General features: G+C 68.5%; 53 protein-coding genes (1 of these 53 running past the window's edge). 17 read left to right on the top strand and 36 right to left on the bottom strand.

Annotated features, from left to right (window positions below):
- Positions 1-1,229, bottom strand: the 5' portion of a protein-coding gene (locus JWQ81_RS44540) for a LuxR C-terminal-related transcriptional regulator (RefSeq protein WP_297551694.1). Its footprint begins 1,051 nt before the window's first position; the window shows 1,229 of its 2,280 coding nt (coding positions 1-1,229); its start codon is at positions 1,227-1,229; its stop codon lies beyond the left edge, outside the window.
- A gap of 450 nt (positions 1,230-1,679) precedes the next feature.
- On the opposite strand from JWQ81_RS44540, the gene JWQ81_RS44535 reads away from it, so the two are divergent.
- Complete coding sequence (locus JWQ81_RS44535) at positions 1,680-2,885, top strand: alginate lyase family protein (protein ID WP_297551693.1); 1,206 nt, start codon at positions 1,680-1,682, stop codon at positions 2,883-2,885.
- Positions 2,886-2,935: 50 nt separating this feature from the next.
- Entirely contained in the window at positions 2,936-3,691 is a 756-nt protein-coding gene (locus JWQ81_RS44530) for a polysaccharide lyase family 7 protein (RefSeq protein ID WP_297551692.1), read from the top strand.
- A gap of 80 nt (positions 3,692-3,771) precedes the next feature.
- Here the strand turns inward: JWQ81_RS44530 and JWQ81_RS44525 are convergent, their stop codons facing one another.
- From JWQ81_RS44525 to JWQ81_RS44510, 4 genes are all read right to left on the bottom strand, one after another.
- A complete protein-coding gene (locus JWQ81_RS44525) occupies positions 3,772-4,377 on the bottom strand; it encodes a hypothetical protein (protein WP_297551691.1) in 606 nt (201 codons plus the stop codon).
- A 44-nt stretch (positions 4,378-4,421) separates the two neighbouring features.
- Positions 4,422-4,898, bottom strand: a complete 477-nt coding sequence (locus JWQ81_RS44520) for a RidA family protein (protein ID WP_297551690.1) — start codon at positions 4,896-4,898, stop codon at positions 4,422-4,424.
- Positions 4,899-5,013: 115 nt separating this feature from the next.
- Positions 5,014-6,324 (bottom strand): GGDEF domain-containing protein, encoded by a 1,311-nt coding sequence (locus JWQ81_RS44515; protein WP_297551689.1) that lies wholly within the window; start codon positions 6,322-6,324, stop codon positions 5,014-5,016.
- A gap of 565 nt (positions 6,325-6,889) precedes the next feature.
- Positions 6,890-8,071 carry an endonuclease gene (locus tag JWQ81_RS44510; RefSeq protein WP_297551688.1) on the bottom strand — a complete coding sequence of 394 codons (1,182 nt, stop codon included), beginning with the start codon at positions 8,069-8,071 and terminating at the stop codon, positions 6,890-6,892.
- Positions 8,072-8,315: 244 nt separating this feature from the next.
- Between JWQ81_RS44510 and JWQ81_RS44505 the strand changes: the two genes are divergently transcribed.
- The gene (locus JWQ81_RS44505; RefSeq protein ID WP_297551687.1) at positions 8,316-9,755 is read left to right on the top strand and encodes a hypothetical protein; all 1,440 of its coding nucleotides are present in this window, start codon (positions 8,316-8,318) and stop codon (positions 9,753-9,755) included.
- A gap of 1 nt (position 9,756) precedes the next feature.
- On the opposite strand, the gene JWQ81_RS44500 is transcribed toward JWQ81_RS44505, so the two are convergent.
- The 12 genes from JWQ81_RS44500 to JWQ81_RS44445 form a co-directional block, all read right to left on the bottom strand.
- Positions 9,757-11,181: an aminopeptidase P family protein gene (locus JWQ81_RS44500; protein WP_297551686.1), complete on the bottom strand. Its 1,425-nt coding sequence runs from the start codon at positions 11,179-11,181 to the stop codon at positions 9,757-9,759.
- A 61-nt stretch (positions 11,182-11,242) separates the two neighbouring features.
- On the bottom strand, positions 11,243-12,244 hold the full coding sequence (locus JWQ81_RS44495) for a proline racemase family protein (protein ID WP_297551685.1): 1,002 nt from the start codon (positions 12,242-12,244) through the stop codon (positions 11,243-11,245).
- 1 nt (position 12,245) lies between these two features.
- Positions 12,246-13,169, bottom strand: a complete 924-nt coding sequence (locus tag JWQ81_RS44490; RefSeq protein WP_297551684.1) for a dihydrodipicolinate synthase family protein — start codon at positions 13,167-13,169, stop codon at positions 12,246-12,248.
- Entirely contained in the window at positions 13,166-14,500 is a 1,335-nt protein-coding gene (locus tag JWQ81_RS44485; protein ID WP_297551683.1) for an FAD/NAD(P)-binding oxidoreductase, read from the bottom strand. The genes JWQ81_RS44490 and JWQ81_RS44485 overlap by 4 nt, the downstream gene beginning before the upstream one ends.
- A complete protein-coding gene (locus JWQ81_RS44480) occupies positions 14,497-14,754 on the bottom strand; it encodes a (2Fe-2S)-binding protein (RefSeq protein WP_297551682.1) in 258 nt (85 codons plus the stop codon). Before JWQ81_RS44480 ends, JWQ81_RS44485 begins: the two co-directional genes overlap by 4 nt.
- On the bottom strand, positions 14,751-15,929 hold the full coding sequence (locus JWQ81_RS44475; RefSeq protein WP_297551681.1) for an FAD-binding oxidoreductase: 1,179 nt from the start codon (positions 15,927-15,929) through the stop codon (positions 14,751-14,753). The genes JWQ81_RS44480 and JWQ81_RS44475 overlap by 4 nt, the downstream gene beginning before the upstream one ends.
- A 61-nt stretch (positions 15,930-15,990) precedes the next feature.
- A complete protein-coding gene (locus JWQ81_RS44470; protein ID WP_297551697.1) occupies positions 15,991-16,602 on the bottom strand; it encodes an XRE family transcriptional regulator in 612 nt (203 codons plus the stop codon).
- A gap of 42 nt (positions 16,603-16,644) precedes the next feature.
- Positions 16,645-17,235, bottom strand: coding sequence for a hypothetical protein (locus JWQ81_RS44465; protein ID WP_297551680.1), 591 nt, complete (start codon positions 17,233-17,235; stop codon positions 16,645-16,647).
- Positions 17,236-17,382: 147 nt separating this feature from the next.
- Positions 17,383-20,193 carry a PKD domain-containing protein gene (locus JWQ81_RS44460; RefSeq protein ID WP_297551679.1) on the bottom strand — a complete coding sequence of 937 codons (2,811 nt, stop codon included), beginning with the start codon at positions 20,191-20,193 and terminating at the stop codon, positions 17,383-17,385.
- A 140-nt stretch (positions 20,194-20,333) separates the two neighbouring features.
- Entirely contained in the window at positions 20,334-20,567 is a 234-nt protein-coding gene (locus tag JWQ81_RS44455; protein ID WP_297551678.1) for an amidase family protein, read from the bottom strand.
- Positions 20,568-20,680: 113 nt separating this feature from the next.
- Positions 20,681-22,132, bottom strand: a complete 1,452-nt coding sequence (locus JWQ81_RS44450; protein WP_297551677.1) for a carboxylesterase family protein — start codon at positions 22,130-22,132, stop codon at positions 20,681-20,683.
- Positions 22,133-22,141: 9 nt separating this feature from the next.
- Complete coding sequence (locus JWQ81_RS44445) at positions 22,142-23,746, bottom strand: beta-N-acetylhexosaminidase (RefSeq protein ID WP_297551676.1); 1,605 nt, start codon at positions 23,744-23,746, stop codon at positions 22,142-22,144.
- 178 nt (positions 23,747-23,924) lie between these two features.
- Between JWQ81_RS44445 and JWQ81_RS44440 the strand changes: the two genes are divergently transcribed.
- A complete protein-coding gene (locus tag JWQ81_RS44440) occupies positions 23,925-25,784 on the top strand; it encodes a Na+/H+ antiporter (protein WP_297551675.1) in 1,860 nt (619 codons plus the stop codon).
- Between the two features lie 16 nt (positions 25,785-25,800).
- Complete coding sequence (locus tag JWQ81_RS44435; protein ID WP_297551674.1) at positions 25,801-26,484, top strand: histidine phosphatase family protein; 684 nt, start codon at positions 25,801-25,803, stop codon at positions 26,482-26,484.
- A 104-nt stretch (positions 26,485-26,588) separates the two neighbouring features.
- On the opposite strand, the gene JWQ81_RS44430 is transcribed toward JWQ81_RS44435, so the two are convergent.
- Together JWQ81_RS44430 and JWQ81_RS44425 are read right to left on the bottom strand one after the other, a co-directional pair.
- Positions 26,589-26,714 carry a winged helix-turn-helix transcriptional regulator gene (locus tag JWQ81_RS44430; protein ID WP_297551673.1) on the bottom strand — a complete coding sequence of 42 codons (126 nt, stop codon included), beginning with the start codon at positions 26,712-26,714 and terminating at the stop codon, positions 26,589-26,591.
- A gap of 108 nt (positions 26,715-26,822) precedes the next feature.
- Positions 26,823-27,224 carry an MmpS family transport accessory protein gene (locus JWQ81_RS44425; RefSeq protein ID WP_297551672.1) on the bottom strand — a complete coding sequence of 134 codons (402 nt, stop codon included), beginning with the start codon at positions 27,222-27,224 and terminating at the stop codon, positions 26,823-26,825.
- Between the two features lie 290 nt (positions 27,225-27,514).
- On the opposite strand from JWQ81_RS44425, the gene JWQ81_RS44420 reads away from it, so the two are divergent.
- Together JWQ81_RS44420 and JWQ81_RS44415 are read left to right on the top strand one after the other, a co-directional pair.
- The gene (locus JWQ81_RS44420; protein ID WP_297551671.1) at positions 27,515-28,234 is read left to right on the top strand and encodes a helix-turn-helix domain-containing protein; all 720 of its coding nucleotides are present in this window, start codon (positions 27,515-27,517) and stop codon (positions 28,232-28,234) included.
- Entirely contained in the window at positions 28,231-29,235 is a 1,005-nt protein-coding gene (locus JWQ81_RS44415) for a serine/threonine protein phosphatase (protein WP_297551670.1), read from the top strand. The genes JWQ81_RS44420 and JWQ81_RS44415 overlap by 4 nt, the downstream gene beginning before the upstream one ends.
- 27 nt (positions 29,236-29,262) lie before the next feature.
- On the opposite strand, the gene JWQ81_RS44410 is transcribed toward JWQ81_RS44415, so the two are convergent.
- The gene (locus JWQ81_RS44410) at positions 29,263-29,712 is read right to left on the bottom strand and encodes a MarR family transcriptional regulator (protein WP_297551669.1); all 450 of its coding nucleotides are present in this window, start codon (positions 29,710-29,712) and stop codon (positions 29,263-29,265) included.
- A gap of 72 nt (positions 29,713-29,784) precedes the next feature.
- Here JWQ81_RS44410 and JWQ81_RS44405 point away from each other — a divergent pair, with 72 nt between their 5' ends.
- The gene (locus JWQ81_RS44405; RefSeq protein WP_297551668.1) at positions 29,785-29,952 is read left to right on the top strand and encodes a hypothetical protein; all 168 of its coding nucleotides are present in this window, start codon (positions 29,785-29,787) and stop codon (positions 29,950-29,952) included.
- A 25-nt stretch (positions 29,953-29,977) separates the two neighbouring features.
- Here the strand turns inward: JWQ81_RS44405 and JWQ81_RS44400 are convergent, their stop codons facing one another.
- From JWQ81_RS44400 to JWQ81_RS44385, 4 genes are all read right to left on the bottom strand, one after another.
- Positions 29,978-30,319 carry a hypothetical protein gene (locus tag JWQ81_RS44400; protein WP_297551667.1) on the bottom strand — a complete coding sequence of 114 codons (342 nt, stop codon included), beginning with the start codon at positions 30,317-30,319 and terminating at the stop codon, positions 29,978-29,980.
- A 140-nt stretch (positions 30,320-30,459) separates the two neighbouring features.
- On the bottom strand, positions 30,460-30,957 hold the full coding sequence (locus JWQ81_RS44395; protein WP_297551666.1) for a DUF3761 domain-containing protein: 498 nt from the start codon (positions 30,955-30,957) through the stop codon (positions 30,460-30,462).
- A gap of 116 nt (positions 30,958-31,073) precedes the next feature.
- Positions 31,074-32,567: an FGGY-family carbohydrate kinase gene (locus tag JWQ81_RS44390; RefSeq protein ID WP_297551665.1), complete on the bottom strand. Its 1,494-nt coding sequence runs from the start codon at positions 32,565-32,567 to the stop codon at positions 31,074-31,076.
- Positions 32,560-33,975, bottom strand: a complete 1,416-nt coding sequence (locus JWQ81_RS44385) for an L-fucose/L-arabinose isomerase family protein (RefSeq protein ID WP_297551664.1) — start codon at positions 33,973-33,975, stop codon at positions 32,560-32,562. The genes JWQ81_RS44390 and JWQ81_RS44385 overlap by 8 nt, the downstream gene beginning before the upstream one ends.
- 208 nt (positions 33,976-34,183) lie before the next feature.
- Here JWQ81_RS44385 and JWQ81_RS44380 point away from each other — a divergent pair, with 208 nt between their 5' ends.
- A complete protein-coding gene (locus JWQ81_RS44380) occupies positions 34,184-35,182 on the top strand; it encodes a LacI family DNA-binding transcriptional regulator (protein WP_297551663.1) in 999 nt (332 codons plus the stop codon).
- A gap of 57 nt (positions 35,183-35,239) precedes the next feature.
- On the opposite strand, the gene JWQ81_RS44375 is transcribed toward JWQ81_RS44380, so the two are convergent.
- The 3 genes from JWQ81_RS44375 to JWQ81_RS44365 are packed head-to-tail and all read right to left on the bottom strand — an operon-like array spanning position 35,240 to position 38,856.
- The gene (locus JWQ81_RS44375) at positions 35,240-36,253 is read right to left on the bottom strand and encodes a substrate-binding domain-containing protein (RefSeq protein WP_297551662.1); all 1,014 of its coding nucleotides are present in this window, start codon (positions 36,251-36,253) and stop codon (positions 35,240-35,242) included.
- Positions 36,254-36,283: 30 nt separating this feature from the next.
- Entirely contained in the window at positions 36,284-37,303 is a 1,020-nt protein-coding gene (locus JWQ81_RS44370; RefSeq protein WP_297551661.1) for an ABC transporter permease, read from the bottom strand.
- Entirely contained in the window at positions 37,300-38,856 is a 1,557-nt protein-coding gene (locus JWQ81_RS44365) for a sugar ABC transporter ATP-binding protein (RefSeq protein WP_297551696.1), read from the bottom strand. The genes JWQ81_RS44370 and JWQ81_RS44365 overlap by 4 nt, the downstream gene beginning before the upstream one ends.
- 251 nt (positions 38,857-39,107) lie before the next feature.
- On the opposite strand from JWQ81_RS44365, the gene JWQ81_RS44360 reads away from it, so the two are divergent.
- The gene (locus JWQ81_RS44360; protein WP_297551660.1) at positions 39,108-39,689 is read left to right on the top strand and encodes a DNA-binding protein; all 582 of its coding nucleotides are present in this window, start codon (positions 39,108-39,110) and stop codon (positions 39,687-39,689) included.
- Positions 39,690-39,749: 60 nt separating this feature from the next.
- The gene (locus tag JWQ81_RS44355; RefSeq protein WP_297551659.1) at positions 39,750-40,403 is read left to right on the top strand and encodes an RES family NAD+ phosphorylase; all 654 of its coding nucleotides are present in this window, start codon (positions 39,750-39,752) and stop codon (positions 40,401-40,403) included.
- Positions 40,404-40,454: 51 nt separating this feature from the next.
- On the opposite strand, the gene JWQ81_RS44350 is transcribed toward JWQ81_RS44355, so the two are convergent.
- The 3 genes from JWQ81_RS44350 to JWQ81_RS44340 are packed head-to-tail and all read right to left on the bottom strand — an operon-like array spanning position 40,455 to position 43,963.
- The gene (locus JWQ81_RS44350) at positions 40,455-40,970 is read right to left on the bottom strand and encodes a GNAT family N-acetyltransferase (protein WP_297551658.1); all 516 of its coding nucleotides are present in this window, start codon (positions 40,968-40,970) and stop codon (positions 40,455-40,457) included.
- A 22-nt stretch (positions 40,971-40,992) separates the two neighbouring features.
- Positions 40,993-42,948 carry a S9 family peptidase gene (locus JWQ81_RS44345; protein ID WP_297551657.1) on the bottom strand — a complete coding sequence of 652 codons (1,956 nt, stop codon included), beginning with the start codon at positions 42,946-42,948 and terminating at the stop codon, positions 40,993-40,995.
- A 34-nt stretch (positions 42,949-42,982) separates the two neighbouring features.
- The gene (locus JWQ81_RS44340) at positions 42,983-43,963 is read right to left on the bottom strand and encodes a TerC family protein (RefSeq protein WP_297551656.1); all 981 of its coding nucleotides are present in this window, start codon (positions 43,961-43,963) and stop codon (positions 42,983-42,985) included.
- 298 nt (positions 43,964-44,261) lie between these two features.
- Here JWQ81_RS44340 and JWQ81_RS44335 point away from each other — a divergent pair, with 298 nt between their 5' ends.
- The 4 genes from JWQ81_RS44335 (at position 44,262) to JWQ81_RS44320 (ending at position 50,645) form a co-directional block, all read left to right on the top strand.
- Entirely contained in the window at positions 44,262-47,132 is a 2,871-nt protein-coding gene (locus JWQ81_RS44335) for an alpha/beta fold hydrolase (RefSeq protein WP_297551655.1), read from the top strand.
- Positions 47,129-48,073, top strand: coding sequence for an ABC transporter permease subunit (locus JWQ81_RS44330; protein ID WP_297551654.1), 945 nt, complete (start codon positions 47,129-47,131; stop codon positions 48,071-48,073). The genes JWQ81_RS44335 and JWQ81_RS44330 overlap by 4 nt, the downstream gene beginning before the upstream one ends.
- A 27-nt stretch (positions 48,074-48,100) precedes the next feature.
- The gene (locus tag JWQ81_RS44325; protein WP_297551653.1) at positions 48,101-49,291 is read left to right on the top strand and encodes an alpha/beta hydrolase; all 1,191 of its coding nucleotides are present in this window, start codon (positions 48,101-48,103) and stop codon (positions 49,289-49,291) included.
- A gap of 64 nt (positions 49,292-49,355) precedes the next feature.
- Entirely contained in the window at positions 49,356-50,645 is a 1,290-nt protein-coding gene (locus JWQ81_RS44320; RefSeq protein WP_297551652.1) for a C2 family cysteine protease, read from the top strand.
- Between the two features lie 77 nt (positions 50,646-50,722).
- Here the strand turns inward: JWQ81_RS44320 and JWQ81_RS44315 are convergent, their stop codons facing one another.
- On the bottom strand, positions 50,723-51,010 hold the full coding sequence (locus tag JWQ81_RS44315; RefSeq protein WP_297551651.1) for a VOC family protein: 288 nt from the start codon (positions 51,008-51,010) through the stop codon (positions 50,723-50,725).
- Here JWQ81_RS44315 and JWQ81_RS44310 point away from each other — a divergent pair.
- Positions 50,977-51,777: a recombinase family protein gene (locus JWQ81_RS44310; protein ID WP_297551650.1), complete on the top strand. Its 801-nt coding sequence runs from the start codon at positions 50,977-50,979 to the stop codon at positions 51,775-51,777. The genes JWQ81_RS44315 and JWQ81_RS44310 overlap by 34 nt on opposite strands.
- Before the next feature lie 128 nt (positions 51,778-51,905).
- On the top strand, positions 51,906-52,355 hold the full coding sequence (locus JWQ81_RS44305) for a hypothetical protein (protein WP_297551649.1): 450 nt from the start codon (positions 51,906-51,908) through the stop codon (positions 52,353-52,355).
- A 606-nt stretch (positions 52,356-52,961) separates the two neighbouring features.
- Here JWQ81_RS44305 and JWQ81_RS44300 read toward each other — a convergent pair.
- From JWQ81_RS44300 to JWQ81_RS44280, 5 genes are read right to left on the bottom strand one after another with little or no spacing between them, the layout of a single operon-like run.
- Positions 52,962-55,487: an FtsK/SpoIIIE domain-containing protein gene (locus JWQ81_RS44300; RefSeq protein ID WP_297551648.1), complete on the bottom strand. Its 2,526-nt coding sequence runs from the start codon at positions 55,485-55,487 to the stop codon at positions 52,962-52,964.
- Positions 55,484-56,398, bottom strand: coding sequence for a hypothetical protein (locus JWQ81_RS44295; RefSeq protein WP_297551647.1), 915 nt, complete (start codon positions 56,396-56,398; stop codon positions 55,484-55,486). The genes JWQ81_RS44300 and JWQ81_RS44295 overlap by 4 nt, the downstream gene beginning before the upstream one ends.
- Positions 56,395-56,730 carry a hypothetical protein gene (locus JWQ81_RS44290; protein ID WP_297551646.1) on the bottom strand — a complete coding sequence of 112 codons (336 nt, stop codon included), beginning with the start codon at positions 56,728-56,730 and terminating at the stop codon, positions 56,395-56,397. Before JWQ81_RS44290 ends, JWQ81_RS44295 begins: the two co-directional genes overlap by 4 nt.
- Positions 56,727-57,065 (bottom strand): WhiB family transcriptional regulator, encoded by a 339-nt coding sequence (locus tag JWQ81_RS44285; protein ID WP_297551645.1) that lies wholly within the window; start codon positions 57,063-57,065, stop codon positions 56,727-56,729. The genes JWQ81_RS44290 and JWQ81_RS44285 overlap by 4 nt, the downstream gene beginning before the upstream one ends.
- On the bottom strand, positions 57,062-57,283 hold the full coding sequence (locus tag JWQ81_RS44280) for a helix-turn-helix domain-containing protein (protein WP_297551644.1): 222 nt from the start codon (positions 57,281-57,283) through the stop codon (positions 57,062-57,064). Before JWQ81_RS44280 ends, JWQ81_RS44285 begins: the two co-directional genes overlap by 4 nt.
- Positions 57,284-57,488: the final 205 nt, after the last annotated feature.

The following is a 57,488-nucleotide window of genomic DNA, read 5'->3' as shown; positions in this document are numbered from 1 at the left end:
GCGAGCACGGCGTGGCGATCGTCGTCACGCTCCACCAGCCAGTCGATCGCGGCCAGGACGTGGTCGGCGCGCGCGACGACCCGCTCGCACAAGCCGGCCGGGATCAGGAAAGCCTGAAGGTGCGGTTCGATCTCGGCGACCAGATACACCGCCAGCCGGGCGTAGGTGCGGTCGGCCTCACCCGCGGCGGTCAGTCGCTCCCGCGCGAACGCCCGCCCGGCTGCCCACTGCCGCAGTGCCACCGAGCCGTCATCAGTCGTCATCGGGGTGAGCAGAGACTTGGCTTCGAGCTGTCCCAACAGCGACAGGACCCCGTCCGCACCGTCGGTGTCCTCGACGCAGATCGCGGTGGCGACTTCGACGTCGAACGGCCCCGGTAGCACGGAAAGACGTTGCCACATCAGGCTTTGCGCTGGGTTCAGTACGCCATGGCCCCATTCGATCGCCGCGCGGATGCCGGTGTGCCACGGTGTGCTCGTCCGGGCACGGTCGCTGACAAGACCAAGCCCGTCGCCGAGACGGCGGAGCAGCTCGGTGATGCCCAGCAGCCGCACCCGCGGCGCGGCGAGTTCGAGGGCGAGCGGCATGCCTTCCAGCCGGCCACAGATCGCGGCGACCTCGGCCACGTTGGTGGCGGTGACCGCGAAACCGGGGTCGGACAACAGGATCCGGTCCGTGAAGAGCCGCACTGCTTCGGCGCGCCCCAGCTGGTCGGGCGACGCCGTCGCGAGATCGGGCAGCTCCAGCCCCACCAGCGGAAGGAGTTGCTCGGCGGGCATTCCCAGTGCCGAGCGACTGGTCACCAGCAGCCGCACGGACGGACACTGCGGCAGAATCTTTTCGACCACCCGACGGCAACCGTCGAGGACACGGTCACTGTTGTCCAGCACCAGAAGCAGATCACACTCAGCCGGCGGCTTCCCCGCCGCCGCACCGGCCGCGCGCAGACCGTCAAGCACAGCCACTGGCACCTGATCGTCCCCGGCGACTTCAGAAAGGTCCACCCACCAGAGATCATCGGCGAACAGACCACGGCTCCGCCCGGCGACCTCGGCCACCAACCGGGTCTTGCCGACCCCGGGCGGGCCGGTCAGCGTGACGAGCCGATGTCTTGCCACCAGCCGTCTCAGGTGCGCGGACTGTGGTTTCCGGCCGACGAAGGTCGCGGAGAACGAGGGCAGCGCGGTGCCGGCGGACGAGTTGTTCCGCCGGTTCGTAATTGCCGACATGCGCCGGCGGTAAGCACGTTGCCGACAGGCGTTCGAGCAGTAGAAAGCCTGACGGCCGCCGCGCCGCCGCATCTCCTCGTTCGGAGGTGCGGCAAGAGTCGCTCCGCAGCCTGCGCAAAGCTCGCACGTCGTTGGCACGCGCCGGAGCCTAACTCATTCGTAACGCGGTTACAGGCCGTAATACTGGGCGTATCTTGCGGTTTCGTAACGCCGGGCGTCCTGCCGACTGGCCGACAAAGCGCCCATCTCACTACCTTGTGTTCACATACATGCAGACGGTTCATATATCTGAATGGAGTTGCAGTGCTGCATCCCCCTCGGTCCCGTCCCCGTTTCGCTCGCGTCTTCGCCGTCCTGGCCACAGTGACGGCAGTGTTCTCGACAACGGCGGGCGTCGCTGCCGCCGCTCCGGTCCCAGCGTCCAGCGACTCTCCCAGCCTATTCTGCAGAGTGCCCGCGGCGTCGCTGCTGTGTGCCCCGGACACCGCGGTGCTCGACGGCAACCAGTTGGTACGTAACAAGATCGCCCTACTAATCGGGGATCGCACCACGCGTACCTCGTTGAACAAGCTGCTGACGCAGGCAAATGCGGCCTTGACGAAGGGCCCATGGACGGTGGTGGACAAGCCGCAGACGCCGCCCAGCGGCGACAAGCACGACTACCTGAGCCTGGCGCCGTACTACTGGCCCACTCAGCCGCCGACGCCGGCGAATCCTTCTGGCTGCCCCTATGTCCAGAAGGACGGCGTACGCAACCCGGCGACCGACGCCATTCCGGACAAGTCCGAGCGGTTGACCGCGTTCAGCTCGATCTATCAACTTTCCCTTGCGTGGTACTACACGCGTAACCCGGCTTATGCGCAGCGCGCGGCGCTCGACCTGCGCACCTGGTTCCTCGACGCCGCGACCCGGATGAACCCGAACCTGAACTTCGCCCAGGGCATTCCGTGCAAGACCGACGGCCGGGGCATCGGGATCATCGAGTTTTCGTATACGTTCACCCAGGTCCTGGACGCCGCGGCGATTCTCGACACCGGCGCGCCGGGCTGGAACGGGACCGACAACGCCGGCCTGAAGGCGTGGTCCGGCGACTTCCTGACGTGGCTGCAGACGAGTAAGAACGGCAAGGACGAGGCCGCGCAAACGAACAACCACGGCACGTTCTACGAAATGCTGTCCGCCGGAATCGCGCTCTACACCGGCAACAAGACCCTTGCCAGGCAGATCGTCCAAAACGCCGAGAGCACCCGGATCGACACGCAGATCGATGGCGACGGCAACCAGCCGCAAGAAGCCATCCGCACCCTCAGCTACCACTATTTCACCTTCAACCTGGTCGCGATGACCCGGCTGGCGGCGATCGGCAAGCACGTGGGCGTCGATCTGTGGGCCTACCGGACCCCGCAGGGTGGCAGCCTGTTCAAGGCGGTCGACTTCTTGATCCCGGCCGCGACCGGCGGCGCTTCTTACTGGCCCCACCCGGACATCGCCTTCAACCAGTACGCCGCGCTCGACAGTTTGCACGCTGCCGCCGACCAGGGCGACCGCGCCGCCCGTGCGGCGCTCGCCCACACACCCGTGCCGCCGGGAGGTGACCTGTACCCGGTACGGCCCGCCGCCGAGCAGCTCGACGACATCTCCCTGACCCACAGCTGATTGTCTCTCCCCTCCCCTGTAGAAACCGTCCGCATCAAAGGAGATACGGCATGCACAAGCGTCTACTGTGGATCTTCGCACCGATATTGACCGCCGGGATATGCGCCCTGCCCGCCACCGCTTCCGCGGCGGCGGCCTCCTGTACCCCGGCCGGCGCGATCAACTTGTCCACGGACTGGAAGCTGACTCTGCCCACCGGTTCGTCGGGCAGCCCCATCGAAGTCAAGCAGCCGCAACTCGCGAGCTACTCGGCCTCGCCGTGGTTCGCCGCCACGGCCGACTGCGGTGGTATCCAGTTCCGCGCGGCGGTGAACGGGACGACCACCTCGAACAGTGGCTATCCCCGTTCCGAACTGCGGGAGATGAGCGGAAGCGGGGCGAACCTGGCGAGTTGGTCGACTACGTCAGGCACGCACACGATGATCGTCGACGAGGCGATCACGCACGTACCCGCGAGCAAGCCGGAGATCGTCGCCGGGCAGATCCACGACGCGAGCAGTGACCTGACGGCGTTCCGGCTGAAGGGCAGGAGCCTCTACGTCAGTTCGGGGAACAACAGCACCTACAAGCTGGTCACCGCCAACTACCAGCCGGGTACGTGGTTCGAGGCCAAGTTCGTCGTCAGCGGCGGAAAGGTGAAGGCGTACTACAACGGGGTATTGCAGACCACGATCAGCAGTAAGTCGAAGACGAACTATTTCAAAGCCGGTGCCTATACCCAGGCAAACTGCGGCAACTCCTCGCCTTGCGCAGCAAGCAACTACGGCGAGGTCGTCATCAATCACCTGTCGGTGACGCACTCGTAGTCGTCTCCGGCAGTGGTGTGGTCGGCCTGCAGGTTCACCTGGCCGACCACACCACTGCCTGTTCTGCGCTGGTGTCCGCATCAGCCGGCCGCATCGGCCGCGGCCCGGTCTTCCAGCTGCAACCGGCGCACGCGGCCGGGGTTGTAGAGCGCGGCGATGTGGAGACCGAAGATGAGGTGCCAGAGCAGGATGGCGAACGGAAGCTTCCAGCCGTGCCCGAACGAGAAGAACCCCATTCCCTTGCCGGGGCTGTAGATCAGGGGGACGAGGAAGCCTGCGCTGATGATGCTGAGGATCACGCAGAACGCCTGCGCCTTGAGGAAGTTGCCCAAGTTCGTGTCCCGGAACGGGAGTTTGGAATACGCCAGCAGCGCGAAGATCAGGATGAACGCGAATCCGTTGAGGTAGTGCATGAACTGCCCCACGAAGTACTGCCCCGCACTACCCGCGGCCGTGCCCGGCGCGCCGATATGACCGTTGTCGAGCGGCCAGTTCAGCACCGGCAGACCGATGACCGGCATGAAGAAGCCGATCATGGTCGTCGTCTGGGTGGCGACGAACCCGGTCACGAGCAGGGCGGCCAGCGGGTGGCGACCCGAGAAGCGGAACCAGTCTTTGTCCGGCCGGATCTCACTGAGCGCGAGCGTGCTCGACGTTGGGGCGAGGGAAGAACCGAGGGTGGCCATGTCGGATTTCCTTTGCTAATGGGAGTACCCGGCGGAAAACTGCGCTACCTCGAGTAACCCGGGTAGACGGCGATGCACTCGACCTCGACATGAGCACCGAAAGCCAGTCCGGTGACTCCCATGGCACTGCGTGCCGGAAACGATCCCGGCTTGAAGTACTGTTGATACACCGAGTTGAAGTCCGCGGCGGTACTGATGTCAGTCAACATCACGTCGCATTTGAAGACATCCGACATCGTGAGCCTGCGGGCGGCGAGGGATTTCTGGATATTGTCCATCACCTGCCGCGCTTCGGGAACGACCCCGCCGGAAACCACCGCCACCCCAGGTTGCGTATTACCGATTTGGCCAGAGAGGTAGAGAAACCCCCCGACCCGCGCGCTCTCCGACAAGGGAAGATTTCCCGCGGTCGGCCCAGGTAGCGGATAGAACGTGATGGGCGATTGGTCGGCGGCGGCAGTGGCACTGACTCCGACGAACATCAGGCCGGCGGATACCGCGAGCGCAGCAATGCGCTTCATACTGATCCCTTTCGGGTCTGTGGATGTTGGTGAGAACTCTAACGCGGCTTGTTCGGTAATTACCCTCTAATTCTGCAGGACAGAACAAGTTCAGAACAGATCGCTCAGTTCACGCTCAGGCGAGGTCGGCGATGTGAACGATTCTGTTCCGCCCGTTGGCCTTGGCGTGGTACAGCGCGGTGTCGGCAGCGTCGATGAGGCGCTGGACGGCGGTACCGGCCGACGGATACATCGCGGCGCCGATCGAGGCGGACAACCCGGTGATGGTCTGCACCGCTGGTTGTTCGCCGACGTCGACGGCGAGCGTGGTGATCGCATGGCGGATCCGTTCGGCGATGGCTCCGACGTCATGTTGGGTCGCGACGTCGGGCAGAAGCACGACGAATTCTTCGCCACCGAAGCGTCCGACCGCGTCGTTGTGGCCTCGGACCGCCGAGGTGATCGTGTCCGCCACTTTCCGGAGGACGGTGTCGCCGGCGAGATGCCCGTAGGTGTCGTTGATGCGTTTGAAATGGTCGAGGTCGATCATCAGCAGACCGAACGTCGCCCGGACCTGCTCGGCTTCGATCAGGGTCCGCTCGGCCAACTCGTGCCAGCCGGTGGTGTTGAGTAGTCCGGTCTTGTCGTCGCGGATGGCAGCCTGTTCCAACTGCTTGACCAACGCCGCGCGCTGCAGGATCAGCAATGGCGGAAGAACGAGAAGAGCCAGCCCTGGCAAGGTGGCCAGCGCGAGCGCGTTGAGCACGGCCAGACACAAGGTCGCGACTTCGAGTCCGTTGTCGGCCCACCCGCCGAACAACTCGGTCAGCGTGCGACCCGGCCGCGCACGGGCAGGAAGCACCAGGATCGCGTTCACCACGAAGTGGGTCAGAAGTGCCGCGACGACGGCGGCCGCCCCTGCCCACCCGCGCGCAATGGCAACGTGGATGTCTTCGACTCCGGTCCCGACGAGGACGCTTTTGGACGCGTAGCAGGTCATCACGAGAATCGAGGTGTTACTGATGGTGCGCCAGGCCGGGACGCGGTGAAGCCGGTACCAACTGCGCAAAGCGAGGTGCAGATACAGCACCATGGTCAGCACCGCGGCGAACGCGGCGGGCAGCAGCAGAACCCCGGCGAAGATCCACACCGAGGTCATGTTGATGTGCGCCATCCCCGACACCCGGCGTCGAGTCCGCTCGACCTGCCGGTTCAGCTCGGCCTGCAGGACCGCCATGGCGATCAACACGCCGAGCATGACGACCGCGCCGACTCGCGGCGGCGTCGTCGCCAGCAGGTAACCGGTCAGCACCAGCGCGACGGCTTCGATACCCAGGCTGTACGCGACGACGCGGGCGCTTTGGGCGCTCAAGGCCCAGCGCCGCGGTGAGACGATCGTGTCACGAACCGAGGCCGCGAGTGCGCGGGACGAGGTCTTCTTCCGCATAATCATGACGTTCGTGTGCTCATCGTGTGTCCCTGAGTGTGACGTGGACCCGAGGACCATCTCATCACACTCCGTTCAAGATCGGTAGCACAGAGCGCTCAACAAGAGGTACCCCACACGGGAGGTGTGATCATGCGCAGCAGCCGTGACAACTGACCCCGCAGCACGAACCCGTTGATAACTGCACCGGAAGGAGGGCGTTATGCGTAGCCGTGACAACTGAGGGGTCATGACGACCTTCCGACCCCGCATCGTGGACAGCCGGAGCGGCCTTGCGCGTCCGGTTACCCCCGTGCGCCCCGAAGTGGCATTCCGGATCACTTTGGGTTCCACACAAGTTCCCGACATTCGTCGCCCAGGCCCACGCTTCGCTGGACGTGGGTGTCCGGTGACTGGTACGGCTGAGCCGGCAGGTGCGACCCTGTGACCTGCCGTGAAGGCCACCTTCACGGCGTAAGGCGCACTCAACGAGGCCGTCACCACGTCCCTGCCCTACCGAAACGGCCTGCACGAACCCCAACAGTCACACCGCCACCACCAGCACCACCAGACCTTCACCAACCCGCTAGTTCCAGATCGCGTTGACCCACTCCGGGTGATCGATGAACGGGTTGCGGTTGTGCTGGTAGACGTCGTAGATGACCTGGTTGCGGTGCTGCTCGAAGGCGTCCGGCGGGTCCTGGGCGTTCCACTGGCGCAGCACCGAAAGGCGGCCGATGAACGGTGCCGAGCCGTTGCTGACGGTGTCGTCGACCTCGAGGTCGGGGAAGCCGTCGCCGCCTTCGTACCGCACGGCCATGTAGAAGATCATCCGCGCGACGTCGCCCTTGTAGGCGTCGGACGGTTCCCAGGAGTCGGCGTCAGTGAAACTGCCGGGCGCGTCCGCGACCGGGCTGCCGCCGTCGTCGAAGTCCTTGTCGCCGCGTTCGCCGTTCACCGCCACGTTGGCGGGACGCAGATGCTGCAGGTCGGTCCCGGGGCCGGTCGCAGTCCCGAAGCCGCCGTGGGACTTGGCCCAGACGTGCTCCCGGTTCCAGTCGCCGACGCCGCCGCCGTTGGAGCTCTTGGCCTGCGAAACGCCGGTATAGAACAAGATCACGTTGTTCGCGTTGTTCGGGTCCTGGTCGGTCGCCTTGAGCGCGTCCCAGACCTGGTCGTAGGTGATCTTGGTGTTGGTGCTGATGATCTGGTGCAGCGCGGTTTTGAGCGCCGCGCCGGTCTTGCCGGTCGCCGCGCTGTAGTAGTCATCGGGCCCGCCCGGGGTTGACGTCGGCGGCGCGGTGGTCGGGCTCGTCGACGTGGTGGGCGGCGGCGAACCTCCCGCCGCGGCGAACGCGGTAGGCGAGGTGAGCCCGGGATGGGCGAAGTAAGCACCGAGCGGGCCGGTCACGTCGAGTTGGCGTCCCAGCAGGCTCGGTGTGGTCTTCAACCCGTACGCAGCCCGAAAGGATGCCGTGACCTGCACGTAGATCATCCGGGCGGTACTGGTTTCGGTGGCCGTGTCGGCGAGCGCGAGCGCGGTATCGCCGGGGTAGTTGGAGCGGACGACGGTGTTCGTCGCCGTCGGCTGGCCCACGACGTAGCCCCGGACTGTCGCGGAAGCACCGTTCTGCTGCCCGATCGCCTGCGAGACCGTGCTGGGCGCGGTCGCCGTGGCACTCGGCACCTGAAGGACAAGGGCCACAGCTGCGACGGTGACGGCCAGTAAGGCCAGCGGCTTCCAACGAACAGCACGGCTGACGGGCATGGGCGATTCCTCTCCCCAACGTCCACAAATATGAGTTCGCCACACGTTAGGGTGATGATCCCGGCAAAAACAGGCACCATCGTATGAACTTCGCGGAACGCCTTGCGCTCGATGGCCGGCTGCCCGGCGCGGGGCTCGGCCGATGTCGGATCACTACAGCTTCCATACAGGTTCCAAATATTCACCCCCGAGGATGAGCCCCGTGCGACGGCGGTGGCGCCGCCGCCTTACCTAGGAGGCGCAGTTGTCCTTCCACACGGGACGATTCCGGGGCAGGCAAGGGTTGGTACTGGCCGGGGCGATACCGGTCCTGACGGTGATGGCGCTGGCGGGCACACCGGCGCAGGCTTCACCGGACGCGCGGGACCTCGCGAACCTGCAGGCCCAGGTGCGTAACGGGACACTGCTCGGTACGCACGGAGTCCGGACCATGTGCGCGTCGGGCTGTCACGCGGACGTCGTGACCACAAGCCCGGGCTCGGACGCTGTGCTCTCGACGACCACTCCGGTCGGGCTCGGAGCGACGGACCTCGCGAGGGCGTACTCCCTGCCGCCGGCGTCGGTCGGGACGAAAGGCACGATCGCGCTCATCAGCGCCGGAGCGAACACGCACCTGGAATCCGATCTGGCGACCTATCGGAAGCAATACGGGTTGCCCGCGTGCACGACGGCCAACGGGTGTCTCAAGATCACCGACTTCCACGGCGGGCCACCGGTGACGCCGGGGACGACTGACGAGTTCAAGGAGTCCGAAGAGCACTGGGCCGTCGAGACCTCGCTGGACGTCGACATGGCGTCGGCGGCCTGCCCGGACTGCCGCATCATGGTGGTGCAGACGCCCGACATCGACGCGACCGGCGAGCCGGATCCGGACGGGAAGGCGGTCGACTACGCCACCGCGTACCAGACCGCTGTCCGGCTGGGCGCCAACGCCGTCAGCCTCAGCGACATCTTGGGCCTCGAGTCCTCGACGGTCGACGCGACCTACAGCAAGGCCGTGTTCCACCCGGGCGTGCCGCTGTTCGCCTCGATCGGCGACGTCAGCAGCGACGACTCGGCCGCGAAGACCAAAGCGAACGCTGCGGGTGCTGCGGGTGCTGCGGGTGCTGCGGGTGCTGCGAACAAACCCGCCGACGACAAGACGTTCTACACCTGGCCGGCGGACCTGCCGTGGGCCGTCGGTGTCGGCGGCACGTCGTTGAAGCCCGTCGACGCGGCCCGGACACAGTTCACCGAGAAGGCGTGGCACAACCTGACCGGCGAATGCGCCCTGACGATGCCGCCCGGGGCCGGTCAGCCCGCCTCGATCGCCGCGAACTGCGGCGGGCACCGAGCGTCGACCGACGTCTCCGCCATCGCCGACCCGGCGAGCGGGCCCGCGGTGTACGACACCTACGCGCCGTTCACCGGCAAACCGCAGAACTGGATCGTCAGCGGCGGCACCAGCGCGTCGTCACCGTTCACGGCGGCCTGGTACGTCCGCGGCAGCGGGCACACGGTCGGCGCGGTCGGCCCGAGCGCGCTGTACCACGCTCCGGCCTCCGCCTTCCACGACGTCACCACCGACGGCGGATCTCCGGACACCTGTCAGAAACTGGGCTGGGGCGCGAAGGTGTGCCAGGCAGGTCCTGGCTGGGACGGCCCCACCGGGCTCGGCTCACCCCACGGGCTCGGCAAGTTCTGACCTAGTGTCTCGCTGCCGATCGGACCCACTGCGCCACGGCGTCGGGTTCGATCGGCAGCGCGGCCGACAGGATGTCGATTCCTTCGGTGGTCACGAGAACGTCATCCTCGATGCGGACCCCGATCCCCCTCAGCTCCGGTGGCACGGTCAGGTCGTTCGGGTGGAAGTAGAGCCCGGGTTCCACGGCCAACGTCATCCCCGGCTCGAGCTTGCCCTCGTGATAGGCGGGTGCGCTCGAATGGGCGCAGTCGTGCACGTCGAGACCCAGGAAATGGCCGACACCGCAGACGATGTACCGCCGGTGGTGCTGGTTGGCCGACTCCAGCGCCTCGCCCGGCGAGACCGGCAGCAGGCCCCAGTCGTACAGGCCCTCGGCGAGCACCCGCATGGCCGCCCGGTGGAAGTCCAGGTACTGCGCGCCAGGCCGAACCGCGGCCAGTGCGGCGTGATGGGCCGTGAGCACCAGGTCGTAGACCTTGCGCTGCGCCGGGCTGTACTCGCCTGTCACCGGAAGCGTCCTGGTCACGTCGGCCGTGTAGAGGGTGTCGACCTCGACGCCGGCATCCAGCAGCAGCACGGCCTCGGCGTCGACCGGGCCGTTGTTGCGAGTCCAGTGCAGGACCGGCGCGTGCGGCCCGGCAGCGACGATGGACGCGTAGCCGACGCCGTTGCCCTCGGTCCTGGCACGCCGGTCGAACGTCCCTTCCAGCCAGCGCTCGCCGCCGCCCGCGATCGCCGTGGGCAGCTCCGCCGCGACGTCACCGAACGCGAGGATCGTGGCATCGACCGCTCGCCGAAGCTCCCCGATCTCCCAGTCGTCCTTGATCCTGCGCAGCTCGGACAGCGTGCGCTGCAGCTCCCCCGCGGGAGCGCCGGGCACCAGCGCGTCGAGCAGCGGATCGAGGTTTGCGGTGGCCAGGATCGCCGGGATCCGGCCGCGCAAGACCTTCGGCAGGTCATCGAGCGAGCGGCAGGGCAGCTCCACTGCGTCGGACCATTCCGCCAAGCCCGGCGACGGCCCGATCCACAGCTCTCCGTCACGCGCATTGGCGAAGAAGTCCACCTCCGTGGCGCCCGCCGGCTCGCGCAGGAACAGCTCGGCGTCATGCCCTCCGTCGACCGGGCGCATGACGAGTACGGCACCCTCGGCATGGCAACCTGTCAGCCACGAGAAGTCGCTGTCCGGCCGGAAGCCGTAGTCGTTGTCGTTCGCGCGGACGGGCGCGTGGCCCGCGGCGACGGCGATCCGCCGGCCGGGCAGTGCCTCGCTCAGCCGTCGGCGATGCGCCTCGGCCGCCTTGGCCGCTCCGGCGGGCAAGCGCACCGCGCGATCGGCTGGACCCCACCCGCTTTGGACGAACTCGCGGAACCCGGTGGCCTCGATCAGCCTGCTCGGATCCCGTCTCGCCGGTCGGACCTCAGTCATCCCGCAACCCCTTCCTTCGCGAATCGCCTTCGACCATAACCCGCGGGTCCGACAGTTCCGCTCACAGCGTGAACCCGCGCGGGAACGGATCGGTCGGGTCCAGCAGATACTGGCCCATGCCGGTGATCCAGGCGCGACCGGTCACCGTCGGCACCACGGCCGGCACGCTACCGACCGAAGTCTCCTCGATCAGCCGGCCGGTGAACCTGGTGCCGAGCAGCGACTCGTTCACGAAGTCCTCCCCCAGCGCCAGCTCATCCCGCGCGTGCAGTTGCGCCATCCGCGCGGAAGTGCCGGTGCCGCAAGGAGAACGGTCGAACCAGCCAGGGCTGATCACCATCGCGTTGCGGGCGTCACCCCCGTCGGCACCCGGCGCGACGAGCTGGACGTGCTTGCAGCCGCCGATGCCGGTGTCCACCGGGTGCACCGGCCGGTTCCGCTCGTTGATGACTTCCATGATGGACAGTCCGGCGGCCAGCATCCGGTCCTTTTCGGACTTGGCGAAGCCTATTCCCAGGTCCTCGATCGGCAGGATGGCATAGAAGTTTCCGCCGTAGGCCATGTCATAGCGCACTTTTCCGAGCCCTGGTACGTCCACTGTGGCATCGAGTTCGAGCGCGAACGACGGGACGTTCTGGATCGTCACCCCTTTCGCGCGGCCGTCCTCGACGGCGACAGCGGCGACCACGAGTCCGGCCGGGGTGTCGAGCCGAACCTCGGTCACCGGCTCGGTCACTTCGACCATCCCGGTTTCGACGAGGACCGTGGCCACGCCGATGGTGCCGTGCCCGCACATCGGCAGCACCCCGGAGACCTCGATGTAGAGCACGCCCCAGTCGGCGTCCGCCCTGGTCGGGGGTTGCAGGATCGCGCCGCTCATCGCCGCGTGCCCGCGCGGCTCGTTCACCAGTAGCTCCCGCAGGTGGTCGAGGTGGTCGATGAAGTACCGGCGCCGTTCGGCCATGGTGTCGCCCGGAATCGCGCCGACACCGCCGGTGATCACCCTGGTCGGCATGCCTTCGGTGTGGGAGTCGACCGCGCTGAAGTACCTCGCCGCGCGCATGTCAGGCGGCCACGGAATGCTCGGCGAGGTAGTCCATCGCGCGGCGCATGTCGGCGTCCAAGCTGGCCAGCTTCTCGGCGCTCAGCGGCCCGCGCGGCGGTCGGCACGGCCCGCCGAACCGGCCGACCAGCTCCATCCCACGCTTGATCGCCTGCACGAACTCCGTCCGCGAATCCCACCGGAACGCCGCCACCAGCGGTTCGTACAACGCCTTTGCCTCGGCGAACTTTCCTTCCCTGGCAAGGGAGTACAGCAGCGCGGACTCGGCGGGGAACACATTCGGGAAGCCCGCGAACCAACCCCCGGCACCCATCATCAGCGACTCCAGCACGACGTCGTCCGCCCCGGCCACCACCGTGAGGCCCGGCGCCAGCTCGCGGATCTCCAGCACGCGCCGGACGTCCCCGGAGAACTCCTTGACCGCGACGACGTTGTCGAGCTGCGCGAGCTCGGCGAGTACCTGCGGGGTCAGGTCGACCTTGGTGTCGAACGGGTTGTTGTAGACCATCACCGGCAGGCCGACGCTCGCGACCTGTTCGTAGTGGTGGATGACCTCCGCGATATTGGCGCGGTACATCGTCGGCGGCAGGCAGAGCACCCCGTGCGCGCCATCCTCGGCGGCCTTCTCCGTCCACGCCCGCGCCTGGTGCGCGCCAGGCCCGTGGACCCCGACGACGACGATCCCGTCCTCCCCGACGGCTTCGATCGCGGTGCATGCGACCGCACGACGTTCCTCTTCGGACAGTGACGAGTACTCGCCGAGCGAGCCGTTGGGCCCGACACCGCGGCAGCCGTTCTCGACCAGCCACCGGCAGTGCTCCGCATACCGGTCGAAGTCGACTCGCAATCCGGCCGGCGCGCTCGCGTCTTCTGCGTACGGCAGCGCCGCGGCCACGATGACTCCGTCCAGCTTGTCCTGCGTCATCCGTTGTCCTCCTTGAGGTTTGCCAACTCACCGAGCCGGACAGGTTCGGCGATGGGACGTCGAGAGAAGGCCGCCGCGCCGTCCGGGATCCCGGTCAGCTCGGCCACGTTACGACCGCAGACGCGCCCCTGGCACAGGCCGAGACCGGCCCTGCTGACAAGCTTCAGCGAACGCGCACCGCGCGCATCCCGCTGTTCTACGGCCCGGCACAGTTCGCCGTAGCCGACCTCTTCGCAGCGACACACGAGCGTGTCTTCGCGAAGCCAGCTTTTCCAGCCGAGCCGGACGGGATAAGCACTGTCCAAACCGGACGCGAATCGCCGTCCCGCGCGCACTCGCCGGAGCGCGCTGCGCGGCACGTCGACGTCCGCACCGACAGCCTCGGCCGCGGCCAACCCGGCGACCTCGCCTTCGTCCGCGGCGAGCGCGGCGCCGCCGATCCCAGTCAGCTCACCAGCCGCGAAAACACCGGGTACCGAGGTGCCCTGCGCGAGGTCGACAGCGACGAACCCCCCGGCCAGCGCGCAGTTCGCGGCGACCGATAGTTCGAGCCTCGGCGTGAAACCGAAACCGACGCACACCGCGTCGACGTCGACCTGCCGTTCACTGCCCGGCACCACAGTCCAATCCCGAGTGAGCCGGGCTGTCGTCACCGCTTCGACGCGGTCACTTCCGTGTGCGGCGACGACCGTGGTGCGCGGACGAAACGGCACCCGATGCCGAGCGAGCGACCCCAGGTAGCCGGCCAGCTCGGGGACCTTGCGATAGCCTGCGGCGAGCCCCGCGGGGTGGGTGAACCAACCCCTGATCGGGTCGTTCGCCTCCAACACGCCGAGCACTCGAGCGCCGACACCGATCAGCGATTCGGCCACCGGCAACAGGAACGGCCCGGTTCCCGCCAGCACCACCCGGTTGCCGACCGCGACCCGCTGCCCCTTAGCGAGCGCCTGCGCGGCCCCGGCGGTGTACACCCCAGGTAGGTCCCAGCCGGGAAACGGCAGTGCGCGATCGTGGGCTCCGGTGGCCAGCACCAGCGCTGCCGTGCCGACACGACGACGTGCGCGGCCGGGGCCGTCCGCCCGCCCGGTCCGCAGGTGCAGCCGGTGACCACCGGGCACCGGTTCGACCGCGAACACCACGGTCTCCGGCAGATATTCGACGCCGTCAGGGAGCGCAAACGCTTCCGTACCCGGTGTGTGGTCCTGGCGGTGGTACTGGCCGCCGAGCTTCGGCGCGGAGTCGATCAGCAACACCGGCACTCCAGCGCTCGCGGCGGCTCGAGCGGCGGCCATCCCGGCGGGTCCGCCGCCGACCACGACGACGGTGTTCACGAGGGCAGCTCCGCCCCGTGCTGGACGCGGATCTCGTCCCCGTCCGCCACGACGCGCAGGCAGGCGCGCACGTCCGGGATCCCGTTCACCACAACCAGGCAGTCGAAGCAGACGCCGATCCCGCAGAAGACCCCGCGAGGACGCCTGCTTCCGCGGGTGGTCCGCCACGACGTCCGGCCCAGGCCCAACAGCACTCCCGCGACCGTCTGCCCCGGCTCGGCGACGACCTGGGCGCCGTCGACCCGGATGTTCATGCCGGCACCCCGGCGAGCACGGCCGGCCGGTCCACTCGGAACGGCACGGGGTCCACAACGGACTCACGGCCGAGGAACAGGTCGGCCAGCAGCATGGCCGTAGCGGCAGCCAGCCCGATCCCGGCGCCTTCGTGGCCCGTCGCGTGCCACAGACCGGGTAGCCGGCGGTCCTCGCCGATCACCGGGAGGTGGTCCGGAGTGTAGGGACGGAACCCGCCATAAGCCCGCATCACCGGCACGTCGGCCAGGATGGGGAACAGGCCGACGGCCTTGCGGGCGAGTTCCGCCAGCACGTCGACGCGCACGGTCTCGTCGAAGCCGACCCGCTGGCGGCTGGACCCGATCAGCACGGTGCCCGCGCGGGTCGACTCCACCACGGACGAGGTCTGCAGGTCGGCGTCCCCGCTGGCGACCGCGCCCACGTAGTCCGCGTCGTAGACCTTGTGCCGCACCGACTCCGGCAGCGGAGCGGTGACGAGCACCATGCCCCGTCTCGACAGGATCGTGATCGGCGCTCCGGCCATGGCCGAGAATTCACCGGCCCACGGGCCGCCCGCGTTCAGCACCGCACGGCAGGGAATGACGCCGCTGCTCGTCCGAACCCCCTTCACCGCACCGGCGCCATCTATCGACACCCCGAGCGCGGAAACTCCTGAGTGGACAGTGCCGCCGCGCGCTCGCACCGCGGCCAGCAGTGACGTGGCCGCCAGTACCGGTTGCAGCTGGGCGTCTTCCGGATAGAACACGGCCGCGGTGAGTTCTCTGGTCAGATGCGGTTCCAGCTCGGCGGCTTCGGTCGTGCTGACCACGTCGGCCCGCACTCCGGCCAAGCGTTGTGCGGCGGCGAAAGCCTCCAGTGGGGCAGCGCCGGCTTCGGTTGTGGCGACCACCAACCCGCCTTTGGGCTCCCATTCGGCGTCAGCCAGTTCCTCGCCGAGTTCCTCACGCAGCTCGGCGAGAAGCTCCGGCCAGCGGTGCCGGGAAACCTGTGCCAACCGCAGCTCCGGACCCGGCGCCTTGTCGGAAACCAGGACGTTGCCTTCACCGGCAGACGTGGTCCCGCTTGCGGGACCACCGCGGTCGAGCACCGACACGCGTACCCCGGCCGCACTGAGCGCCTCGGCGCACGCGGCACCCACGACGCCCGCGCCGACCACTACGACGTCCGGCTGCATCCCGCCTCCGATCGTTCATTTCACTGAACGATCGGAGCGTACGTCCGAGCCGCAACCCCGGTCAAGCCTGAGCGTGCACGTCCCTCGTGCCCGAGGAACCGCCCAGCATGGGCGGCCCGCTGTCGGCCGGGTACTCCAGCAGCAGCACCGAGACCACCGGACCGCCGATGGTCTCGTAGATGTGCGGGCCCTGCGCCGGGAAGCAGACGTAGTCGCCCGGCCCGAGCTCGAACGGCGAATCCGGTGGCCCGACCCGGAGGCGGCCGGAGGTGACCACCACGTGTTCACGGCCGGGATGGCCGGCCGAGTGCTGCACCTCGCCGGGGCGGACCCGCTGGTCGAACAGCTCGAAGACGGTGTCTGTCACGTCCATCCGCCGCAGCATCCGCAGATCGACGGCGTTGCTGCTGAGCACCTCGAGATCGCCGGAGCGCACGAGGACCACGTCCGGCTCGAGCCGTTCGGTGAGCAGGGAAGACACCGGAACCCCGAGAGCGTTCGATAAACTGAACACGGTCTCGATCGTCGGATTGCCCGTCCCGGACTCCAGCTGCGACAGCGTGCCCTTCGCGATGCCGGATCGCCGCGCGAGCTCGGACAGCGAGAGGCCGCCTTGGTCGCGCAATGCGCGCAGGTTCGCCGCAAGTACCCGCCCAGCCTGTTCCCGCACCATCAACCCCTCCTCCACGCCGGCGAGACTACCCGTAGCCGGCTCTCAGCCCAGTGCGTCGAGGACGTCGAGGTAGCCGTCGCTGGCTCGCCACAGCGCGTCGGAGAAGGGTTCCATCTTGCCCGGAACCCAGCGTCGGTCGTCGTAGACCCGAGTGTGCTCACGCAGGGAACCCAGGCTCACAGCCAGTTCGCCGTCCAGCCGAGTGCGCAGCTCATCGGGCGTCGAAGCCGGCAACCGGACACTCTCCCCTTGCCCTTCGCGCAACGCCGTCATCGTCTCCTCGGCAAAGCCCTTGCCCGTGTCCCAAACCAGCGCGGGCCTGCTGATCACGTGGTTCCAGATCGGCGCGCGAACAGAGCGCCACCGAGCGATGAAAGGATTCTTCAGCAGTCTCGTGGCGTTCGCCCATTGCTGGGAGCCGGCCGGCTCGCTCCACCACGGCACGTCTTCGACGGGAAGGTCGACAGCCAGCGCCACGCCGACCCGCTCCAGGTCCTGCTGCTCGCCGAGGATGTCCCCGAACGCCCACAGCTGGACGACGCGCAGCGGCACGATCGACGTCGGCCGCTCCGCCATCTCGGCGCACTGATCGACCAGTTCCTCGAGATGGTGTACGGCGCGTGTCCACTTCATCCGGCGATTGTCCCCCCACCGCTCACCACGGCGAAGTCAGGCTTCGACCTCCCGCGCGATCCGCGCGGTTGCTCAACCGATTCGTACCGGGGCCCCCGGTTCGAAACGCCGACGCCTCGACCTCGGCACGCACCGGGGGAACGCGAGTCACTGGTACCGATAGGTGAACGCGAAGTAGCCGGACACGTCAACGGTGAGGTTGACCGGTGTGCTGCCGCTGTTGTAGAAACTCTCCGACGCGACTCCGTTGAGTCCATTCAGGATCGACGGCATCGCCGCGTTCGACACGGTCTGGCCCGCCGCCCAGTTCACTGTCGCGGGTGGCACCGCTTCACCGGTGCCCTGCGGATAGATCGACACCGAGCCCGCGCCGGTCGCGGCCACAACCGTTGTCGTAGTCACGATCGTGCTCGTCCACTCGGACTGGTTGACGATCTTCCCCGTCAGGTCGTAGCCGATCGTCGCGCCCGGCCCGAGCGGCTGGCCGACGCCGTTCTTCGTGTCCACCGCCCGTACCGGCGGCACGGCGACGTAGGTCTGCCTGCCCGTCGCGCTGAAGTAGCCGCTCACATCGACGGCGAGGTCGGTCTGCTGACTGGACGCGATGGCGATCTTGCCGTCCGCACCGACCGGCACGATCATCGTGGTGGAGATCGTCTGCCCCTTGGCGTACGTCAGGCTCGCCTCGGTCGGCGCGGTTGTCCCGTCCGGGTACGCGGTCAGGGAGCCGTTGGCTCGTGGCGCGATCGCGGTCACATTGAGCAGCGCCGCGGTGATTCCGGTCGACGGAAGCTGTCCGTTGTCCGCACCGGCGATGCCCACGACCTCGATGCCGCCCGCGGCGACCGGCCCGGTCCCTTTCGTGGTGTCGAGCAGCCGGTCCGGGATGAGCGTGGTGAACCCGTTGGCCACCTTCGGCTGGAAGTAGCCGTCGAGATCGGCGGTCAGGTTGATGCCGGCGCTGCTGCCGTTGTGGATGTCGACCCAGCCGGCCCCGCTGACCGGGACGATCGCGAGGCCGGAGATGGTCTGTCCGGCGCCGAAACTCAGGTTCGACGTCGCGGGCCTGCGGACGCCATCGGCGAACGCGGTGAGCTGACCCGCCACCTGCGGGGCGTTCACGGTCAGGTTCAGCGCGGCCGAGGTGATCCCGGCCGGCACCCCTTCGTGGCCGCCGACCCACACCCGCAGCGTGCCTCCCGCACCGAGCTTCGCCGGAACCCCGCTCGGCGTGCTGATGCCGTGCGCGGTGTCCGCGAGACGAACCGGGCCGTAGGGCGTGTAGTCGGCACCGACCGGGGTGAACTTGGTCGTCCCGGTCGCCGTCGCCCCGTTGGCGTCGGTCATCGTCGCCTTGATCGTGTACGTGCCCGGTTTGCTGTAGCCGTAGTAGAAACCGGGAGCGTTCCCGGTGAGCGTCACCGGCGGGTTGCCGTCACCGAAGTCGACGGTTTCCCCGCTGAGGTTCCAACCGTCCTTGCCGCCGGTCACGGTCAGGTTCAGGCCGAGCGCGCCGTTCTGGGTCACCGACAGTCTGGGTGTGAGCGGGCCGTTCTGCGACACCACGGTGAGTTGAGTCGTCTGCGGGTAAACCTGCGCGGCGCCCGCGTTGGTGGGCGTGAGCGTCACCGTGTACGTGCCGGTCTTGGTGTAGATGTGGCTGACCTTCGCGCAGTCGACGTCGGTCACGGTGGTGCCGTCGCCGAAGTCGGCCGCGCAGGTGAACGGTTCCGACCACGTATCCGTGATCGTTCCTGTGGTGTGCACGGTGCCGCCGACGGGTGCCTGGGTGGCGTTGATGGCCAGGCTGTTCGAGGTGACCGAGTCCACGGTCTCGATGGCGCCCCGGTCGTCATGGGGCCGGACGCCGGTGCCGGTGTTCGCGACGAGTGGATCGTCGACACGCGAGTCCCCATACAGGTCGGCGGTCAGTTCGCCCGGCGCGTTCGAGTTCGCCGAGTCGATGGACGCGTCGGAGTGCTGCGGGTCGGCGTTGCTGTCGTGCACACCCTGCCCGGTCGCCGAGGTGAAGGCGGACGAGGTGGGGTAAGCGGTCCCGGCCCACTGGTACACGGCGTCGGTCGAGTGGTACGGGTAAACGATGTTGTAGTCGGCGGTGACCTCGGACGCCGAAGCCCCGTCCACGACGAGCCCACCGATCGGGGAGGTCGTCGGGTTGCAGATGCCGGGCACGCTGGTCGAGTCCAGAACGTTCTGGATCACGTTGTTCTGCACCGAGATCCCGGTCGAGCCGGTGATCGCCACGCCGTGGTCGCAGGCTGCGCTGATGGTGTTCGACGTGACCGCGACATGCGACGCGCTGGTCACCACGACGCCCTCTGTACGGAACATATCGTTCGTGGTGATGGTGTCGTCATGGCTGCCCGCGTCCACCTGCACCCCGGTCGCGTCAGCGCCGGAGAAGTGGTTCCGGCTGACCGTGACGTGGGAGGAGCTGCCGCTGATCTCCAGATAGCCCGCGGAACCGGGGTTGGCGTCCTGGTTCGTGCCGTCAACGGTGATCCGTGAGGAGTCGCTGATTACCACGGCCTTGCTCGTGGCCCCGCCGAAGATGGCGACGTTTCTGATCGCGACATCGGTCGCGCCGGTTACCGCGAATGCCGGCAGGGTCGCCGAATCCGGTGCGCCGATCGAGGCCTGGCCAGTGCCACCGGTGAACGTGATGGGTGCGCTCGCCGTGCCCGACCGGGAGATCGTGACCGACTCCACGAAGGCGCCGGCGAGCTGAACCGTCTGACCGGGCTCGACCACATCGGCGGCTGCCTGGATCGTGCAGAACGGCACGGTGGGCGTGCCGGTGCCCGAGTCGGAGCAGTTGGCGCCGGAGGTGTTGTCGACATAGATCGTGTCCGCGCTTGCCGCGCTCGCGGCCGGCGGCACCGAAACGGAAAGGCACAATAGCGCGCCGACAGACAGCGCGATTCCACGTCTGAGCAAGGTTCCCCCCTGAATTAGTCACCAATGCCGCAGAACGGTCGCCCCAGTAAGTCCCCCTGGCGCCTCACTCGACCGTGGTGTGACGATGGTCCTATCGCTGCTTCGGGCGAGTCGTTACCGACGCTCAGGCCAACCTGGACCTACCGGACGCCGGCGAAGATCGGCGGGGTGCGGTGCTTCCACGGCATCGCCTGCTCCAGTTGGGCGGCGACGCGGAACAGCACGTCCTCCCGGCCGGTGGCCGCGACGAGCTGGACGCCGATCGGCAGGCCGTCGTCGCTGTGTCCCAGCGGCAGGCTGATCGAGGGTTGGCCGGTGGCGTTGAACACCATGGTGAACGGCCGGTTCGTCCCTGCCCTCGATAACGACCGCACGCTGCGGCAGCCTCGCTGATGATCGCAAGCGGGCCCGAGGCCGTCCAACGGGTTTCGCCGGAGAATCACGGAACACCGCACGTCAAACCAGGGGCGGAAGGCAGAACGCCGCCCTATTGGGCAGCGGTTGCCGGCCACGCCACGCGCAGCGCCGAGTCCGGATCGGCGACCAACGCGCTGACGTCTTCGAAGATCATCGTCGAGCGGGCTGCCGGCTCGTAGCGCGGCCACTCGGCCTCCGTCGCGCCAGGCCTGCCGGTGGCGACGAACCGGACCCACGCCTGGTGCATCACCGAAGCGGCGGCCTGCAGCCTGCCGTCGTCGCGCTTACGGCCCGCGAAGAGGAATCGCCAGTTCGGATTGCCGATGTCGTCGAACATCAGCAACAGGTCCAACCCGTGCGGTGCGCCCATCCCCCGGCCGCGCGGCGCGATGCGCCAGTCCAGCCGATACATCCAGACGTCCCCGCCCGCGGCGTGCTGAGCCTCGGCGAGCCGGATCGCCGGGATCCACCAGTCCCCCGAAGTCAGAGCGGCGGAGCGCACGTCGTCGTCCGACAGATCCGGCAGCAACGGGCGGTACACCTCGACAGCGCGTGCCAGAGCGGACGCATCGAGCATGGTGGAACCGCTGCCCAGCACCGACGCGCTCCCCGTAGCCAGCATGACGAACAGGTCCTGCTCATCGCGGTTGGTCCCGATGAGCACCGGGATCCCGGCCGACTCCCCCGCCGCGATCGCATCACCGGGACGCCGGGGCAGGATGGTTCCGTCGATCACGACGCGATAGGTCACCAGACTGCCGGAGGTGAGCGCAACCCGTTGCTGCGCCTCGATGATCTGCTTGGTCGGCACGTCCGCGAGCGCGGCGCCGGTGTCGAGGCCGAGCTCCGACAACACCGCGTCTGCCACCCTCCCGGCCTCTTCCGGCGTGTGCACCACCGAACCGACCCCAGTGCCGCTCTGCACCACCGCCTGGGCAAACAGTCCGCGCGCGGACGGAACCGCAAGCAGCGTGCCGACCGTGCGTCCGCCGTTGGACTGCCCGGCCAGCGTCACCCGCGCCGGATCGCCGCCGAACGCGCCGACGTTGTCGCGGACCCAGCGCAGCGCGGCGACCTGGTCGAGCACGGACAGGTTGTCGTCGGCGACCCCTGGCAGGTAAAGCATCCCGAGCACGCCGAGCCGGTACGCGATCGTCACCACGACAACGCCGTCACGCGCGAACGCCCGCCCGTCGAACTGGTGCGGCGCGCCGGTGACCCCGCCGCCGCCGTGGATCCAGACCAGTACCGGATGCGGGCCGGGTGACGACGGGGCGTAGACGTTGACGTACAAGCAGTCCTCGTCGCCGACCACACCCCGGCCGAGCAGATCCGGTTGCGGGGAGCGGTCGGCGAAGTTCGTCGCGTCGAGGACTCCGCTCCACCGCTCGGGAGGCTGCGGCGCGGTGAAGCGCAGCCTCCCGACCGGCGGTGCGGCAAAAGGAAGTCCGAGGAACACCCGGATGCCATCCAGTACCATGCCACGAACGGTTCCGTGCGCGGTCTCGACCAGGTGCGTCATGCCTCGAGCTTAGGACCCCGAAGGCCAGGACACCTGCGGGGACTTGTAGTACGCGATACCGAGCACCTTCCACAATGGACCCTGAGCGGCGAGCCGCTTGCCGAACGCCGTCCAGTTGTGCGTGCTCTGCGGCGACCAGCCGAGCTCAGCCAGGGCGGCCAGCCGCGGGAACGCCATGTACTCGATGTCCGCGCTGCTCGTGATCGTCTCCGTCCACAGTGGAGCTTCGATACCGAGCACCGACTGCTCGCCGACACCGCTCAGGTACGCGCCGGGGTTCCAGTCGTAGGCCTTCTTGACCTCGGTGAGCCCCGCCCAGTCCTGGCCGAGCTTGGTGCTGCTGGTGTATTTCATGTCCAGGTAGGTCAGGTTCGCCGGTGACATGAGGATCTTCGAGCCGTTCTTCGCCGCGGCGGCCACCGCGGCGTTGGACGTCGTCGTGTCCCAGAACTGCGGAACCGTCGACGGCAGCAGCGTCGCGTTGGCGACCTCGTGCCAGCCGATCGAGGTCTTGCCGTGGGAGGCGACGATCTGCTGGACGCGGTTGACGAACGCCACGTAGTCCGCGGGCTTCGTCGACTTCGCCTCGTCCCCGCCGATGTGCAGGTATGGCCCGGGGGTCAGCGCCGCGAGCTGCGAGATCACCGCGTCGAGGAACTGGTACGTGCTCTCCTTGCTGGTGCACAACGAGCTGAAGCCGACGTCGGTGCCGGTGTAGAGCGGCGGAGCCTTGCCGTCGCAGGTGAGCTGCGCCGGGTACGAAGCCTCGGCGGCGTTGGTGTGCCCGGGCATGTCGATCTCGGGGATCACCGTGATGTACCGCTGGGCGGCATAGGCGACGAGGTCGGAGTACTGCGCCTGCGTGTAGTAACCGCCCGAGCCGCCGCCGACCTGGGTGCTGCCGCCGTAGGTGGTCAGCCGGTCCCAGCCGTTGATCGCGATGCGCCAACCCTGGTCGTCGGCCAGGTGCAGGTGGAACTGGTTGACCTTGTACAGCGCGATCTGGTCGATGTAGCGCTTGACCTGCGCTACGGTGAAGAAGTGGCGGGCGACGTCGAGCATCGCGCCCCGGTAGGCGTACCGCGGGTAGTCGACGATCTTGCCGCCGGTGACCGTCCACGGCCCCGAGCCCACCGTGGCGCCCTGTGCGGCCGCGGGCAGCAGCTGCAGGAGCGTCTGCACGCCGGAGAACAACCCGGCAGCCTTGCCCGCCCGGACCGTGACCCCGGATGCGGTGACGTCAAGCTGGTAACCCTGGTCGCCGACGCTGGCAGGCGCACCCGACAGCAGCAGCGAAATGCCGCCCGACGTCGTGCCGGGCGTGTGCACCGGAAGCGCGTATCCCGTTGAGCGGCGCAGGATCGCGGCGAGGTAATCGCCGATGCCCGGCACATCAGTGGAGATCACGGCGCCTGAAGCGAGCGTATAGGTAGCCCCACTCGCCGGGGTGGCACTGGCCGGCGCCGGGACGATGCTGCTGAACGGGGTAGGCACTGCCGCGACTGTAGCCGCTGTAGCCGCCGGGGCCGCGACCGAGGTGAGCGCCGCGACCGGCAGCAGTGCGGCCAACGCCGCCACCGCCAGCCTGGAGCGGCGTATTCGGGGGAAGCTCATGGTTTTCTCCGTTGTCTCGAAAGGAGTTACCTGAAGCGACGTACCGGCGGCGTTCGGTGACATCGCTGACCATTGTGCTGGGTCGGTGTGTCTGGAGGCGAGACCTTGTTTTCCCGTTCGACACCCGGTAGTGCGACGCGGGCGAGTGGCCGGAGCTGTCAGGCTGGATGATGATGCCGTGCATGTAGCAGCGGAAATAGTGGCGCTGGTGGTGGCCGTCCTGGCCGTCACCGCGGTAGCGCGGAGATTCGACTGGTCTCCGCCACTGTGTTTGATCGTCGTCGGCGTCGCGGCCTCCTACATCCCTGGAGTGCCCGAGTACCACCTCGATCCGGAAGTCGTCCTGCTCGGGCTGTTGCCGCCCCTGCTGTACGCGACCGCGATCAGGACTTCGCTGGTCGATTTCCGCGCGCTCAAAAGCCCGATCGCGTTGCTGTCGGTCGGGTTGGTGGCGTTCTCCACGCTGGTCGTCGGCGTCGTCACCTGGCTGGTCGTGCCCGGGCTGAGCCTGGCCGCCGGGTTCGCGCTGGGCGCGATCGTCGCGCCGCCGGACGCGGTCGCCGCGACGGCCGTCGCTCGCCGGGTCGGCATCCCCCGCAAACTCGTCCGGCTGCTCGAAGGCGAGAGCCTGGTCAACGACGCCGCGGCGCTGGTCGCGCTGCGGACCGCGATCGCGTCGATCGCCGGCACGGTCAGCGTGTGGGAGATCGGGGGCGACTTCCTGCTCGCGGCGGGAGGCGGCATCGTCATCGGGCTCGCCGTGGGCGCGGTGGCGGCGATGCTGCGCAAGCGCCTCGACGACCCGGCGACCGACACCGCGCTGTCGATCGCCGTGCCGTTCGTCGCGTACATGACCGCGGAGGCCGTCCACGGCTCCGGTGTGCTCGCCGTCGTCATCGCCGGGCTGCTGCTCGGCCACAAGTCGCCGAGCATCCTGTCCGGCGCGTCCCGGCTCGCCAACCGGCTGAACTGGCAGACCATCCAGTTCCTGCTCGAGAACATCGTCTTCCTGCTGATCGGGCTGCAGGTCCGGCGCATCCTCATGGAGGTGGACGAGACCGCCATCGGTCCGTGGGCGCTCATCGGGATCTGCGCGGCCATCCTCGCCGCCACGATCCTCGCCCGGTGCGTCTGGATGGTGATCGTCGGCGTGTCCAAGCGGATCGCCCACGGCAACAAGTGGCCGTGGTCGTACTCGGCCGTCATCGCCTGGGCAGGCATGCGCGGGGTCGTCACCCTCGCCGCCGCGTTCATCCTGCCTGCCGACACCCCGCAGCGAGCGGTCCTCGTGCTCGCCGCGTTCGTCGTGGTGGCCGGCACGCTGATCCTGCAGGGCACCTCCCTGCCCATCCTCGTGCGCAAGCTCAACCTGCCCTCCCCCGACCCCGCTGTCGACGCGCTGCAAGAAGCCGCGGTGATGCACGAGATGACCCGGGCAGGCCTCGCCAAGCTCAACGAGGCCAAGCGCCCGGAAGATGCCCCCGAGGTCGTCAAGCGGCTGGTCGACCGGATGCAGCAGCGGTCGGACTCCGCCTGGGAGCAGCTCGGCAGGCAAAGCGCGCTGGAAGAGACTCCGAGCGACGTCTACCGCCGGCTCCGGCTGGTGATGCTGGAAGCGGAACGGAAACAGCTGCTGGTCGCGCGGGACGCGAAGACCGCGGACGACGAAGTCCTGAGGCGGGTGCTGGAGTCGCTCGACGTCGAAGAGTCCATGCTGGACCAGTTCGACGAAAAGCCGATCGCCGAGCAGCGCGAGCTCAAGACCCCGGCGGCGACGGCGGGCGCCTGTGACCACCTGACCGAGTCGAACGACGACGCCATCCCCAGCGCGACGGACACCTGCGAGGAGTGCCTCGCCGAGGATTCCCAGTGGGTGCACCTGCGTAAGTGCCTGACCTGCGGACACGTGGCGTGCTGCGACTCCTCGCCGAAGCGGCACGCGAGCGGGCACTTCCACGACACCCTGCATCCGGTGATGCGGAGCTTCGAACCCGGCGAGACCTGGCGCTGGTGCTTCGTGGACAAGACCCTGGGGTGAACTAACCTCGGGACACGTGACGACACCTGAGCAAGAAGTCGAGTACCGCCAGCACCGGTTCGCCCCGGAGCCGGGCGCGACCGAGATCTTCCTGATCCGCCACGGCGAGTCCGCGCCGGCCCGGGAAAGCAACCCGCCGCCGATGCTCCTCGGCCAGGCAGACCCCGATCTGGCCCCCGAAGGCCGCGACCACGCCGAGCGCGTCGGTAGCAGGATGGCCGGGGAACGGCTCGACGCCCTCTACGTCACCAGGCTCCGCCGGACCGCGCAGACGGCCGCGCCGCTGGTCGCCAAGCTCGGGCTGACCCCGGCGGTCGACCCCGACCTGCACGAGGTCGACCTCGGTGACTGGGAAGGCCCGCTGTTCCGCAAGCTGACCAGCGAGAACCATCCGACCGCGCAACGGCTGTGGACCGAACAGCGCTGGGACGTCATCCCCGGCGCGGAGGCGGCCGACGCCTTCGCGGAGCGCGTCCAGCGAGGCATCGAGCGGGTCGCCGCCGCACATCCCGACCAGCGCGTCGCGGTGTTCACCCACGGCGGAGTGATCGGCCAGGTCCTCGCTCACGCCAGCGGGTCGACGCCGTTCGCCTTCCTCGGCGCGAACAACGGCTCGATCTCGCACCTCGTGGTGTCCGGGGACAACTGGCAGATCCGGCGTTTCAACGACACCGCCCATCTGGATTCACCGCTGGGCTAGGCCGTGTCCCGCGGCTGGCCGAGGAGCCGCGACCAGCCGCCGGCCCAGGCCGACAACGGCGCCGTCGACGATGCCGGTCTCCCTCAGGCCGCGGAGGCGCTCACTCAGCACGCTCGGGAGATGCCGTCGCAGCGGCGCCGGAGTTCGCGGAACCCGGCCGGTTGCTGCTGAAGTTCCCAGATGACGCGCAGCGTCCAGCGGCGGCCGAGCAGATCGAGCGCGGCCATCATCGGCCACCGGTGAATACGGCTGGCTGGCCGAGAATCTCTTCGTCGCCCGAGGCAGGCTCATCGGGCTGAGACGGCTGGAATACGAGATCTACCGCGTGCTGTGACGTGTTATTTCGCGCAGGTCACCATGGCGTGGTCGCCGCTGGCCGATTCGTCGCTGATGACCTGGCCGTCGACGGTGATCCGGCAGCGCAGGGTGCCGCCGCCGACGTTCTGCGCCGTGACGCTGTAGAACTCGGTTTCATCCGCGCTTCCGCCCCGCCGCAACAACTTGGTCCAGGGGGTGGACGCGGTTCGCTCCTGCACGATGGCCGCGCCGTCCGCGACGTAGGTGATGCCGCGGACACCGTCTTCGCCCAGCAGCTCGTAGATGACCGAATGCGTCACCGAAGCCACCGCGGCCGCGACGGGTTCGACCGACGGTGCCGGGACCGTCGGCTTACCGTGCGTAGTCGATCCGCCGGCCTGCGGCATGACCTGGACGGCCAGCGCGAGGACCAGAGCGATCACGCCCGCGGCGACGACAGTGGTAGAGACCAGCTTAAGTTTCCTGGAGCCGCCCGGTTCCGGCGCACTGGGCGACGGTGGCGCGGCAGGAACACCCATCACAAGGTCTTCTCTCGTTCGAGCGCACTTCCCACGAGTACGTTGACTGTTTTTCGTTAAAACTTGACTCCGTGTTACCCACAATTCCGGCAATTTTCAACGTTCACCCTTTCGGGCGCTGCCAACCTTGCTCCTCAGTGACCACTCGGTCTCTGTCCGCGAGAATGTCGGACCGGGCGGACAGAATCGACCCCGTGTATCGCGAAACCCTGCCCCCGAAGCACCTGGCCGGCTCCGTGCGCTGCGTCTGGTGGTCCGCGCGCTCCGGGCCCCAGCGGATCGTGCCAGACGGCTGCGTGGATCTCATCGTCGGCGGCGGCCGGGTCTTCGTCGCCGGGCCGGATACCCACGCCTGGCACACCGACGAAGCCGACGAGGCTGCCGAAACGGAATTGCACGGCATCCGCTTCCGGCCAGGGCACGCGCCACGGGTGCTCGGTGCCGCCGCCGACGAGCTGAGGGATCAGCGCATCGAGCTGGCGGATCTGTGGGGACGCAGGGGCAGGCCCACCGCCGAGCGCCTCCTCACGCGGCCCGAGGCGCTGGTCGATGTCGTCACGGAGAACGTCCGCGCCGAGCCGGATCGTGAGCTGGACGAACTGATCGCGACCCTGACCGCCGGGGTGCCCAGGGTGTCGGCCGCACTGTCCAGGCTCCCGACCGGCGAACGCCAGCTCCGCCGCCGGTTCACCCTCGCCGTCGGCTACGGCCCGGCGACCTATCTACGGGTCGCGCGCCTGGCCCGGGCGATCGACAAGGCGAGTCTCAGCCCGGACCTGGCCACCCTCGCGGCCGACGCCGGATACGCCGACCAAGCCCACCTCAGCCGCGACTGCCGGGACCTGACCGGCGTCACCCCTGGCGAGTTCTTCGCCACCCGTCTGCGTCGGAACTCTGGGATGATTGCGCGATGATGCCTGGCAGGTGTGCTCGGCACGAGAAACTCTCAACCCTCCTCGCGTCGCGCGACGACGTCGAACTGGCTGCGCTCGTGGACATGGCGAAGGTCGGCAGTGTGGGTGTTGGCGGCGGCTCGGCCACGCTCGATATAGACGGCGTGCCGGTGTTCGTCAAGCGCATCCCGCTGACCGACCGGGAGCTCGCCCAGCCACGTTCCACCGCGAACCTGTTCGCTCTGCCGATGTTCTGCCAATACGGCATGGGCGGCCCGGGGTTCAACGCCTGGCGCGAGCTGGCCGCGAACATCATCGTCACCGACGCGGTTCTGGCCGGCGAGACGGAGTCGTTCCCGCTGCTCTACCACTGGCGGGTACTGCCCGGCCGCGCTCCCATCGCCGCCGAGCACGCCGATATCGACACAGCCGTCGCCGCGCAGGACGACTGCCCAGCCGTACGCGTCCGCCTCGAAGCGCTGGCCACCGCATCGAGCAGTCTCGTGCTGTTCTGCGAATACCTCCCGCATCCGATACTCGACTGGCTGGACAAAGACCCGGCCGGCAAGGCCGGCCAGCTCGAGCAGCAGTTGTCGCAGATCGTGGCCTTCCTGCGCGACCGAGAGCTGCTGCACATGGATGGGCACTTCGGCAACATGCGCAGCGACGGCAAGCGGATCTACCTCACCGACTTCGGACTGGTGACGTCACCACGTTTCGACCTGTCGGCCGCCGAACTCGACTTCGTCCAACGCAACGCCACCCACGACGCCGGATACGCCGCCATGCGACTGGTGAATTGGCTGGTGACCACGCTGTGCGGGGTGGAGATGCCGGCCGGCGGCGGATTCGCCACCCGCAACGAATACGTACTCCGGTGCGCCACCGGCCACATCCCGAATGACGTGCCGCCATCCGTGGCCGCGATCCTGACCCGGCATGCACCGGCCGCAGCAAGAATGAACAGCTTCTACTGGAAACTCTTCGGCGGCGATCTACACGCAGAATATCCCGGGTTGTAAGAGGCCCGGGCAGTGGCCAGGATCCGACTACTTGTCCTGGTCTTTGAATTCGGTCAGCAGGCGCTGTAAGGCAGCGCGTAGCACCTCAAGCTCTTCTGGGCTTGTCAGCCTCGCCCATTGTTGTTCCACGCGTTCGGCGGCCGCGTGGGTGACCGGGGTGACCGACGCGCCGCGTTCGGTGAGGAACACCAGTTGTGAGCGGCGGTCGAGCGGGTTCGGGCGGCGTTCGACGTAGCCCGTGCGTTCGAGTTGGTCGACTGCCTGGGCCATGGTCTGCTTGCGCACGTGGGCCAGCTCAGCGAGTTCTGAGACGGTGATGCCGGCCGGCGACACGAACGGGAACACGTTCGCGGCGGCCGGCCGGATGTCGCCGAAACCCGCCTCGCGCAGCGCGACATCGATGTCCTGGGCGTAGTGCTGGTAGGCCAGCCGGAGCAGAAGCCCGATCAACGGCTGGGTAGGGAAGTTCTCGTCCACGAGATAGACAGGCTCCTGTCTATTGACTATGGTTGAACAGGTACCTGTCCATACTAGGGAACGGAACCCGACATGACCACACCACCCGCCGCCTTCACCCAGTTCGGCCAGACGCTGGCGTTCGCCGAGCGGTCCCTGAGCGCCACACTGCGCGAACACCTCGCACAGCGCGACACCACCCCCGAGACGTGGTACGCCCTCCATCTGATCGGCACGCGCCGGCCGGGCCTGGGCGCGTGAGACGCTCAGCCACCTCCTGGAAGGATCACGAAACCTCAACCCCGATTCCACGCGCGCACTGCTGGCCCGGCTCGAGGCCGAGGGACTGATCCGCGACGACGGGCAGGTCGACCTGACGACCGAGGGGGAAACCCGGTATCACAGCCTGCGCGAGCACGTCAGCAGTGCGTCCATCCGGCTGCTGAACCAGTTCGACATCCACGACATCGAGACGACCGTGCGCACCCTGCAGGCAATCACCGTGCGAGTCGAGGAGGAGAAGGAGGAGTCGCCCCCGACCAACTAGACAAGCCAGTCCGCAATGGACAGGGCTGGTCACCCGGACGAAGCCGGAGGCCGCTCTTTCCTCGGCATCTTTGGCCGGCACACCCGTGACGCTTGACGACTGGTCACTGAATTCCCCCTGCTGGAACTCACTTCCAGTGTTTCGAGTGCTGACCTGTCAGGAGAAAACGCAGTAACCTGGGCGCGCAAGCAGATGCCACTGGAGCCTTCAAGCGCAATTGCTTACAGCCACTGTGCGACGCCCTTGTGACCGGAACAGGTGCCCTGGCGATGCTGACTGAAACTGTAGGTACCGTCTTTGCATTTCGCAGTGGCGCCGGCAGGAGGCGAATCGGCGGCGACAGGCCGTTCGACACAGTTGCCGTCGACGTTGCGGTAGGTGTTGCCGGTGCAGGCCGCGACCTTCGGCGGCGCGGCGGCCTGGGTGGTCTTCGGAGCAGCGGCCGGGGCTTGGGTGACGGGGGCCGGGGCGACGACCGGGGCCGCAGTGGTTTCCGGGATTGCGGCCGAGGTCGTCGTGTCCGTCGTGGACGGCGAAACCAGAGGGACGAACGTCGACGAGTCGGTCGTCAGGGTCGAAACGACCGGACTGCCGGGCGAAGCGGCGCTGGGGTCGCAGCCGGCCAAAACGGCTGCACCGAGGGCCAGCGCACCGAGAGCGCCGGCTACGCGCTTCATCCGGCGAGCACCGGTTCGGTTGCCGGCTGGGGAAAGCGCCATGGGAACTCCGTCCTGCGAGTGGTGTGACCGAGGATTGGTCGCCACGCACAGTGAGAGCGTTACACGGCGTGTAACGAACCGTGACAACGAAGTTCTTACATGGTCAGGGATTCACCCTAAGCGCCGGATTCGTGTTGCCGCCGGGCGAGGAAGTGCGCTGTGTCCATTGTGGACGTGTAGAGCGCGCGGTAGTGCGTGTAGAACTCGTCGTAGACCGCCGTGCGGTCCGGGTTCGGGTGGACGGTCTGGCGGACCGGGTTCCAGGCGGCGAAATCGACGTCGAGTCCGATCGCGACGCCCGCGAGCATCGCGTCGCCCAGGGCGGCCCCGATCGTTTCGGCGGGGATCTGTTGCGGCACACCGGTGACATCGCTGAGGATCTGCGTCCACAAGCCGCCTTGCGTGCCGCCGCCGACCGCGACGACCCGTTTCGCCGTCCCACCGGACGCCCGCATCACCTCGAAGTTGTGCCGCACTCCGTAGGCGATGCCTTCCAGCGCGGCGCGGTAAATGTCCGCGCGGCCGTGCCCGGTGGTCAGTCCGGCGAGGACCCCGCGCGCGTCCGGGTCGAACAGCGGCGTCCGCTCCCCGGCGAAGTACGGCAGCATGAGAAGGCCGCGGCTGCCGGCTGGAACCTCTGCCGCTTCCCTGACCAGGTCAGCGAAATCACCGCCAACGAGGTCACGCAGCCACTCGGTGATCGCCCCCGAGGTGGCCATGCCGGCGGCCAGCGAATATGTGCCGGGGAACGCGCCGCGCGTGGTCCAGAGCCCGGGATGCGGCCGAGGACCGGAGAGGACCTGGACGAGGAACATGGTGGTGCCGTACATCGCCATCGTGTCGCCCGGTTCGGTGACACCGACGCTGACGGCTTCGGCCCAGGCGTCGACCGTTCCCGCGGTGACGGGCAAACCCACCGGAAGTCCCGTTTCCGCGGCCGCGTTCGCCGAAACCGTGCCGACCACCTCGGTCGGCCAGGCCAGCCTCGGCAACGCGATCCCGGGCGCGACGAGCTCGGCCCAGTCCCTGGCCCAGTCGGCCGCGCGCAGGTCGTACATCGGGTCGCACTGGCTCGCCGAATGGTGGTCCAGCACGTACTCACCAGTCAGCCGGTGCACGAGGTACGAACTCGCCATCAGGAACAGTTCGGTGCGGGCGAACACTTCCGGCTCGTGCTTGGCGAGCCATCGCCACTTCGGCCCGACGGCTTGCGACGACAGCGAGGTTCCCGAACGTTCCACAATGGACTCGGCGCCGAGCTCGTCGGTGAGCTCGACAATTTCCACACCGGCCCGAGTGTCGACGCCGTACAGGATCGCGGGGCGCAGCGGACGCCCTTCGCCATCCGCGGGCAGCAGGACCGGGCCGATCCCGCTGACCGCGAGGCCGGCGATTTCCCGTCCGTCGGCCGCCTTGACAAGTTCGGCGCTCAGCGCGAGGAAGTCTTTCCACCACACGGCGTCCGCGTCGTGCTCCACCCAGCCCGGCCGCGGGAACGACGTCTCGTGCGGTCTGCTCGCCCGTGCCAGGACGGTTCCCGACGGATCGACGAGCACCCCCTTGGAACTCGAGGTCCCGATATCAATCCCGAGTAGAAGACCACTAGCCACGCGACCACTCGTCCAGATGAACGTCGAGCAGCTTCGCCGCGACACGCATCTCCGCACGTACGTCGCCTGGCACGGCGTGGATGTGGTTCGCGCCGAAGTTCGACAAGAAGACGTCGGCGGGCGCGTCGAGGCGGGCGAACGCGTGCGGCCACTCCGGGGTCGAGGCCCGGACCAGGGCGTCGTTGGTTTCGTCGTCGTAGCTTTCGAACTCGCCGAGCATCAGCTGCATCCGGTACTCCCCCGACTTCCGGCTCAGCCGCGCCAGCGTCATCTGCCCCGGGGCGGCGATGTGCTGCACCGAAGCACCGCCCGCCGGGAAGAAGAACACCTCGGGGTAGAAGTTGACCTTCGCCAGGTTCACCAGCGGGTCCTCGCTGCGGGCGGCGAACCAGGTCGCGTGCTGGCCGGAGTTGCACAGATCCCAGATGTCACGATCGGGATGGTAGTGCCGGACATCGGCGAACAGCACCGGCGTCCCGGTGATCTTGTGGAAGAGCTGCATCGTCAACGCGCCGTCCATGTCGGCCTCGGTCGAGGTGACGTGGACGGGTTTGGGGCCGTTCCAGTCGTACGGGTCGTTGAGGAACGCCTCGGTGACGTCCATGGTCGCGAAATGCTCGGTGAGCTCGGGTTGGCCCTTGATCCCGGAGAAGTCGAGCGCGCGCTCGGCGATGATGTCCCGGATCGCCAGGTAGGACCGGATCTGACGCTCCAGCAGCTCGGGGGTGAGGCTCTTGCCGTCGTAGTGCACCCCCGCCGCGTGCTTCTCGATCCACTGGCGGGCCCGGGCGGCCTCGGCGGCATCCGCCCGCTCGGCGCGCAGGACCAGTTCGTACTGGTCGATCTCCTCGACGTCGATGCCGAACTGGCGCATCCACTGATCGGTGTTGGCGACCGCGGTGTTCATCCCCATCGGCCTGCCGCCGAACCGGCCGAACGTCGAGCCGCGCAGGGAGGCGACCGCCGCCGCGGCGCGGGCGTGCACCCCGATCCCGGCCACCAGGTCCGGGTCCTCACCGGCGCCCCAGAGCCGGGTGTGGTCGCGGCCGATCTGGTCCAGCGCGCCGCCCGCGGCGAGCATCCCGACCAGTCCGGGCTCGACCGGGTCCGTGCCGGCGACGAGCACCAGCGAACCCGGGGTGGCATCGGCGGCCAACATGGTGAAATGCGGGAAACTCCAGACGACGTAATGGAAGATCGTCAGATCGACGCCGGCAGCGGCCACCTGGCGCGCCACCTTCGTCGCCGCGGTGCTGGTGGCGACGAGCTCGTCCCCGGTGACCACCTCGTGCCCGGCCGCGGCCAGCGCCCGAACCAATGTGTCCTGTTTGGACTGGATGAACCCGGCGTTGCGCGCGTGCACGTGGTCACGTCCGTCGGAAATACTCAGTACGCCGATGCGGGCCACGATTCCTCCTGCTACGGTGCGCGTCACGAAGACCAAGGAGTGCCCCCGATCGCGCCCAGCGTGCGTTGACCGGCTCCGCGGGGCAGCCCGCCCCCAGTATTTACGCGTTTGACGGGGCGCCCCAGCCGGTAATCGATTACTGAAGACGCTATTCTTCACCAGGAACAGTGTCAAGAGTGCACCGAACAGCGCAGGATCGGAGGTCGCGGTGGCGACGATCAGCGACGTGGCTGCCCTGGCCGGCGTGTCCACCGCCACGGTGTCCAGGGCACTCAACGGTAAGTCCACTGTGGACCCCGCGCTCGCGGCCAAGGTGCGCTCGGCGGCGGTCGAGCTGGGCTACCACCCCAACGGCCTCGCGCGGAACCTGCGCCGCCAGGAGACCGCGGTCCTCGCGCTCATCATCTCCGACGTGGAGAACCCGTTTTTCACCGCGATCGCCCGCGGGGTCGAGGACATCGCGCAGACCGCCGGGTACTCCGTGGTCCTGTGCAACTCCGACGAAAACGCCGAGAAGGAGCGCCGGTACATCGACGTCGCCCTGCAGGAACGCGTCGCCGGCGTCGTGCTCTCCCCCACCGGCACCTCGACCAACGTCGACATCCTGCGCGACCGCGGCACGCCCGTCGTCGCGGTGGACCGCCCGCTGGTGGAGGTCCCCGGCGACCAGGTGCTGGTGGACACCCGGCGCGCCGCGCGCGAGGCGACCGAGCACCTGCTCCAGGGCGGTTACCGGCGGATCGGCTGCCTCACCGGACCCTCCGGGGTACGCACGGCGGACGACCGGCTCGCCGGCTACCGCGACGCGCTGCTCTCCGCCGAAACCGAACCCGCCGACGAATTGATCCGCCGTGCGGAATTCCGGTCCGCCACGGCCCGCGAGGCCGTGCGGGAACTCCTCGACGAAGCCGAGCCGCCGGACGCGCTGGTCGTCGCGAACAGCACGATGGCGATCGGTGTGCTGGAAGAACTCGCCGCACGACGGCTCCGGCCCGGCCGTGACATCGGCATCGTCGCGTTCGACGACGCCCCATGGACCCGACTGGTCGACCCGCCGCTGACGGTCGTCACCCAGCCCGCCTACGAGATCGGCACGCTCGCCGCCAAGCTCCTGCTCGCCAGGATCGGCGGCAACGCCGACGGCCCGAGCTCGACCATGCTCGAAGCACGCCTGATCCCCCGCGCCAGCTCCCGCAAGGACGGCTGACGTTCACCGCTGGTGAGTGTTCCGGCCGCTTCTAAGCGGCCGGAACACTCACGAGTCCTATCCCTTGTTGAGCTCGGCGTAGACCTGGGCCGCGTTGTCCTTCGTGACCAGCTTCGTCGGCAGGGTCTGCGTCTTCGGGACGGTCTGGCAGTCGATCAGGATCTTCTTCGCGTTGTCGATCGCTTCCTGCCCACCGGTGGGGTAGACGAACGTCGCCGACAGGCGTCCGGCCTCGACGGCCTTGATCCCGCCTTCGGGGACGGGCAGGCCGTCGATCCCGGTGATGGGCAGCTTCGGCAAACCGGCGTTCTGCGCGGCGATCCGGGCGCCTTCGGCCATCGGGTCGTTCTGCGAGTAGACGGCTTGGATGTCGGGATGCGCCTTGAGCATCGCGTCGGCCTTCGCCTGGCCCTGGTCGCGAAGCCACTGGCCGTCGGCGGTCGCGACGACGTCGATGTTCTTGCCCGCGATTCCCTGGTCGAAGCCGTCGCTGCGTTCTTTGGCCGGCGTCGACCCCGACAGCCCCTTGATCTCGGCGATCTTCCCGCCCTTCGGCAGCAGCGTCGACGCCATGTACTCGCCTGCCTGCTTGCCGATGCTGACGTTGTCCGCGCCGATGAACGACGTGTACGCGTCGCCGTCGACCTTGCGGTCCAGCAGCAGCACCGGAATACCCGCGTCGAAGACCTGCTTGACCGCGCCGGTCAGGGGCGTCGCCTCGTTCGGGCTGATGATGAGCAGGTCGATCTTCTGGGTCAGGAAGTTCTGCACCTGGCCGACCTGCTTGGTGTCGTCCTGCGCCGCGTCGGCGTAGTTCACCGTGAACTGCGGGACGGCGGCCGCCGCCTTCTTGATGTCGTCGTCCATCCGCTGCCGGTAGGGCTCGGACAGGTTGGCCTGGCTCATCCCGATCGTGTACTTGCCGCTCGGGCCCCCACACTTGTTCGACGGCGCGGAGCCGGTCGCCTGGCCCGTCTTGGCGTTGTCACTGGTCGTACCGCACGCCGCGAGGGTGAGCACCACCCCGAACGCCAAGGCCGCGGCCGCCGCTCTCCGTGAATACCCCTTCATCGTTCTCCTCCCTGGTTACCTCTTGGACTCCTAGGACATCGAGGCCGGCCGCAGCCGCTGCACACCGGCCGCCAGCACGATCACCACCCCGATGATCAGCAGCTGGATGTTCGAGTCGACGTCGCGCAGCCCCAGGATGTTGTTCAGTACACCGACCAGCAGCGCCCCCGCGACGGTACCGACCACCGAACCCCGCCCGCCCGAAAGGCTGGTCCCGCCGATGACGACGGCCGCGATGGCGTTGAGCTCGTAGCCCACCCCGTCGTTGGGGCCGGCGTAGTTCAGCTCGCCGACGTGCATGATCCCGGCCAGCGCGGCGAGCAGGCCGCAGATCCCGAACACGAGCACCTTCACCCGCAGCACCGGCACGCCGGACAGCCTGGCCGCCTTTTCGTTGCCGCCGATGGCATAGACGTGCCGGGAAAACGCCGTGACCCGCAACGCGAGCACCGCCAGCGCCGCGACGACGAGGAAGATCAACGCGGAAATCGGCACCACGCCGTTGAAAGTGCGTTCGCCGAGCAACGAGAACAACACCGGCACCTGCCCCGGCTGGTCGCCGTAGGTGAGCGACACACCCTGCCCGCCGGACCAGATCCGCGCAAGCCCCCGGGCGATCTGCATGCCGGCGAGGGTGACGATGAACGCCTGGATCCCGAACCGCGAGCTGGCGATCCCCTGCAGCAGCCCGAAGGCGAACCCGATGACGAGCACGACCACCACGGCCGGGAAAACCGGCAACCCGTCGTTCACCAGCAGCACGGCGACGCCGATCCCGGCCAACGCGAACACCGAGCCGACCGACAGGTCGATGCCGCCGATCAGGATCACCAGCGTCATGCCGACGGCGATCACCCCGGTGTCGGAGATCGACTGCACCGCGTTGAACAGGTTGCCGCTGCCCAAGAAGATCAGCTGCCCGTCCTTGACCGGCGAGAACACCACCGCGCCGAGGAAGACCACGACCAGCCCGAACAGGCTCTGGAACTTGAACAGCAGCGCGACGAACCCGGTGCCGCGGCGCCGGTCGGTCAGAAAGTCCTCACTCACAACGTCTCCCCCAGCCCCTCAGACATCGTCGCGGCGAGCAGCTCCGCTTCGCCGGCCTCGGCGGTGTCCAGCTCGCGCACGCTACGCCCGCCGTGCAGCACGACGACCCGGTCGCACACGCCGACCAGCTCGGCGGGCTCCGACGACGCCAGCAGGATGCCGACCCCGCGAGCGGCCGTTTCCCCGAGCAGCCGGTAGATCTCGGCCTTGGCACCGACATCGACGCCCCTGGTCGGCTCGTCGAGCAGCAGCAGCGAAGGCTCGGTCGTCAGACCGCGCCCGAGGACGATCTTCTGCTGGTTGCCGCCGGAAAGCGAGCCCGCCGGGTCGGTCAGGGACCGGAGCTTCACGCCCAGCCTGTCGACCGTCTTGCCGGCCACACGACGTTCCGCGGCGGCCGAGACCACCCCCGCCTTGGCGATCTTCCCGACCACGGACAACACGGTGTTGGCCACGACCGAATGGTCCAGCGCGAGCCCCTCGGTGCGCCGGTCCTCCGGGACGAACGCGATGCCGAGTTTCATCGCCTGCCTTGGCCCGCGTGGTTTGACCTCGACGCCGTCCAGCACGATCCGGCCGCGCATCGGGGCGCCGGCGGCGAGGCCGTACAGGGTTTCCAGCAGCTCGGTCCGGCCCGCGCCGAGCAGTCCCGCGAGCCCGACGATCTCCCCTTTGCCCACCCGCAGGCTGATTCCGGCCGGCTCGCGCCTGCCCGGCCGCGGACGGCGCCGCACCACGGCGAGATCCTCCACGACGAGAACGTCTCCGCCCCCGGACGAGGACCCGCCCTCGGCGCGGAACAGCTGGCCCATCGGCCGGCCCACCATCGCCGTGGAGGCCTGCTCGGCGGTCATCGCCCGCGCGTCGAACTCGGCGACCACCTCGCCGTTGCGCAGCACGGTCGCCCGGTCCGCGACGCGGCCGATCTCCTGCATGCGGTGGGAGATGTAGACGATCCCGGCTCCGCGCGAGCGCAGCTCGCCGATGACGTCGAAGAGTTGGCCGACCTCGCGGGAGGACAGCGCGGAGGTGGGCTCGTCCATGATCAGGACCCGGGCGTCGAGGCCGAGTGCCCGCGCGATGGTCACGACCTGGCGCTCACCGGTGCGCAGCCGCCCGACTTCGCGCCCGGCGTCGATGCCCACGCCGATCCGCGCCAGCAGGGCCGCGGTTTCGCGCAGCATCCGGCCGCGGTCGACCGTCCCGAACCGGGTTCTCGGCTCGCGGCCGAGGAAGACGTTCTCGGCGACCGACAGCGCGGGGACGAGATCCAGCTCCTGGTGGATCATCGCGATTCCGGCGCGGCGCGCGTCCAACGGACGGGTGAACTTCACCTGTTCGCCCTCGATCCGGATCTCGCCGCGGTAGTCGCCGAGCTCGCCGGAGAGGATCTTCATCAGCGTCGACTTGCCGGCGCCGTTCTCGCCCAGCAACGCGTGCACTTCGCCGCGCCGGACCGTGAAATCGACCTCCTTGAGCGCCGGGACCCCGCCGAAGGACTTGCCGATGCCCGACAGCCCGGCTAACGGTGCGATGCCGCGCTCGTCGTCCATCTCGCCCCCGCGCTCGATCACGCCCCGTGAGAAATCGATTGCCGACCGAAGCTAGAGTCAAGGACCCGGGGTGTCAAGGGGTGAGGTTCCGTCACAGTGTGCTGGACACCATCGCCCGATGCGGGCACACTAACCGACAATACCTACGCAGCGTGTTTGATTATGTGCTCGTTGTGTTGATCTCTGGTGAATTGACCCACAAATCCGGCCGCGAAGCGCACGAACCCGCACAACCGAGCTATTCTGTGTGGATGTCAGTGGCACTCGAGAACGTTTTGGCCAAGGCTGGACTCAAAGTGGACGCGAACGAATTCCTCACGCTCGTCGAGGACGCCGCCCGCAAACTGTCGCCGCCCAACCCGGACCCTTCCCACTACTTCTCGGCCGACCAGCGGGCCGCCCTGACCGACGTCGGACTCGATCTGAGCCCTCACGCCGAAGGCGAAGCCGACTTCCGCGCCAAGACCGTCGCCGCGTACGCCGTGCTCGCCGAGTCCTCGATGACCGTGGTCGAGGCCGCGAACGCGCTGAACGTCCACGACAGCCGCATCCGGCACCGCCTCAAGGAAGGCAGGCTCACCGGCTGGAAGGACCCGGACTGGAAACTGCCTTCGTGGCAGTTCACCGGCTCCGGTGTGCTCCCCGGGCTCGAGATCGTCCTGCGCGCCCTGCCCGAGGACCAGCCCGCGCTGGTCGTCGCCGCGTTCATGAACACCCGCCAGCCCGACCTGGTGATCAACGACCAGCCCGCCACCCCCCGTCAGTGGCTGCTCGCCGGCGGCGACCCCGACTCGGTCGCCCGCTTGATCGAAATGCTGGGCTCACCCTTCTAGCCGGAGGATCTAGGCTGGCACTGACACGATCACCTCTCAAGGACGGGCGAACCACAACGAATGGCCAGGCTCCCCCTGCCGCCTGCGCGCGCTGTCCTGGTCAACGAGCTGCACGCAAGCGACGACGTCGTCACGGTGCCGCCGGCAACCAGGCTGGTCAGGATCTTCACCGCGCACGGCAACCACCCCCAGCAGTGGAACTCCTTCCGCTATACCGGGCCACTGCCCCACGGCCGCTTCGATCAGCAGAAACCGGCCAAGGGTGGCGCACCGGTGACCGATCCGAACAACGGCGTGCTCTACTTCGGGCTTTCGGTCCGCACCAGCGTCGCCGAGGTGTTCCAGACGACGTCCACAGTGGACCGGAAGACCCGCGGCCCGCGCCTGGTGGTGGTCCGGCCCACGCGCACGCTGCGGCTGCTGGACCTGTCCGGGCTGTGGCCGACCCGCGTCGGCGCGTCGCAGGAGATCTCGAGCGGTCCCAAGAAGATCACCCAGGCCTGGGCGCGGGCGATCCGCGCGGCGTTCGGCGACCTGGACGGGCTCTGGTACCGCTCGTCGATGGACTCGGGTGACCCGTCGCTGTGCCTGTGGGACCCGCCCTCGGGCGCGGCCCTGCCACTCGCCCCGGACGTCCTGCTCCCGCTGGACCACCCCGGCCTCGACGTCCCGCTCGGCCGCGTCTGCCAGGAGCTCAACTACACCCTGCTGTGACCGCAACTCGCCGTCGAGTTGCGAGTTGCGGGCGGCGAGTTGCGGTGCTGGTCACCCCAAGAGGCGGGAGTAGCGGATCTCCGTCACGCTTGAGCCCCCGAAGGTGTCGGCCTTCGTGACCTGGTCGCAGGTCCAGCCCCGGGTCTCGTAGAACCGCCGCGACGGCGCGTTGTCCGCGAGGACCCACAACACCGCGTGCTCGAAACCCTGCTTCACGAGGTACTCGATACCGGCTTCGTGCGCGGCCTTGCCCGCGCCTGTGCCCTGCCACGCCGGGTCGGCGTACAAGGCGGCCAGTTCCCCGGTGGACAGGTTCGGGTGCTCATCGTCGCCATCCTGGACCGCCGTGACGGTTGCGTACGCCCCGACAGCACCGTCGCCGCCCACGGCGAGCAGGGTCGCGTACGGGTCCGGCAGGGCGAGCCGCTGCCTCATCCGGTCGACCCGGTCGCCGGCCCGCATGGCGTCGAGGTAGGCGTCCGGAATCATGCCGCGATACGCCGTGCTCCAGCCGTCGACGTTGATCTTCGCCATCTGCTCGGCGTCGGTCTCAGTTCCCCGTCTCACTGTCCAAGCCACGACCTCATCTTCACAGGTGCCGCGACCACCACTCAAGAACTTTTTCGAAGCGCTGTAGCCGGTGCCGCGGCTTCCCGGACCTGGTCAGCTCGTGTCCTTCGCCGGGGAACAACAGGAATTCCGCGTCGACGCCGTTCTGCTTCAGCGCCACGAACATCCGCTGCCCCTGCTCCAGCGGGCAACGCCAGTCCTGCTCCGAGTGGACGACTGCGAACGGCAGGTCGATCTTGTCGGCATAGCTGAGCGGGCTGCGCAGTCGCTGCTCGATCGGGTCCTCGCCGATGTACCCGCGTACGAACGCGTACCCGATGTCGGAGCTGCCGACCATCGAGTCCCACGCGTTGACCGCCCGCTCGCTCCACGCCGCACGGAACCGCTCGCCGTGGTGCGAGGCCAGCCAGCTGGTCATGAACCCGCCGTACGAACCGCCCATCACGCCGACGCGGGAGGAGTCGAGGTCGGACCGGGTCAGCGCCGCGTCGAGCAGCGAGAGGACGTCTTCGACGTCGACGGTGCCGAAGTTTTTGATGATCGCCCGGCCGTGGCTTTCGCCGTAGCCCGCCGAACCGCGCGGATTGCCCAGGATGACGGCGTATCCCGCCGACGCGTAGACCTGTGCCTCGTCGAAGAAACCCCAGTCCTGCATGGCGAACGGGCCGCCGTGGATGGCCAGCAGCACCGGATGCGGGCCCTCACCCTCGGGGAGGACCAGCCAGCCGTGTGCCGGGTAGCCGTCGGCGGAGCGGGTGTTCAGTTCCTCGACCGGGTGCACACCGGCGGTCCGCAGGTCCTTCGCGTAGTCGGTCAGTACTTTTTGGCCGTTCGTCAGGACGACGACCTCGCCTGGGGACGAGGCCGTCGCGATCACGGCCACCACAGTCGAACCGTCGGCGGCGAACGATCGGACGGCCGCGAACTCGCCGCCGACCAGGCGCAACGCGCTCAGCGGAGCCAGTTCGGCGTCCGAGGGCACCGCGCGGAGCTCGGTCGCGCCCCGGTTGAGGACAGCGACCAGCACCTCGTCGCCGAATTCGACGGGCTGCCCGACGCCGTGGTCACAGTTGACCGATTCGACCTCGGTGAGTCGGCGGCCTTCGACCGCCGAACCATCCTGGGCGAGTTCGGCGACCCACAGCCCGGTGTTGTTGGCTTCCAGCCGCTCGTCGACGAACTCCATGGCCAGGAAGAAAACCCGCCCGTCCGCCGCCACCGTCGGCTTGGCCAAGGCCCCGCCGCTGCGCACGGCCAACGTCGGTTCGCCGCCCGCGACCGGGACCGCGTAGAGGTCACGCCGTTCGGTCGCCTCGGCGCCCCAGTCGCTCGGGGCGACGACGAGCACCCGCTCGCCATCAGCCGTCCAAACGGGGTCTTCGATGCTGGTGCGGTCGTCCGTCAGCGGTGACTGCTCGGGCACGACGCCGCTTTCGAGCGCACCTGCGGCGTCGACGACGAACAGCCGTTGCTGGCGGTCGCCGAGGAAGCCGATGTTGTCGATGCGGTAGTCGAAACGGGTGATGTGCCGCGGCGCTTCCTCGTCCGGCTTGACCGGCTTCCCGTCCTCGCCGGGCGTGCCGTACCGGCCGGGCTCGGGCACCCGCGCGACGTAGGCGAGCCGCCGCGAGTCCGGAGCCCACGCCGGCGAGCCGACGCCGAGCGGAGCGGAGGTCAGGCGCTGGGCTTCACCGCCGTCGACCGGCATGACGTGCAGCTGCGGCGAGCCTTCGGCGAGCTCGCCGTCACCCGAACGAAGGAACGCGACCCAGCGGCCGTCCGGCGAGATCGACGGCGCCGAGTCGTGCTCGCCGTGGGTCCAGGCGGACTCGGAACCGTCAAGGCCGATCCGGCGCAGCCCGCCCCGGTAGGAGTTGCTCGCCAGGTCAGGCCGGGCAACCGCGGTGAGCAGGAGCTCGGCGCGCAGGGCGGGAGCACCGGGGACGGCCAGGACTTCGATGTCGGTAGGAAGCACGATTCCGACGGTACCTGATTGTTAGCAGCTCTAACTACCTACTTGTTTCGGCAGCTTCCAGCTCTGCGTTCGCTTCGGTGCGCTTCGACTTCGCCAAGCTCGCCAGCGTCGTCACCGCGAGGACGACCACGATCACCCCGAGGGAGACCCAATTGTTGATGTCCAGCCAGTCCGGCACCGCGTGGTACTCGTGCAGCGCGTGCAGGACCAGCTTGGCGCCGATGAAGCCGAGGATCACCGCGAGGCCGTAGGTCAGATACACCAGCTTGTCCACCAGCCCGCCGAGCAGGAAGTACAGCTGACGCAGGCCCATCAGCGCGAACGCGTTGGCCGTGAAGACCAGGAACGCCTCCTGCGTGATGCCGAAGATGGCCGGGATCGAGTCGACCGCGAACAGCAGGTCCGCGCTGCCGATGGCGACGATCACCACGAACATCGGCGTCAGCCAGCGCTTGCCGTCCTTCTTGATGAACGACTTGTGCCCGTGGAAGTCCTCGGTGACCGGGAAGACCTTCCGCACCATGCGGGTGACGGCGTTCTCCTGGTACTCCTCGCCATGCCCCTTCCCGCGGACCATGTTGACCGCGGTCGCCACCAGGATCGCGCCGAAGAGGAAGAACACCCAGACGAACTCGTTGATCAGTGCCGCGCCGACCGCGATGAACACGCTGCGCATGGCGAGCGCGAGCAGGATGCCGACCAGCAGGACCCGGTGCTGGTGGATCTTGGGGACCTTGAACGAGGTCATGATGATCATGAAGATGAAGAGGTTGTCGATACTGAGGGAGTACTCCGTGATGTACCCGGTGAAGAACTCGATGGCCGGGCGGTGCCCGGCGAAGAACCAGATGCCGGCCCCGAAGAGCACCGCGCAAGCGACGTAGAACACGACCCACTTGGCCGCTTCGCGACTGGTCACGGCATGCGGGTTGTGATCGACGACGACGAGGTCGACAGCGATCAGCGCCAGCAAACCGCCGACGGTGGCGATCCATAGCCATAGTGGAACGGACATAAAGCTGAAACCTCCGGATAGCGCACAGCAGCAACTAGCCGGAGGTCTCTTCCGCCGACGCGAACGCCGACCGACGGTGCCGGGCGCCGCAAGGGCAACCGTGCTGACGACACCGCCGCGAAGGAATACTCCCCTCCACAACTTTGTCCAGTTTGACTGTTCGCGATGCGGAAAGCGAGCTGAGGTTGCCCTAATCACCAAAACGGTGCCATGACCTTCCTCACCCGGACACGGTGCGTGGCCGCTTACTGTGAGTCCGACGTGCGACTCTCAGGTAAGTTCCCCTACCTTCACTCACGTGCCCCGCCTTCCGATTCCCCGTACTCGCGGTAACCGGCTACTCGCCCTCGCGCTGGTCGTCGTGGTGGTCATCGCCGCCGGTCTTGCCTTCGCGCTCAGCGGTTCGAAGACCGCGACCGTCAAGACCACCGACGCCATGGTCGAGGTGCCCGCCGCGCCCGGGTCGCCGGACCGGCTGCCCATCGACACCACGCTCTACTTCCCCGCGAAGACGCCCGCACCCGCGGTGATGCTCGCGCACGGCTTCGGCGGCGACAAGAAGAGCGTCGACAGCCAGGCCAAGGAGCTCGCCGGGAAGGGGTTCGTGGTGCTGGCCTGGTCGGCACGCGGATTCGGCCGCAGCGGCGGCAAGATCGGCCTGAACGACCCCGACTACGAGGTCGCGGACGCCAGCAGGCTCATCGACTACCTCGCGAAGCAGCCCGAGGTCCTCAGCAGCAACGGCGACCCGAAAGTAGCCGTCACGGGCGCGTCCTACGGCGGCGCGCTGTCGCTGCTGCTCGCCGGGACGGACAAGCGCGTCGACGCCATCGCGCCGGTGATCACCTACAACGACCTCGCCCAGGGCCTGGTGCCGAACGCCGCCGCCCCGACGGCTCCGTCGGCGGGCACCCCCGCCGCGGACGCGGCCGCTCCCGACGGCGTGTTCAAGAAGTCGTGGGCGGGCATCTTCTTCTCCGCCGGAACCGGTGGCGCGGCCGCCGGCAACCCCACCGCCGAAGCGCCCGAAGCCGGTCAGGAATCCAGCGACACCTCGACGTCGACGGGCGGCAGCGGCTCGTCCACCGGCGGCGCGCCCGCTCAGGGCGGCCCGCCGGCCGTCGGCGCGGACCCGTGCGGGCGCTTCACCCCGCAGGTCTGCCAGGCGTACACGGAGCTCGCGACCACCGGCAAGGAGAGCCCGCAGACCGTCGCGCTTCTCCATCGGGTGTCCCCCGTTTCGGTAACCGACAAGATCAAGGTGCCGACGCTGCTGGTGCAGGGCGAGAGCGACACGCTGTTCGGCCTCGGCCAGTCCGACGCCACCGCCCGCCAGATCACCGCGGCCGGCGGCAAGGTCCAGACGATCTGGTACACCGGCGGCCACGACGGCGGCGCGCCCGGCCCGCAGCTGCGCGGGAAGATTGCCGACTGGCTCTGGTTCCAGCTCACCGGCCAAGGGGCCGACCCCGGCACCGGCTTCGACTACGACGTCCAGGGCACGTTGCGCGCCAACGGAACGCCGTCGGTCCGGACCGTCGAGGCGCCGGCGTATCCCGGCCTGGCCGGCGGCACCACCGAGCGGCGGCCGATCGCGCTCACCGGCGGTCCGCAGGCGATCGTGCACCCGGCGGGCGGCAACCCGTCCTCGGTCAGCGGCATCCCCGGGCTCAACGGCCTCGCCTCGAGTTCGTCTCGGCTCTCGGGCCTGTTCAACATCGACCCGCCCGGCCAGTCCGCGATGTTCCGGTCCGCCCCGGTGAACGCGCAGGTGCTCATCGCGGGTTCGTCGACCGTCCGGCTGCGTGTGTCCGCCGACCCCGCGACCGCCAAGCCCCAGACCGACGCGGTGCTGTTCGCAAAGCTGTACGACGTCGGCACCGACGGCACCCGCACGCTGCCGGCGAACACGATCGCCCCGTTCCGGGTGACGAACCTGCCCACCGACGGCTCGCCGGTCGAGGTCACGGTCACCCTGCCCGGGATCGTCCGGCCGATCGAGGCCGGGCACTCGCTCGCACTCGTGGTCAGCACCACCGACCAGGCGTACTCCTCCCCCGCCGACCCGGCGGTGTTCCGCGTGTCCCTCGCCGACGGCGCGCAGCTCGCCGTCCCGGTCGTGCCAGGGAAGTCGGTCGGCACCGGCACACCGACCGGGCAGCTGATCGGGATCGGCAGCACCGTGCTGGTCGCGGCGCTGGTGATCGTGTTCGCGGCGTTCCGGCGCCGGCGTTCCCACCACGTCGACGCCGAGCTGGTGGACACGCCGCTGGTCATCGAGGGGCTGTCGAAGTCCTACCCCGGCGGGTTCGTCGCGGTGAAGGACCTGTCGTTCCGGGTCGAACCCGGCCAGGTGCTCGGCCTGCTAGGCCCCAACGGCGCCGGTAAGACGACGACGCTGCGCATGCTGATGGGCCTGATCACGCCGAGCGCGGGGCAGATCAAGGTGTTCGGCCACACGATCAGTGCCGGCGCTCCCGTGCTGTCGCGGATCGGGTCGTTCGTCGAGGGTGCGGGCTTCCTGCCGCACCTGTCCGGCGAGGCCAACCTGCGGCTGTACTGGGCCGCCACCGGACGTCCCGAGGAGAAGGCGCACTTCGACGAGGCGCTGGAGATCGCCGGGCTCGGCGACGCCGTCCACCGCAAGGTCCGGACGTACAGCCAGGGCATGCGGCAGCGGCTCGCGATCGCGCAGGCGATGCTCGGCTTCCCGGACCTGATGGTGCTCGACGAACCCACCAACGGGCTCGACCCGCCCCAGATCCACCAGATGCGCGAGGTGCTCCAGCGCTACGCCGCGACCGGACGCACGGTCGTGGTGTCGAGCCACCTGCTCGCGGAGGTCGAACAGACCTGCACGCACGTGGTCGTCATGCACAGGGGCTCGTTGGTCGCCTCGGGCGAGGTCGCCGACATCGCCGCCGCGGGCGGGGAAGCGACGTTCCGCGTCGACAAGCCCGAGGACGCGGCCGAGGCGCTGCGCACGACGGCAGGCGTGTCGCAGGTCGAGGTCGAAGGCGAGCTCGTCCACGCGGACCTCGACGGAATGCCCCGCGCGGAGGCGGTGGCGACGCTGGTCAGGGCCGGTGTCGGCGTCGAGACGGCAGGGCCGCGGAGACGGCTCGAAGACGCGTTCCTGCAGTTGGTCGGAGAGGAGGCGAGCTCATGAGCAAGAGCGAGGTAACAGGCGATCACGGGGTCCACACCGACCCGGGTGCGCTCCAGGAGCTCACCGACGCGGCCGAGCTGGACCACAGCGGCGTCGGTCCGGACGGCGCGGTGACCGGCTACCGCGCGGGCCGGACGCTCGGGTTGGGCGTCGAGCTGCGACGTCAGCTGCGACGTCGACGTACGCAGCTGCTGCTCGGGTTCGTGGTGATCCTGCCGTTCATCCTGGTACTGGCCTTCCAGATCGGGCAGAACAGCCCGAACAACCGTTCCGGCGGGTTCGTCGACCTCGCCACCGCGAGCGCGCCGAACTTCGTGGTGCTCGCGCTGTTCGTGTCGGGGACGTTCCTGCTGCCGATGATCGTCGCGCTGTTCTTCGGCGACACCATCGCCAGCGAGTCGTCGTGGTCGAGTCTCAAGTACCTGCTGGCGATCCCCGTGCCACGCCACCGGTTGCTGCGGCAGAAGGCGATCGCGTCCGGGATCCTCTCGGCCGCGGCGCTGGTGCTGCTGCCGCTGATCTCGCTCGGCGTCGGCGTCGTGTTCTACGGCGCGGGGGCCGCGATCAGCCCGACCGGTGACGCCGTGTCGTTCGGCAGCAGCCTCGTCGCGATGCTGCTGTCCACGGTGTACATCGTGGTGCAGCTGGCCTGGGTGGCCGGGCTGGCGCTGCTGCTGAGCGTGTCGACGGACGCCCCGCTTGGCGCGGTCGGCGGGGCGGTGCTCGCGGCGATCCTGTCGCAGATCCTCGACCAGATCACCGCGCTGGGCACGCTGCGGAACTACCTGCCGACGCACTATTCGTTCGCCTGGATCGACCTGATCTCCACCGATATCGACTGGACGAACATGGCGAGCGGGATCCTGTCGTCGGTGATCTACGCGACGGTGTTCGGCCTGCTGGCGGCTCGGCGGTTCTCGACAAAGGACGTCACCAGCTGACCTGGCCGGCTGTGCGACCATGGCGGCATGCCGACCATCACTGAGGAGTCCGGTGCTGGGGACTCCGGTGCCGACGAGTTCGGCGGCGTCGCCAGGTTGTTGACCGACGCCGCCGGCGGGGTGGCAAGCACCGTGCAGCGGATGCACCAGGCCATCGCGCGTCGCACGTTCGGCGCGGCCGGCCCGGTGGCGGCTCCGGTGAAAGCACTGCACGACGGGGTGTCCGGGCTGGTCTACCGCACGGTGAGGACGTCGATCTCGGCCGGCGGTGCCGTGGTCGAGAGCGTGTCGCGCGCAGCCGGGGAGATGCGCCCGCGCGGCACGCTCGTCGACTCGAGAGCCGGGCAAGCGGCAATCGGCGTGCTGAACGGCGCTTTCGGGGTCCTCCCGGGCGAGATGACCGTGCGCGTGGCTTATCGCGCGGTGCCGCTGGACTCGGTCGCCGAGTCCTTCCCCAACGCGCACGGGCGGCTGTTCGTGTTCCTGCACGGGCTGATCGAGACCGAGCGCTGGTGGTTCGGCGCCGAGGGGCAGGACTTCGGCTCCCGGCTCACGGCGGATCTCAGCGGCAGCGCGGTGTACGTGCGCTACAACAGCGGTCGCCACATCTCCGACAACGGCCGAGAGTTCGCCGAACTGGTCTCGCGAATCGTCGACGCTTGGCCGGTCGAGGTCACCGACATCGTGATCGTCGGGCACTCGATGGGCGGGCTGGTCGCGCGCAGCGCGCTGCATCAGGCACCCGACGCGCCTTGGCTGCCTGCCGTCACCCGGCTCGTCTGCCTCGGCGCGCCGCACACGGGCGCGCCCCTGGAGCGCGGTGCCAATGCCGCGACGTGGGCGTTGAGCCGCTTCGCCGAATCGGCGCCGCTGAGTGAACTCCTGCGTAGGCGCAGCGACGGCGTCAAGGACCTTCGTCACGGTGACCTGCACGAAGAGCTGTGGGCGGGCCGGGACCCGGACGCGCTCTGGCGGTCCGGCGAGCCGATCGAAACCGTGCTCCCGCCCGGAATTCGGCAGTACTTCCTGGCCGCGACGCTCGCCCGCACGGAGAACAGCCTGCTGGCCCGCACTTTCGGTGATCTCCTGGTGATGCCGTCGAGCGCGGGCGACGCCGCCCAGGTGGCCGATCGCCACTGGCTCGGCGGGATGAGCCACTTCGCGATGTTGCGCGAGGACGAGGTGTACACCACGATCCTCGGCTGGCTGCGCGGCTGACAACGCGCCGGGATCAGTCGGTACGATCATTCGCGGCTGGGGAGGATATCGGGGGGAGGATGCGGTGAGTTACCACCGGGACCATTGGAAGAAGTGGGCGTACGCCGTCGGCGAGTTCGTCCCTGGGGTGTACGAGGCCGTCGTGGTGGTCGGCGAGGCCGAACGGCTGGCCAGGCCCCAGATGACGTACCAGAACGGCGGGCACCCGCTGATCGCCCAGGGTGCCTGGCAGTTCCCCGGCCCGCCCGCGAACATGATGCGGGTCAACGACTTCGTCCAGCGGATCGGCGGCGCGCTGGCCGTGGCCGCCGGGGCACCCGGCGCCGGCGGTCGCGCGGACATGGTGGAGCAATTGCTGCATTCGGTGCCGCCGGCGGAACTCGACGCGATCATCCGCACGATCGGCCCGGCGGGCATCGGCGCGCTGAACCTCTTGGTCTCCGCCGCGGAACAGGCCGGCGCGTGGACCTTCTACCACACCCAGGACTTCATCAACTTCCTGCTGGAGAACGTCAGCCCCCATGTCCTCGGGCTACTCGGCGTCCACCTGGGACTCTGCCAGCCGACGATCGAGGAACCCTGGGAGGAAGGCGGCCAGGACGGGTGGATCCAGCCGGCGGGGCCGTTCGTCGTGTTCGACGACAAGAAGTACCGCACGGACGGCGGCTACCGCGTCGAAGCCTCGACAGCGCCGATGGCTTGGCAGGACATGCTCCAGGGTGCCGTTGCCGACTGCTGGTTCCTCACCTCGACCCAGGCGGTCGTGAAGGCGAACCCGGCATTCATGTCACGCCACGTGTGGGCGAACCCGAACGGCTCGGTGTCCGCGGTGTTCTACGACCGGGACACCCACCAGCCGCAGCGGATGACCGTCGCACCGGACCTCCCGGTACGAGACTGGAAGCTCTGGGGGGCCTCTGGTCACACGAAAGATCCCGCCTACGCGGAACTGTGGCCCGGCTACTACGAAAAGGCCTTCGCGCAAAGCCGGGGCGGCTACGAGAAGATCAACTACGGCTGGGGATACGAGGCGCTTCCGCTGATCACCGGACGGCCGATCGAGAGTCTGGACCCTCAGTCACCGAACCTGGCGATGGAGATCCACGACCGGCTGAGCCGGGGTTGCGCGGTCGTGTCGGCCACCGTCGGCGACGGCAGCCTCAACACTGTGCGACTCAACGGGCGGCTCGTCGGCGGGCACGCGTACTTCGTCAAGGACGTCGACGTGCAGGGCCGCCGCATCTGCATCGGCAACCCGTGGGGCGACAACTCGACGCGTTCGCAGTGGGAATGCTGGCTCACCCCGGCCGAAGCGTGGGAACACCTGCAAGAGGTGAGTGTCGTCCTGCCCTGAGTCCTTTGTGGACTTCGGAGGCGTTTGCGATCGTTGCAGACACTAAGTACCGCAACTCGACGGCGAGTTGCGGGCGCTCAGTGGACGCAGAACTCGTTGCCCTCCGGGTCCTGCATGACGACGCATCGGCCGCTCACCTCGTTGACCTCCCGCAGCACGGTCGCCCCCGCCGCCGCCAACTTTCGCACGTGCTCCTCGACCTGGCGCCAGTCCTCCTCGCTGTGACCGGGCGCAGTGCGCGATGCAGCGTTGACGTCGAGGTGCACGCGGTTCTTGGCGGTCTTGCCCTCCGGTACTTGCTGTGAAGACGTAGTAGCTGGACGATCACTGTATGACCGAGCGGAGTTTGACCAGGTACGTGGCACTGTACTGCCGGATTTCGGTGGATCGCGCGGGCCGCAAAGAGGGGGTCGCGGCCCAAGAGCGGTGGGGGCGGAAGTACGCGGCGGAGATGTGGCCGGGTGTGCCGGTTCGAGTGTTCGCGGACAACCACCTCACAGCGGCCGAGAACGACGTTCACCGGCCGCAGTACGAGCTACTGCGTGAGGCGATAGTTCGGGGCGAGGTGGCGCACGTGTGGGCGGTCGAGCAGTACCGGGTTGAGCGCCGGGAGATCGCGTGGTTTCAGCTGGCCGCGATGATGGACGCGGCGGGCATCGTCGAGTTGCACACCAACCGGGACGGCATCGTCCGGGTACGCGATGACGTGGCCGGGATCAAGGCCGTGTTGGGTGCTGGTGAGGTGCGTCGGCTCAAGCAGCGGATCAACGACACGTTGGCGGAAAAGGCCGCGCTCGGTGAGCCTGCGGGTAGTCGCCCGTTCGGCTACAAGCACGCCAAGACCGAGGACGGCACCAAGACCTATGTGGCGGTGCCGGATGAGGCGGACGCGATCCGGCAGGCGGCCGAGTGGGTGCTCTCGGGGTGGTCGCTGTCCAACATCGCGGCCGAGCTGCGGCAGCGCGGGTTGCGTGGCGCGCACGGTGGTGAGATCACCCCGGGCTCGGTGCGCGGCATGATCGTTGCTCCGACGAGCTGTCACAGCCGCGCGAGGTACAGCGGGCGGACGGCAAGGGTACCTACCCCATCGGTACCCAGCACCAGGGCAACAAAGGACGCCGCTACCTGCTGACCGGCGGCCTGGCCGTGTGCGGGGTGTGCGATCACAAGCTGATCGGCTCGCTCAAGCAGATGGGCAAACGGCATTTGCCGTACTTGAATTGTCATCCGAACGTGGGCGGTCGGGGGTGTACCGGGATCATGTTGGAGGGCACCGAAAAGTACGTGCTTGACCAGTTGTGGGCCAAGCTGGACAAGCCTGAGTTTCTGAACGCGATCGCGGCCGACGCGCACGCCGCGCGCCGTGACGAGATCGCCAACGAACTGGACGGGTTGGACGCGCGGCGGGTCGAGTTGGCCGCGATGTGGGCCACGCCGGGCGGGTTGACGGCGACCGAGTGGAAAGAGGCCCGCCAGACCATCGCCGAGAACGAACGGCGACTGCGGACCGAGCTGTCCGAGCTGCCGCCCCCGGTGTTCAATGTGGACATTGCGGGGGCGCGGGCGGCGTGGCCGGACATGACGTTGGATGAGCAGCGGGAGTTCCTGCGGTTGTTCATCGAGAAAGTCACCGTGAACCGGGCGTTGCCCGGACGTCCACGGGTGTTCGATCCGGACTCCCGGGTCACGATCGAATGGCGGGAACGGTAGCGCACCGACCTCCCGACGTGAACCGGCAGCCGTCACCATCTGAGCGATGGTGACGGCTGCCGGTTCGTTTGTGTTCGCTACCCGGTTCAGGCAGTCTCAGGCATCCTTGGCCGGGTGCTGCGGACGTTGCTGCTCACTTCCCGTCATGGTGTCCGCAGTGGTGCCTCTGAGGCGTTGGCGTGTCATGGCGGCTCTTACGATGCGCGCTGCCTTTGCCAGGGTGTGCGCGTCGTCCACGGCGCGGATCGAGCTACCCGGGCCGCGCTCGCCGCGTCCCTTCTCCGAACCCGGGTTCCCGGGCGCGGCGGTCATCCGGTGCCGCCCGGATCATCGGGGAGGGACCGTCCCCCACCTCGCGACAACCCCTCATCCGGGCCGTTGTCCGGGGTGTCGTCTTCGGCTCGGATGACCTTGAGTTCCTGGCCCTCATGCTCCGTCGTGTGGTTGTGGTCATGGTCGCTTCCTTTGCATCGTTTTTGCGCTGCGGTCGGTTGTGGATCACTGGTGGGTCGGTTGGTCCAAGGGGCACTACCTTCCCCTCGGCCGGTCGCCGGGGAGTGGGGGAGGGAGCCGCGCGCGGTCAGGAATATCCCCGTTTTCGGCGGTTTAGCGGCTGTTCTCGTCGGCATCTCCCTGCCTCCCCTCATCGTGTTTCCCCTGGTCATCGCGGGGAGTTGGGGCGGGGGACGCGGCGGGGAGAACTCCCCGGGTCCCCGGGCGCTCCCCGTCGGAGTCCCCGGGCGTTTCGCCGGACTCGCGGCGGCCGAGCGCGGCCGTCACGTCGGCGATGTGGACGGTCATGACGCCGTGCGACTTGCGCGCGGTGATGCCGTGTTCGGCGAGCATCGCGGCCAACGCGGCGAAACTCCACCCGCCGTAGTGATCCGGGTTGTGCTCCACCAACCGCGCCAACACCTGCTGTGTCCGCACCCGATCATCGTTGCCGATCACCTCGGCGAGGTCGGCGAGTTCGTCCACCTCCGCCGGTACCGCCGGACCGATCTCCGGCCGAGAGCTGGACTCGATCGCGCGGCCCGCCTCCTCAATCAGTTCCATGGCGCGGGCGATGACTGGGGTCACGTCGTCGGCCCCGTCCTCGAACGGGACATAGAACGTGCGCACCAACTCGAACGACTCATCGGTGAGCCCGACCGCCACGCACGTTCCCCGGTCGGTGTTGATCCGTAGCTCGGTCGCCCGTATTCCTGCCGCGTACTTGCCGGACCCGAGTAGACCGTCGTTGGCGACCTGATCAGCCACGGAGAACGCGGCACCGCAGGACACGTTGCGGGTGATCTCCCGGGGGATGCTGTCCTTCGTCGGCGACTGGGTCGCCAGCAGAAGCACGATGCCGTACTTACGGCCCCGCTTGATCAGCCGCACCGCCAGCTCTGCCGCGCGCTTGCCGAACTTGGGGTGCTGGAACAGCTCGTGACACTCATCGATCCCGCACACCAGCGGGTGCAACCCGAGCCCGCGTTTGTCGGCGAGCTTGCGCGACACCTTCGGTGGCCTGCCCGGCTGGTCACCGAGCACCTTGCCGCGCCGCTCCATTTCGGACAGCAAATCCTCAAGGGCCTGCGTCGCCGCCTCGGCAACGCTGTCGTCCATCCCCATGCCGTAGCGGGCCAGACGGGGTGCGAAGGGGTCGAAGTCGGGTGACTCGCCCATCACGAACATCCACAGTTCCGCCGTGGGATCGAGCGCCGCACCGAGCATGAGCGTCCGCAGGGCGGCGGACTTCCCCTGCCCTGGCCGACCACCTACCAGCCAGTTGACGCCGATCAACGGGGCGTTGATGATCAGGCCGCGTTGGGACAGTCCGAACGGGACTCCCTCGAAAATGTCCGTCTGTCCATCATGGACAAGCGGCCACTCGCCGGCCCCGCCCCGCAGAACGCCCTTATCGGCCACCCACAGATCCAGTATTCCGTCCTCATCTCCCTTGGTAGGCCACGTTTCCATCCCCGCGCGGCCCAGGTTCGCGGCGAGTTTCGAGCGTCGCGCGGCCACCATGTCAGCGGTCACGCCCATCGGTAGCCGCACCTGCGCGGCCGTACCGTCACCGTCCTTGCGAGCGCCGATCGTGTAGACCAGCTCACCACCGTCTTTCAGGAACCGGTCAAGCGGTGTGATCCCCAAGTGCGCCAAAGCTTTCGAGATCATCCGCTCATCGATCCACGAATCAGCGTCGTCACGGTCGGGTTGGACCAGCCACCCCGCGCCCGGCGTACGGTCACGGCCCTCGAACACCGCCGCCACCCACCAACCGCACAGGCCAGCCAGCAGCAACCACAGGCCGCCAACCCGCAGGAACACGCCGAGCGCGTCCAGCACCCGGTAGACCGTGGCCAGCCATGGCCACATGTTCGCCCGGTCCATCACGGCATCGGTGACTTTCAGCAGCACCGCGACCACTGCCAGAGCCCCGATGCCGATCGCGAGACGGTGCAGGCGGATTCCGGCCCGTCCCCACCGCGCGCGAGCGTCCGCGCGAATCGCTTCCTGTGCCGCACGGCGAGCTTCCGCGTCTCCCTTCAGTCGCGCGGCGCGGGCGTCGGCCCGCAGATCGCCGTAGGTGAACCAGTTCCACCCCTTGCCGATCCACCGGCCGTGCCCACGTACCGCGAACCACACCAGCCGCACCACATCGGCCGGTGCCTTGCGGACCCGGTAGACCAGGATCGATCGTGTCCGCTGCGCGGCCGGTGATCGCCATGCCCGGCCCGCCATGCCCGCCGCCACCCGGGCGACGCGCCGGGCAGACCGGGCGGCCAGTCCGGCACCGGCCAGCAGCAACCGCCACGCGGTCTGTATCCGGCCCGGGTGCGGGCCGCCATGGTTGCCGTGGTCGTCGATAAACTCCGCGTCGAACACCTTCCGTTCCAGTTGCTCGGACTGCCCACCGTGGACCGTGCCGGTGGCACGGCCGGTGTCGCCGTTCACGCGCGGCCTTCTCTCGTTCACCAGCCCTGCCGCGTTCACGACGCCACGAGGACCGTTCACCGGACCCACCGCGCCCCGGCCGCGTCGGGTTGAGCGCCCGACGACGGGCCACCAGCGCGCCCAGCCGTGTCGTCCCGGCCGTCCGTCACGGCGGCCGTTGTTCGGGTTGTGTACGTGTCCGTTCATTGGCCCGCACCACCCGTCCACGCCTGCGCAGCCCTGTTCTCGGCGGCCCCGGCGGGGTCGGTGACCGATGCCGGGACGGACGCGGCCAGCGCCCGCGCCAACCGCGACGACAAGCCGCGTGAGCAGCCCGTGGCTTGGCGAACCCACGCCGGTGTGATCACCACTCCCGGCGACCACGCCGCGCGCGCCTCCGCGAGGTACTCGGCGAACGGCGTCCGCCCAGACCCGGCCCCGGCGTCGGTGTCCGGACGGGCGTCCGGCTCGGTGTCCCCGTTGGCGTTCACGGCCTCGGCGGCACCGTTCACAGGTCCGGGTGCCGGGTCGGTCCCGGTGTCTCCGGTTGCTTCCCGGTGGCCTCGGTGGGCGGCCTCGGTGAGCTTGTCGCGTAGATCGGTGACCGCCTCGGCGGCGGCGAACACGATCAACGGCGGCACCGAATGCAGCACCACCCCGGACAGGGTCCCGGCCGCATACGACGCCCAGGTGTTCATGACGTAGGTAGCGACCAGCGCAAGCCACTTCGCGCCGCGCACCCACACCCCGGTGCGGACCTGGTAGCGGGCGGTGACCTGCTCGGCTCGCAGGATCGCCAGCAGCACCAGCGACACCGTGGGGTCGAGCACCCACGCCGCCAGCCACGGCAACGACCACGCCGGAGAGTGCCCGGCGGCGAACTGTTGGACGTTGGTCATGGTGAACGCCAGCCCGAGCGTGATCCCTGCCCAGCAGCACCGGTCAACTTGAGACCGCACCTGTTCCACCCGGAGCGCGATGACGTCGGGGTGGGTCTGGTAGCGGCGGGCCTCCGCCGCGTCGGCGGCCTCGGCGGCGAGCCGCTGCCCCCGTGTCGACGGCACGTGCCGCGCGTCCTGTGGACCCGCGCTGTGGTGATCGGCTGCCTGTCCGTTCATCGCCGACCACCTCCCCGACGCGGCTTGGTGGTGTCCATCGAGGTGACCGTCAACACCTTGGTCAGGACGTACGCGGCGACCAGGTCAGGCGCGGCGATCACCACCAGGAGCAACGTCACGTTGCCCGGGTGGGAGATCACCAGCCACTGGACCCCGCCCATAGCGGCCCCGGCGAGCAGGACTCGCCCGGCGAGCGAGACGACCCGAGCACTGGCCCGTGCCGTGTCGGCCGCCTTGCGCGCCCGGCGGGTGCCGATCTTCCACATTCCGACCAGGGCGAGCAGGACGCCGATCCCGGCGAGGATCTGTACTGCGGTGAGGTTGACCGTCATCGCCGATCACCCCGCTTCTGCGCGCCGTTGCGGTGGGCCATCCACACGGGGTGGATCTCTCGCCGGTCGGTGTCGGGGCGTGCGCCCCACACGCCGACCGTGTCCGCACCAGCGGTGCGTAGGTCCAGCTCCAGACACTCGTTGATGACCGGGCATCCGGCGCACATCCCGGCCGCAAGCTCGCGGTCAGCGGAGTCCAAGCCGGACAGCTCCGGAATCTCGGAGCGATCGAACGCCCAGAAGCACAGCCCGTCCCGGGTGACGACCTCGGCCAGCACGTCATCAGGAACGGTCGCCAGGTAGTCAAGGTCGGAAACAATGTCGTCGTAGTTCACAGGGCACCCCCGTTGGTGCGGGGAGCGCCATCGGTGGTGCCCAGCAGCCGCGTCAACGCGTCGGCAGACACGACCAGGCGGGACCGGCGACGGATGACCGGCAGGACGCCGGTCCTGATCGCACGGTGGATCTGCGAGCGGGTGACGCCCAGAATCCAGGCCGCATCGGTCAGCGAGTAGTACACCGGGCGGCGGTTAGTAGAGATTTGCGTCTTCATGATTTGAGGTCCTTTGTTTGGGTAAAGCTGATTTCAGCTAATTATTTGAGCTGATTTAGTCGAATTGAGGCATGGGGTTACTCCGAATGCGCGACGCGGTGGCGATAGGCGCCCCGCGGAATCGGTAGAGCGCTAATGTCGGCGCTGAGGCGGACCACGGAGGAATGGGTGTCGGAAGACTGGGCGGCGGTCGCGAAGGCCATCA

This window comes from Amycolatopsis sp. (genome assembly GCF_025464955.1).
Lineage (GTDB): Bacteria > Actinomycetota > Actinomycetes > Mycobacteriales > Pseudonocardiaceae > Amycolatopsis.
Note: the sequence above shows the minus strand (reverse complement) of the source record. Positions and strands in the feature narration are given on the sequence as shown.

Bases quoted from the DNA above. Each gene is read 5' to 3' on its own strand.
- JWQ81_RS44525 (WP_297551691.1), bottom strand. From the start codon at position 4,377: ATGGCCACCCTCGGTTCTTCCCTCGCCCCAACGTCGAGCACGCTCGCG.
- JWQ81_RS44490 (WP_297551684.1), bottom strand. From the start codon at position 13,169: ATGACGCAGGACAAGCTGGACGGAGTCATCGTGGCCGCGGCGCTGCCG.
- JWQ81_RS44500 (WP_297551686.1), bottom strand. From the start codon at position 11,181: ATGACTGAGGTCCGACCGGCGAGACGGGATCCGAGCAGGCTGATCGAG.
- JWQ81_RS44305 (WP_297551649.1), top strand. From the start codon at position 51,906: ATGTTGGAGGGCACCGAAAAGTACGTGCTTGACCAGTTGTGGGCCAAG.
- JWQ81_RS44295 (WP_297551647.1), bottom strand. From the start codon at position 56,398: ATGAACGGACAGGCAGCCGATCACCACAGCGCGGGTCCACAGGACGCG.
- JWQ81_RS44340 (WP_297551656.1), bottom strand. From the start codon at position 43,963: ATGTCCGTTCCACTATGGCTATGGATCGCCACCGTCGGCGGTTTGCTG.
- JWQ81_RS44470 (WP_297551697.1), bottom strand. From the start codon at position 16,602: ATGGTGCGGGAACAGGCTGGGCGGGTACTTGCGGCGAACCTGCGCGCA.
- JWQ81_RS44445 (WP_297551676.1), bottom strand. From the start codon at position 23,746: ATGAGCTTCCCCCGAATACGCCGCTCCAGGCTGGCGGTGGCGGCGTTG.
- JWQ81_RS44290 (WP_297551646.1), bottom strand. From the start codon at position 56,730: ATGACGGTCAACCTCACCGCAGTACAGATCCTCGCCGGGATCGGCGTC.
- JWQ81_RS44480 (WP_297551682.1), bottom strand. From the start codon at position 14,754: ATGAACATCCGGGTCGACGGCGCCCAGGTCGTCGCCGAGCCGGGGCAG.
- JWQ81_RS44395 (WP_297551666.1), bottom strand. From the start codon at position 30,957: ATGGCGCTTTCCCCAGCCGGCAACCGAACCGGTGCTCGCCGGATGAAG.
- JWQ81_RS44475 (WP_297551681.1), bottom strand. From the start codon at position 15,929: ATGCAGCCGGACGTCGTAGTGGTCGGCGCGGGCGTCGTGGGTGCCGCG.
- JWQ81_RS44355 (WP_297551659.1), top strand. From the start codon at position 39,750: ATGGCCAGGCTCCCCCTGCCGCCTGCGCGCGCTGTCCTGGTCAACGAG.
- JWQ81_RS44325 (WP_297551653.1), top strand. From the start codon at position 48,101: ATGCCGACCATCACTGAGGAGTCCGGTGCTGGGGACTCCGGTGCCGAC.
- JWQ81_RS44405 (WP_297551668.1), top strand. From the start codon at position 29,785: ATGACCACACCACCCGCCGCCTTCACCCAGTTCGGCCAGACGCTGGCG.
- JWQ81_RS44515 (WP_297551689.1), bottom strand. From the start codon at position 6,324: ATGCGGAAGAAGACCTCGTCCCGCGCACTCGCGGCCTCGGTTCGTGAC.
- JWQ81_RS44300 (WP_297551648.1), bottom strand. From the start codon at position 55,487: ATGAACGGACACGTACACAACCCGAACAACGGCCGCCGTGACGGACGG.
- JWQ81_RS44495 (WP_297551685.1), bottom strand. From the start codon at position 12,244: ATGCGCGCGGCGAGGTACTTCAGCGCGGTCGACTCCCACACCGAAGGC.
- JWQ81_RS44430 (WP_297551673.1), bottom strand. From the start codon at position 26,714: ATGATGGCCGCGCTCGATCTGCTCGGCCGCCGCTGGACGCTGCGCGTC.
- JWQ81_RS44530 (WP_297551692.1), top strand. From the start codon at position 2,936: ATGCACAAGCGTCTACTGTGGATCTTCGCACCGATATTGACCGCCGGG.
- JWQ81_RS44510 (WP_297551688.1), bottom strand. From the start codon at position 8,071: ATGCCCGTCAGCCGTGCTGTTCGTTGGAAGCCGCTGGCCTTACTGGCC.
- JWQ81_RS44365 (WP_297551696.1), bottom strand. From the start codon at position 38,856: ATGGACGACGAGCGCGGCATCGCACCGTTAGCCGGGCTGTCGGGCATC.
- JWQ81_RS44450 (WP_297551677.1), bottom strand. From the start codon at position 22,132: ATGACGCACCTGGTCGAGACCGCGCACGGAACCGTTCGTGGCATGGTA.
- JWQ81_RS44310 (WP_297551650.1), top strand. From the start codon at position 50,977: ATGACCGAGCGGAGTTTGACCAGGTACGTGGCACTGTACTGCCGGATT.
- JWQ81_RS44465 (WP_297551680.1), bottom strand. From the start codon at position 17,235: ATGAAGTGGACACGCGCCGTACACCATCTCGAGGAACTGGTCGATCAG.
- JWQ81_RS44330 (WP_297551654.1), top strand. From the start codon at position 47,129: ATGAGCAAGAGCGAGGTAACAGGCGATCACGGGGTCCACACCGACCCG.
- JWQ81_RS44360 (WP_297551660.1), top strand. From the start codon at position 39,108: ATGTCAGTGGCACTCGAGAACGTTTTGGCCAAGGCTGGACTCAAAGTG.
- JWQ81_RS44280 (WP_297551644.1), bottom strand. From the start codon at position 57,283: ATGAAGACGCAAATCTCTACTAACCGCCGCCCGGTGTACTACTCGCTG.
- JWQ81_RS44520 (WP_297551690.1), bottom strand. From the start codon at position 4,898: ATGAAGCGCATTGCTGCGCTCGCGGTATCCGCCGGCCTGATGTTCGTC.
- JWQ81_RS44375 (WP_297551662.1), bottom strand. From the start codon at position 36,253: ATGAAGGGGTATTCACGGAGAGCGGCGGCCGCGGCCTTGGCGTTCGGG.
- JWQ81_RS44415 (WP_297551670.1), top strand. From the start codon at position 28,231: ATGATGCCTGGCAGGTGTGCTCGGCACGAGAAACTCTCAACCCTCCTC.